A 57,671-nucleotide genomic window follows, 5' to 3' on the forward strand; every position below is an offset into this window, starting at 1 on the left:
CTCAGCCTATCTCTCCTTTAGTTTACTACAGGAGGCCATTGATCACATATTGAAGAACTTTGGAACGAAATACACAATCAACTTCTCCACCTAGAATGTTGTGAAACTTTTGCTTGGGTACTTAAGTATTCAAAAAATCTTCGCCTTTCCACTCCGTCGACCTCACTGCCTCGGCAGCAATCACAACTATTATATCGCCCAGTCGGACATATTCCAGAAGCTGATTCCGGGCCGGGCGATCCATCCTTGGCCCGGTCATCTTTATGGTGAAGCTTCACCGATGATCATCCACCGCCGTCAAAAAGGAAACCTTTCAAATGCTCTGGCCGACACCTCTGTTCTCAGCAGACCGGGTAAAACCTGTTTGTGGAGCTCGAGGCACCATTGTTGAATCCCCGCTCTCCGTTCCTCCGTGATGCATTGTGTCGTTTCAAGGTATTCAGCAAACCAGTAGATGGAATTCAGGGAAACGAGGGCAGCAGTGCTGTCCAGGAAGATGAAAGATTTGCAGGTTCTTGCAATCGTTGTTTCGATCTTGTTTTTGGTGAAAACAAACGTTTCCCTGGGCAGCTTTCCTTCCGGGATGGCATGAATGAGGTACCTCAAGAGCAGCTTCCTGTGGAATTCTGCCGCCAGCCAATCTTTCTCTTTATGCTCATGGAGGAATCCCATGAAGTTGAGGCTGACTTGGTAGTATCGCACGAACACCTGCTCCCTCGTCTTGCAGTCATCTATGTTCCAACTGGTTCGGCTGTTCAGAATGAGCTCGAAATGTTGCCTCAGGAAATCGGGCTGATAGAGCTCGTCTTTGAGAAGGATCCTGATGGTCTTCAGTTTTGCAGCCAGGTCCTCCAGGTCGGTATGAGTGAAATCAGGCCTGAGGAAAGGAGCCATGTATGCCGCCACCAGGATCTCGAGGAGCTCCTCTCCTCCAAAGATTCCGGGTGATGTGTAAACACTGTAATAAACGTCCTGGACCAAATCGGTGACCATTTCCCGGCAATTGTTCGCCATCATGAGCTCAATGGTTTTGAAGAGGTTGTCCGGATCGTGCTCGGGATACTCCTTGAAGAAGTTCAGGAAGTTCGCTGCCTCGTCTTTGCGGCCGATGGTGATCTTATGAGCGATGATGTCACGGTCGTAGTAACCGAAGCTCCTGATATACGCGTCGGTGAACCGGCTCCGCATTTTCAACAGGAGATCGATATAGTCCGCGTGCCTGCCTTCCCTGAGATATTTGCCGCCCAGCTCGAACAGCACCTCCGTGTGTAATTCAAGATTTGGTACCAGTTTGGGATGGTCCCGCAGAAAATCCTCAAGATGTTGCCTGATCTCCTCGACCCCGCTCATCTTCTTATACTCTTCCCACCACCGGTCGACGATTTCCTGTTCTGCATCGCTGATGGGAGGACTCTCCTTCGACACGGTTTTGCGCAGTCGGATCACCGATCTCGAATCCTCGAAGGTCTCATCCCCTACCTCGTCATCAACCATCTCGTCTAAAGTCTCATCATAGGACTCCTCTTCGGAATCCTCCTCGAGCTCCTCCTCTTCCTCATCGACGAAGAGCTCTTCGTCCTCTTCGGCCACTTTAGTGGCCAGGAGCGCTCTCCTCTCTCGATCCTCCATGGCGGATCGTCTTGCTTCCTCCTCTTTTGCGAGGCAACATTTCTTGTACTTCTTGCCGCTCCCGCAAGGGCAGGGGGCATTTCTTCCTATTTTCGCCATACTCCCATCCTCTCCTCATCAGGAGACCGTTGTCGGGTCCCTCTCAAAAATCCTGCTGCACGTACAGTCCAAATCGCCTCAGTTTCGCCTGCGAAAAGAAAGCCCTTCCATCAAGGACCAAGTCGTGACACATCTCGGAGGCTGTCTGAAAATTCCCTCCTTGGGGGCAATCGAAGCCGGTTTGACTCCCGAGCAGATGAATTTTTAAACAGCCTCTCAAGCGCCATTCCGGCATCAGGCAGGAAGCTCTTTTGTGGCGTTCCCGGTTGCCAGATAGTTCCGGTGTGCCTGGACCAGCCTGATTTCACCGTATGAATAACTATCGCCCAGGCTTTGCTTGATTTCCCCCAGCGGCTTGTCCTTCATTTCCATCAGCCTCTGATCGATGGCTTTGAGCTTTTCCTCGGGGATCAACTTTCCGACATCGAGCCGGCCGGTTTCCACGAAGCAGGTCAGATGGCCCTCTATGGTGGAATGGGCGAGACCCCGCTCCCGGGCCACCTGAGCAACGGTCAATCCCTTGCTGAACAACTCGTAGGTAATCTGCCTTGTATCTTTTGCGGCAGTCTTCCCTCCCGTGGCAGGGGGCTTGGGGGCGGCCGTCGTCGATCGAACGGGTCCGCTGATTCCGTGCTTCTGCCGATAGGCGGAAACCAGGGCCAGCAGCTCCTGCCCGTATTTCTCGCAGAGGCGCTTTCCGATCCCCCTGATGCTCATGAGGGCCGCAGGACTGTCGGGCAGAGTTGCCGCGATCTGCATCAACACGCTCTGGTGCAAAATCTGGTAGTGGGGGAGACCGGCTTCCCCGGCCTTGGCGGCGCGCCAATCCTTCAGTGCCTGGAGGAGCTCCGGGGCGCCGATTTCAGAGACGTCAGTGTCGGCAGTCCTGTTTTTTGTCTCTCTGGCCGTCGTCAGGTCGATTTCGGCGGATGACAGGGCGCGCAGGTAGCGGGCAGGAGAAAAGCCGGGCTTACAGCTCCGCGCAGCCGCAAGCTTCACTGCCGTCTCTTTCTTGAGCTCGTCCAGGGCGACCCTGGCGATCTTTGCAATTTCCTTGTTGTCCGTGTCGATTCGCAGGGCCGCGAGCCGGTCCCCCAGAATCGAGTTGAGCTTCTCCTCGAAATAGACCCCGGCCCTGGTGGTGCGGTCGAGGACCGCCGGGTCCGCTTCCGGCGGCTTGTCGTCCGCGAAAAGCCCGGTCAATTGCCTGTGGAACTTTTCGCTGACGACGAAGATCTCCGCTCTTGCCCGGTCCTCCATCTCCTGGAGGTCCCCTGCGCCCGACAGGCTGACAGTCCTGGCATTGGCCCGGAGCACTCGAATGAACCGTCCCAGCAGCCCGCGCAGCTGGGAAAAGTCGAAGCATTCGGTGAGCAGCCGCTGCTGATAGAGGATCTTGGCGGCTTGGAGCTTCTCCACCGAAGGTGGGGTCTCGGATGTTTGCGCAATAAACTGGGACACGGCTCCATCGGTCTTGATGGCGTGGCCCGGAATGGGCGAGCTCAGCACCAGGCCTTCGAAGGTCTTGCAGCGGCTCAAGGCAACGTAAACCTGCCCGTGGGCAAAGGCAGCCCCGGCGTCGATGACGGCCCGGTCGAATGTCAGCCCCTGGCTTTTATGAATGGTGATGGCCCAGGCCAGCTTGAGGGGAAGCTGCACGAAGCTGCCGACCTTGTCCTCGGTGATTTCCGCTGTCGCGGGATCGATCCGGTATTTGATGTTTTCCCAGATTGCCGGCTCCACCGTGATCTCCCCCTCATCGCCGGGGCACTTCACCGAAACCGACTGGTCAGTCATCCGGGTGATCTTTCCGATCTTGCCGTTGAAATAGAGCTTCCCCGGCGAGGGATCGTTCTTCACGAACATCACCTGGGCGCCCTTTTTGAGGGTGAGCTCCAGGGACGTCGGATACGAATACTCCGGAAAATCCCCCTCGACCTCGGCACGAAAGCTCCGCGGTTTCTCAGGCAGAGCCTTCAGCCTGGATTCGTTGATGGCATCGGCGCTCCGGTTGTGGGTGCTCAACGTGATAGTGCCGTCGTTTTCACCGGGTCTGAAATTCTTACGGTAGCGGCTGTTGAGCTCATGAAGCGAAGCCTGGTCGAGCTGATTGTCGCGCACCCGGTTCAGGAGGTCGATGAAGCGCCCGTCCGACTGGCGGTAGATGTGCTTCAGCTCGATCACCACCAGGTCCGAAAGGCTGAGGGCGCGGCAGCCGAAGAAGTACATGGAATCATAGAAGTCCCGCAGGATGGCCCGGTCGTCCTCCTTGACGACGGGGGAAAGCTGCTGCAGGTCTCCGATCATGAGCAGCTGGACCCCGCCGAAGGGCAGATCGTTGCGGCGGTAGTGCCTCAGGACACTGTCGACCCCGTCGAGCAAATCCGCCCGCACCATGCTGATCTCATCGATGACCAGCAGGTCCAGGCTCCTTACAATATTGATTTTCTCTTTGCTGAACCTGTGCTGGTTGTGGCGGCCGTAGTCTTCGCTCCCCGGCACGAATGGACCGAAAGGCAACTGGAAAAATGAATGCAGGGTGACCCCGCCGGCGTTGATGGCCGCCACACCGGTCGGAGCGGTGACGATCATGCGCTTGTGGGTATTCTTTTTCATGTTGTGAAGAAACGTGGTTTTGCCGGTGCCTGCCTTGCCGGTCAGGAAGATGTTCCGGTCGGTGTACTCCACAAAATCGTGGGCCAGTTGAAGCTCAGGGTTGGGGGGAATGTTCATGGTGCCGGCTCGTCCAGGTCCTCGGTATATCGCTCAGCGTCCCGGTTCGTCAAAGTTTGCTCATCACACCCGGAGCAATCGTACGCTGCTAACGGTACGCTGAATCATGATCCGGGTGAAGCGACAAAAATCGCATAAATTGCCCTTCGCTGTAGACCAGCGCCCGAAATTTGTCGCTCACGCGAACAGTGTAAAGGCGAGTGCCGTTTGGTCCCTTTTTGGATTGGACAAGCTCCCAGTGCAGGCCCGTGTCTCTGTAAGCTTCGGCCCAGGCAAGTTTTTTGATCTTGCGAAGCGTCGCAAGGACTCGGCCCGCCTCATCCCTTTCAAGGCTGAGGAGATCGTCCTGGAATATGGGGTTGTTTAGATCGAGCAGCACATTATGAGATTCGCCCACTCAACGTCTCCAAATCGGTTTCCTTCGGCGGGTTTTCCCTGGCCCAGGAAATGGCTTGATCGATCCGTGTTTTCTTAGGCTCGGCGTGAATCCAAAGCTCGCTATCCGGAATGACTTTAGCGATCTTGAGAAGCCACACCCCTTCCTCGACCTGCTCCATGAGCACAGTCTGTCCGGCATATTGCTTTCCAAGGGAGATCTGGCCGCTTGCTCCGACGACCTTTACAGCTTGGCTATGTCTCATTTGTCAACCTCCTCCATTTGTTCATGTAATTGTGCCGCACAATAACAGGAATACATGAAGACTTCAATGGTTAGCAGCCGTGAAGTGCTCCGAGGATAGAGGATACAGGGGAGCTCTTCGGGGTGGACTGGCTGGAGCATCGAGAGGGACGCCCATGAAATAATGCGTTTATGTCACCACAGGGTAGCCGCCGCCTTGCAAGGGGGCAAGGGACGTCCTAAGTTTGCTTAAAAACCTTAAAGAAGGAGTCTACCATGAAATATTCAATTCCACTGGCAATGATTCTTCTGGCCGCCGTCAACGCGCATGGGGCCATCCATACGGAATGGGTGCAGTACCGTCATGGAGAAACACTCCTGGAGGGTTACCTGGCCTATGATGATGCTGTCAAAGGGCCGCGCCCGGGTGTGCTCGTGGTCCATGAATGGATGGGACTCGAGGATTATGCCATGAAGCGGGCCGAGCAGCTGGCGGGGATGGGATATGTGGCCTTCGCCCTGGATATGTATGGCAAGGGTGTGCGGGCAAAAACGCCCGAGGAGGCTGCCAAGCTGTCAGGAATCTACAAGGGAGACCGCCCCCTCATGCGAGCCAGGGCCCAGGCGGGCCTGGATGAGCTCCGGAAGCAGCCCCTTGTCGATCCTTCACGCATCGCCGCCATCGGCTACTGCTTCGGGGGGACGACCGTGCTCGAGCTGGCCCGCAGCGGCGCTCCCGTGGCCGGAGTTGTGAGCTTCCACGGGGGCCTGGGTACGCCTGAGCCTGCCGATGCGAAAAACATCAAGGGTAAGGTCCTGGTGCTGCACGGCGCCGACGACCCCCATGTGCCGTCCGCAGAAGTAGCCGCGTTTCAAGATGAAATGCGCAAAGCTGCCGTGGACTGGCAGATGATCTACTATGGCGGCGCCGTACACAGCTTCACCAACCCTGGCTCCGGCACGGATGCTTCCACCGGCGTGGCCTACAATGAAAAGGCCGACAAGCGCTCCTGGGAGGCCATGAAAGCCTTCTTCAAAGAGCTCTTCTGATATGCCCGGCGCGTAGGGTGGGCTTTGCCCACCATTCTGCGCCGAAAGCATCGGTTGGTGGGCAAAAGCCCACACCCTACGCGGGAGAGCAATGTCTCGTTGTCGTACCCATTTGACCGGCGAGTCGGGAAGACGTTGTTGATTTCACCAGTCTCCGGGCGGTGCAACCCGGATTCCTGCATCTTCCAGTGCTTCGCGAATGGCTTTGGCCAACATCCAGGCTCCGGGAGTATCTCCATGGACACAGAGGGTGTCCGCCCGAAGCCGGATCTCGTCCCCGTTCACCGCAGTGAGCCGACCATGACGGATGAGCTTCACGACCCGCCTGCGCACCGTGTCCGGGTCATGGAGGACGGAGCCCTCCATGCTGCGGGGGGCCAGCTGCCCGTCCGGAAGGTAAGCCCGGTCCGGGAAGACCTCCTGGACCACCCGCAGGCCGGAGGCCTCAGCCATTTCAGCACAGATGGAACCGGAAAGAGTAAAAAGAAACAGCTCCGGATCAAAGGACTTCACAGCCTCGATGACCTCCTGGGCCGCCGCTTCGTCTCCTACGGCATGGTTGTAGAGCGCTCCATGGGGCTTCACGTGCCGTAATTGGACCCCGGCCGCTCGCGTGAAAGCGCTGAGGGCTCCCATCTGGTAGAGCAGGTAACCCTTGATTTCTCCCGGAAAGGTCTGGAGCCTGCGGCGGCCGTAGCCCATCAGGTCGGGATAGCCCGGGTGAGCGCCGACGCTGACACCATGTGCTTCCGCCAGGGAGACGGTCCGCGCCATCACGAGGGGGTCCCCTGCATGGTAGCCGCATGCGATGTTGGCCGAGGTGATGAAGGGAATGATCTTTTCGTCTTCCCCGATGGAATAGGAGCCGAAGCTTTCGCCCATATCGCAATTGATGTCGACAGGCATGGTGTCCGTGTCACTCCCACCGGAGTCCGGTCTGAGCGGCGTACCGCCGCAGTCCGTATTCCTTCTTGATGTAGATTTCCCGCGCCTTGATGAGGTTCACCGGGGAGAAGCGGACTTCCGCTTCCGGCAGTGCCTGGGCGATGAGGGGAATGTCGGCGGAAACCACCGTTCCTGCTTTCACATAGCCTCCCGTGGTGGGGCGATCCGCCAGCAGGATCATGGGCTGGCCGTTGCCCGGCACCTGGACGGCTCCCAGGGCGATGCCGTCGGAAATGATGTCCGGCCCTGTTCGGTGGGTGATCCTGGGGCCTTTGAGGGCGCAGCCCATGCGGTCCATGCGGTCCGTCAGCCTGTAGGTTCCGGTGGTGAAGGCATGGACGCCTTCATCGCTCAGTTCCTCGTCCTGGGGACCCGGCACGAACCTCAGGATGAGGTGCTGTGAATAGGCCGGAATGAGGTTCCAGGGGTGGTTGCGGATGAGCTTCCCCTTTCGTTTTCCCGTGAAGATGCGATCCCCGCTCCGCAGCGCCCTTCCACCGAAGCCCCCGAAACGGCCGCGCAGGTAAGTCGATTTGCTGCCGAGAACGAGGGGCACATCCACTCCTCCAGCCAGGCACAGATAATCCCGCACCCCCTTGCAAGAACGCTCCACGGTAAGACGGTCTCCATGGACTGCCTGAAGCGCCGACCACGACGGAATGGGCTCGCCGTTCAGCTTGGCGGATTCACCGGGGCCGGTCACGCAAAAGGCCATATTGCCCAGGAAGACCCCCTCAAAACCTCCCAGGGTGATCTCGATGCAGGCTTCGTGGGGAGGGTTTCCCACGAGGGAATTGCCGATGGTCAGCGCGCAGGGGTCCATGGCCCCGGAAACCGGGACTCCCATGTGCTGATATCCCAGGCGCCCCCTGTCCTGGATCGTGGCCAGAGGACCGCCGTGAATGATTTCAAGAATGGCTGTATTCATCTGCACTTATCGGTATGAATTTTATGGACATTCCTGCTTCCAGGAGGAAGGGGGCGGGGCGTGCCGAGTCGAAGAGCTTCAATGGTGTTCGCCCGATGAGCTGCCATCCTCCCGGACTCTCAATGGAATAGATCCCCGTCTGCTGGTCGGCGATCCCGACACTGCCCGCCGGCACCCGAATGCGGGGCGTCGTTTTCCTCGGTATGAACAGCCGGGGGTCCAGGCCTCCCAGGTAAGCGAAGCCCGGTGTGAAGCCGATCATGTAGACATGATAGAGGGGCGCGGAGTGCAGGGCGACGACCTCTTCCACCGTCAGGCCGTGTGCGGACGCCGCCTCTTCCATATCCGGACCGTATTCCCCCCCGTAACACACGGGAATGCTCATGACTCGCTCGTCTTTCAGGGGGCCTTCCGGCTCCTGAAGAAGCTTTTCAATCTCCAGGATGAGCTGCTCGTAAGAGCTTTCCCATGGGTCGTATTGGACAAAAAGAGATCGATACGTCGGGTTGAAGGAGAGAACCCCCGGGAGCCTGGCTTCCGTCAGTTTACGGCACAGGGCGTGCACCCTCCGGTTGACTTCCAGGTCGATGATGTTCCCGAATTCTATACTGACAGCCGTTTCACCGCAGGGAAGGAAGCGCGGCCGGCCAGGTGTGGGGCTATTCTTTTCTGCATCCACCAAAGCATTTTCCTGGATTCCAGCTTCAGCTGGAATGACGAGCAAACGGATTTTTAAACAGTTACTTAGCCATGCCCCCCCTCCTACTTCCATACCCCGTCAATGGGGGCGGTGCACTTGGGGCAGCATCCGTCCTGGAGCACGTTGCGGCGGATGGTGTACCCGGTGCGCTGGATGAGGAGCTCTCCGCAGGCAGGGCAATAGGTGTTTTCCCCTCTGTCGCCAGGGATGTTGCCGGTGTAAACATACCGGAGGCCTGCCTCCAGGCCGATCTCCCGCGCCCGCTGCAGTTGGGAGGCGGTTGTCCGGGGTCGATCCAACATCTTATAGGTCGGGTAAAATGCTGAAACGTGCCACGGAATCTCTATGCCCACGCCCTTGATGAAGGCGGCGATGTCTTTGAGCTCTTCATCCGAGTCATTCAGGCCGGGAATGACCAGGGTCGTCACCTCCACCCAAACGCCCAGTTGCTTCATGAGGATGATGGTGTCGAGGACCGGTTGCAGCCTTGCCTTGCAGACCTTGTGGTAGAACGCGTCGGAAAAGCTCTTGAGATCGATGTTGTCGGCATCGAGGACCGTGGCCATGGCTCGGGCCGACGCCTCCGTCATGAACCCGTTGGAAACGAAGACATTGCGGATTCCTTCACCGCGAGCCAGTACGGCGGTGTCGCGGGCAAATTCCGAAAAAATGGTGGGCTCCGTGTAGGTGTAAGCGATGCTTTCAGCCCGGCTGGCTTTCACCTTGCGGATGAGCTCCTCCGGGGTCAGATCCTCGCCGATGATCTCGCTCTCGTAGAGGCGGGGAAACTGGGATATTTCATAGTTCTGGCAATGGAGGCACTGAAAGTTGCAGCCCACCGTGGCAATGGAATAGGCCCGTGATCCGGGGAGAAAGTGGAAGAGGGGCTTCTTTTCGATGGGATCCACATGCTGGGAGATGATCTTGCCGTAGACGAGAGAATGGAGTGTCCCGTCCCGGTTCTCCCGGACGCCGCAAATTCCCCGTTTTCCAGGAACGATGACGCATTCATGGGCGCACAACCGGCACTGAACCTTTTCGTCACCCAGCCTTTCATAGAATCCGGCTTCCTTCATGGTTTCCCCTTTCTGTTCTCCAGGTGGGCTTTGTATGTATCATAACCAAAAAATCGCGCGCATGCCATGCCTGAATGCAGCGACAATTTGCATTCCCCCTTCAACGCTCCTTGACATCGTCCGAAGAGCGGGCAAAAATGCATCAGTTTCTTCTTTTCTCCATTTTCACGACAATCTGGATAAAAAGAATCGCCCAATCTCTTGACCTAATAATTCGTTAAACACGAACCGAGGATGGCCATGAAAAAACTTGCTTTCGACGATTCCCACGCCCTTTCTTTTATCAATCCTCATGAGCTTCAGTTCATGGAACGCCCGGTGATGGAGGCGGCCAGGGTTCTTGAAGAGAAGTCGGGGCCGGGGAACGATTTCCTGGGCTGGCTCGACTTGCCCGTGGCTCATGACCGGGAAGAATTCGCACGCATCAAGGCCGCGGCGGGAAAGATCAAAGCGCACTCGGATGTGCTTGTCGTCGTGGGCATCGGGGGCTCTTACCTGGGAGCCAAGTCCGCCATTGAATTTTTGAGCCATTCCTTCTTCAACGCTTTGCCCAAGGCTGTGCGAAAGGGCCCTGAAATCTATTTTCTCGGGATCAATCTTTCTGCAGCGTATTGCATGGATGTGCTGGAAATCATCGGAGAGAGAGATTTTTCCGTCAATGTCATCTCTAAGTCGGGAACCACCACGGAACCCGCCATCGCCTTCAGGATTCTCAAGAAGAAGCTGGAAGAAAAATACGGAAAGGCCGGCGCGCGACAGAGAATTTTTGCGACGACGGATCGGGCTCGTGGGGCTTTGAAGCAGCTCGCGACGGAGGAAGGGTACGAGACCTTTGTTGTGCCCGATGACGTGGGAGGAAGGTATTCCGTTCTGACTGCCGTCGGTCTTTTGCCCATTGCTGTGGCCGGCATCGATATCGATGCCCTCATGCAGGGGGCTGCGGACGCCTCGGAAGATTTCAAGGCTCCTTATGCCGAGAACGACTGTTACCGATATGTGGCCGTGAGAAATATTTTGCACAGAAAAGGCAAAAACATCGAATTGATGATCAACTATGAACCAAAATTGCACTTCATCGCCGAATGGTGGAAACAGCTGTTCGGCGAATCCGAAGGCAAAGACGGCAAAGGGTTGTTCCCCGCATCGGCGGACTTCACGACGGATTTGCATTCCCTGGGACAGTACATCCAGGACGGTCGCAGGCAGCTCTTTGAAACCCAGATCAGCATCGAAGCTCCCGAAGTGGATCTCACACTGGTGGAAGATGAAGGTGACCTGGACGGACTCAATTTTCTGGCGGGTAAAACCCTCGATGACGTGAACAAAAAGGCTTCCCAGGGAACGATCCTGGCGCACGTCGAGGGGGGCGTTCCCAATCTCGTCCTCCGCATGCCGGCGGCGACGCCCTATCACCTGGGATATCTTTATTATTTCTTCGAAAAGGCTTGTGCCGTCAGTGGGTACCTCCTGGGGGTCAATCCCTTCGACCAGCCCGGAGTGGAAGCATACAAGAAGAACATGTTTGCCCTGCTGGGAAAACCCGGCTATGAAGAAGCGGCCAAACGTCTGACACAAAAATAGCCCCCGGTTTCCCCCTGGGCTGTGGGGGCTATGGTGTTTTGGGTATAGTTTTTGCTTGGTGTTGTCCCCTATGTGTACCAAGAGATGGGGAGTCGCAGCATTGCGGAATGGTTCGGGACCCTGTGGAAAAGGTGGTGGAGCATGAGTCCGTGAAGGTGGCGTCGAAGTATTTTGGGTGAGGAGCATTCAGGAGAGAGCCAAAAGAAAGCAGACCAAGCGCCAGGGCTCATATGGAACTGGGTATGAGTCGACGAGGACGCAGGGCCATCGAAAGATTCGGCGGATGCCCTGAGGGATGTCACAGCCCGAGGAATGTACAAACCCTGCAAGCGATTGCAGAAACAAAGGCATTCCCGTGACTGGCTTTCTTCTAAAAGAGACCTTTCTGGAAAGGCTGTTTTAGAGGAGCATGAGCGTATGTGCGGAATAGTGGGTTATATCGGTGCGAGACAGGCGGTGGAAGTCATCATGGACGGGTTGTCCCGGTTGGAATACCGGGGGTACGATTCGGCCGGCGTTGCCGTCAACGATGGACGGGAAATTGTCATCGAGAAGAAGAAAGGGAGACTGCAGCTCCTGGAAGAGGAATTGAAGGTGAAGCCCCTGTGCGGATGCATGGGCATCGGCCATACACGGTGGGCAACTCACGGTGAGCCCTCCGATGCCAACTCGCATCCTCACAGCGACGAAACCTGTTCCCTGGCGGTGGTCCATAACGGCATCATCGAAAATTACCTTGAAATCAAGAGCGAGCTCAAGAAGAATGGCGTCGTTTTCAAGTCCGAGACCGACACGGAAGTGGTCTCGCATCTCATCGATTTCTACTACAGCGGGGATCTTCTCGATGCGGTCTACAAGACCCTGGAGCGGGTGAGAGGGGCTTATGCCCTCGGGGTCATCCACAAGGACCGGCCGGATGTTTTGATCGCCGCGCGCAAGGACAGCCCCCTCGTGATCGGGGTTGGCGAGGGCGAAAACTTCATCGCCTCGGACATCCCCGCTTTGCTCAAATACACCAAAAATGTGTACCTCCTGGAAGATGGAGACGTGGCGGTCCTCACCCGGGACACGATCGAAGTCTATGATCTCCAAAGAAAAAAAGTCTCCAAAGAGCTGACGGAGATCACCTGGGACCTGGAATCCGCCACCAAGGGGGGCTACCCGCATTTCATGATCAAGGAGATCTACGAACAGCCCCACGGCATCAAGGAAACCATCACCCGGCGGCTGGATGAAAACGGACTGGTGAGGTTCGACGACATCAAGCTGACGAGGGAAGACCTGGCGGAAATCGAATCCATTTATATCGTAGCCTGCGGAACTGCCTATCATGCGGGCATGGTGGGGCGCAAGGCCATCGAAAAGATTGCCCGCATCAAGGTGGAGACCGACATCTCGTCGGAATTCCGATACGACACGCCGTTCATCGATGAGAAAACTCTCGTCATTCTGGTCAGCCAGTCGGGGGAGACCCTCGACACCCTCGCCGCCCTCCGCGAGGCCAAAAAGCGCGGTGCCCGGACTCTGGCCATCACCAATGTCATGGGGTCGTCCATCGCCCGGGAGGCCGAGCATGTCATCTACACCTGGGCCGGACCTGAAATTTCCGTCGCCTCCACCAAGGCGTACACCACACAGATCACCTGCCTCTTCATGCTGGCCCTCGACATGGCCTTCAAGAAGGACGTGCTCGATCTCGAGAGTTACCGCACTCTCCTGGAAAAACTGAAAGAGGTTCCCGAGAAGATCGAAGCGGTCATCGAAAACGAGCCCCAGGTGCGGCAAATTGCAGACAAGCTCGTGAATGTGGAGCACGGTTTCTTCATCGGCCGGGGAATGGATTACTGCATTGCCCTGGAAGGCTCGCTGAAGATGAAAGAAATTTCCTATGTGCACACGGAAGCCTTCGCCGCGGGAGAGTTGAAGCACGGTACCATCGCCCTCATCGAGCCGGGCACCCCGGTCATCGCCTTGGCGACCCAGCAGAATCTCTTTGAAAAATCCATCTCCAACATCAAGGAGGTCAAGGCCAGAGGGGCTTATGTCATCGGAATCACCGTCGAGGGCAATACCCTCATCGAACAGGTGGCCGACGACGTCCTGTACGTTCCCCGGGTGGACGATCTGTTCGCGGGACTCGTGGGAGTCGTATACCTGCAGCTCCTGGCCTACCATGTTTCCGCCATGAAGGGACTCGATGTGGATAAGCCCCGCAACCTGGCCAAATCGGTCACCGTTGAATGAGGGGGATGGGCTTTCGGAATCCTCTGAGCCGGGTTGCCGCGTGCAGTTCTGCGCCGTAGCCCGGCAAAATGCTCGTATTTGCCTGACTTTTTCTTGCCTGACGCCCTGCAGAGCGCCTGTTATACTGCGAACGGTTAAGAGCTTGACTTTTGTAGGAGCGGCTTCCAGCCGCGATTTTATTGGGAGCCGGCTGGTGCAATCGCGGCTGGAAGCCGCTCCTACGGGATCATCAATTAGTCAGGATCTCATCCGATTGGAGTATACCTCTGCCTGCGCCAGGGTGCCTTCTGCGGATGCCTCTTCTGCACCCTGAAGGCACCTGCCGACGCCGTCATTCTGCATAAAAGCTCCCTCCAAAGATCGCAGACCTGCGATGAGATGCACTGCGCTCTCTCTTTGGCGCTCCGTCGGTCAAGATGTTATGGCCCCACCCTTGAGAAAGACATTTTTCGAAGGATTTTCATGTCGCCCGTGATCGCATTCCAGGATATCATCCGCACCACCCTGGCAGTTCTCTTCATTGGATTTCTGATCACTTCCAGCTTCATGGTTCTGCGGCCTTTTCTGCCGGCTCTCGTCTGGTCCACGACAATTGTCATCGCCACCTGGCCGCTCATGGTGGCTGTGCAGGACAGACTCCGCGGCAAACGCGGACTTGCCGTAGCCGTCATGACTCTCGCATTGTTGATGCTCTTTGTGATACCTTTTACCTATGCCCTCACGGTCATCATCGATCGTTCCGCCCAGCTCGTGGAGTGGGCGAGGTCGCTGGCCACCTGGAGACTGCCGCCGGCACCCCGGGCTCTGGAGCACCTGCCGCTCATCGGTGCCAAGCTGACGACAGTCTGGCAGCAGATCGCCGCCGGCAGCCAGGAAGAAATCGCCGAGCGGCTTGCGCCCTATGCCGGGATGCTGGCCGCGTGGTTTGTGGCGGAGCTCGGGACCTTTGGGGTTTTGCTCCTCCACTTCATGTTGACGCTGGTTATTTCTGCAATACTCTATTCCCATGGCGAGACGGCCGCGAGAGGGGTGTGCCGTTTTGTCAGAAGCCTATCGGGGGAGCGCGGTGAAAAAGCCATACGCCTTGCCGCCCTGTCGGTGCGTGCCGTGGCCCTGGGAATCATCGTCACGGCTCTGGTTCAGTCGCTCCTGGCGGGAGTGGGCCTTGCCGCTGCGGGGATACAATACACGGCCCTCCTGACGGCGCTCATTTTCATGTGTGCCGTGATGCAGCTGGGCCCCTGGCCCGTACTCATTCCGACGGTGATCTGGCTCTACTGGAAGGGAGATCCCTGGTGGGGGACGGGTATGCTCGTGTGGACCCTCGTGGTGGGAAGCCTGGAGAACGTCCTGCGCCCCATGCTCATCCGGAGGGGGACCGACCTGCCGGTAGTGCTCATCTTCGCCGGCGTGATCGGGGGCCTCATCGCCTTTGGAGTCATCGGGCTTTTCATCGGTCCCGTGCTGCTTGCCGTGACCCATACCCTCGTCAGTGCCTGGATCGAGGACCAGGAGCATGCCGCACTCCCGGAGCTGCCGGCCGACGAAAAGGTTTTCGGGGAGTCTTATGCGCCTGTGTCGAAAGCGGCAGAGCATTCTGAAGAATAAAATCATGGTGCATTGAACAGGAATCGGCAGTGAGCACCTCAGCACCAGCAACGATTTCCTCGACCTTGAACGGCTGCCCAGGCGGATCGCCTTCGTGGGCGGTGGCTTTATTTCTTTTGAATTCGCTCATTTTGCCGCACGGCTGGGTGAGGGAGGGCAGGAGCTCACCATCCTCGAGGTCAGTGAGAGACCGCTCGGCCCCTTCGATGGGGAAATGGTGAGCCTGCTGATGGATGCTTCCAGGGATGAGGGAATCCAGGTGCGCACGGGGATTCAGATCGCCGCCATCGAAAAGCATGCTTCCGGGCTGACTGTCCAGATGACGGGAGGGGAGCTCCTGACGGCGGACCTCGTCGTCAATGGCGCCGGAAGGGTGCCCAATCTGGAGGACCTGGCTCTGGAGGCCGGCGGAATTGACCATTCCCGGCGGGGCATCGGCGTGGATGCGGGCATGCGAACGTCCAACCCCCGTGTTTTCGCGGTGGGCGACTGTGCTGCCACGATTCAGCTGGCTCGGGTTGCGGACTATGAGGGACTCGTGGCGGCCCGAAACATCCTGGCGGAGCTGGGGTTGAACGAAGGGGCCAGGGTCGATTACGGGGCGGTGCCCGCCGTCCTCTTCACCTACCCTCAGTACGGCATGGTGGGGATGACGGAAGACGCGCTGAAGCAGCAAAATATTCCATATAAGAAGATCTTCGGGGAAAAGCTGGGGTGGCCTACCTACAGGAGAGTGGGCTTGAAGCATGCGGCCTACAAGATTTTGGTGGGATCGGACAACCGGATTCTCGGTGCCCACTTCCTTTCGGACTGCGCATCCGGTCTCGTCAATACCCTGAAACAGGCGATGCTCAACGGCACGAGTGTGCAGGACCTTTACTGGCAGAACATCATGAGCCCCTATCCCACGCGTGAAAGCGATCTGATCTACATGTTGAAGCCTCTTCTCTGAGGCATACGGTTGTTTTCCCATTACAGCGGGCGGGCGTGGGCAATGTTGTTGACTCAACCAACTTTCGTCATTCCGGCGAAAGCCGGAATCCACAAAAATAGCAACTTGCTGGACCCCGGTTTTCACCGGGGTGACGTTGAGTCGATCAGCATGGACGTGGGCATGGCGGGTGTGGCGCCCTTGTACGCCCCTTCGGTTTTCTGGTGGATCTTGCGGCAGATAAGGGTTATCTTTCTTGGGAGTTGGCCGCAGCGATCCCTGCCATAGCACTTTCGGCTAAAGCATTCAGTGGAAGAATGCATCCCCTGACGAAACAATAACCTGGGCGATCCGTCGTGTGAGCTGATCTGTTTGCGACATCCGCGATGAATTGCATGCTCTTGCACTGCTCAGGATTTTTTGGACCGTCTGTCGATCGGTTTTTTGATTGCAGACCCGTACCGTCACGACCCTGCCAAACGGTCGCCGTCGGCTTGTGAAGGCCAGGGCCAGGAGAACGGAAAAAGGATAGGAACAGAATGATGAACATGAACGAGGTGAAAGAAAGACTGAAGCGGGATGAGGGGCTCAGGCTTCACGCCTTTCAGAGCCCCGCCGGATATTGGGCCTGTGGCTACGGGCATAACCTGGAGGCTTCGGGGTGCAGCAAGGAAACCATTGAACGCTACAAGATCGAAGGGACCACCAAAGCCCAGGCTGATAAATGGCTGGAAGAGGACATCCGCAAAGCCGAACAGATGGCTCGAAATCACATTGCCTATTTTGACGAGCTTACGGAGGACAGGCAGTTCGTGCTGGTATACCTGGCTTTTATGTTCGGGTGGAAGATGGGGCAGTCCAAGAGGATACTCAAAGCGCTGGAACGCCGCAATTATGAGGATGCGGCCAACCAGATCCTCAAGAGCAAAATGGGGGAACTGGGAGGTGAACGGGTCCGGCGGTTGGCGGAGTTGATGCGCGAAGGGGAAGAGGAACCTGAACCGCCTTCGACCGAGTGATGGGGCAGAAGGTGAAAGTCCATTTGCCAAAACCCCTTCAATCAGATTCCCCCATCCCGTGTGCGCAGCAGGGGATGGGGGGAAATCCTTTCTCAGTTACAGGGTATGTGCGCCTTCATGCCTGTTACGAAATGGTGAGCGGGACAAAGAGCGTGGCGTTGTTGCGGCGCACGAGGAGAAGCAGGGAGTTTGAGTCCCCCGCGTGAGCGATGCTCTTTTTCACGTCCTCCACCGATTGGACCGGCTTCCGGTTGACTTCAAGGATAACGTCCCCCTTTCGCACGGAGGCGCGATCGGCCGGACTCCCGGGTTGCACGCCAGCGATGAGCACCCCATGTCCATCCTTCAGACTGTATTCATCGGCCACCTGAGGCGTCACATCCCGGAGCATCAGTCCCCATTTTTCATTCGACTTCTGAGGGGAGTCATCCTCGGATGTCTTTTCCGACGGGAGTTTGGCCACTTCCAATTTCATCTCCTTTTCGCTGCCGTCGCGAAGCACCGTTACCCTGGCCGTTTCGCCCACTGGAGTCCCCGCAACCATTGCCGGGAGCTCATGACTGTCCCGGACCGCCCTGCCGTCGTAGGAAACGATGAGATCGCCTCGCTGGATCCCCGCCTTTTCCGCAGGACTGCCGGGGATGACATCCGCCACCAGCGCCCCCGTGTGGTCGCCAAGCTTCATGGCTTGAGCGATTTCAGGCGTCACGGACTGGATATTCACCCCGATGAAGCCGCGCGTCACCTCTCCGTTCTTCACCAGCTGAGGAATCAGAGGCTTGGCCGTGTTAACGGGGATGGCAAACCCTATGCCCTGTCCATTGGGGAGGATGGCGGTGTTGATGCCCACCACCTCTCCGTTCATGTTGATGAGGGGGCCGCCGGAGTTGCCGGGGTTGATGGAGGCATCGGTTTGAATGAAATCATCGTAGGGGCCAGCCCCGATGATCCGCCCTTTGGCGCTCACGATGCCGGAAGTCACCGTCTGATTGAGTCCAAAGGGATTGCCGATGGCCATCACGCTGTCTCCAACTTTCAATGCATCGGAATTGCCCATCTCTGCAGCCGGAAGGTTATTAACACCGTCAATCTTCACCACGGCCAGGTCCGTCTTGGGGTCGCGCCCGACGATCTCGGCCTTGAAGTCACGCTGATCGGCCAGGGTCACCCGCAATTCCTTGGCTCCCTCCACAACGTGGTTGTTGGTGAGGATATACCCATCGGCGCTGATGATGACCCCCGACCCGCTCCCTTGCACCCGTTGCTCGGGGGGCGCCAATTGGCGGCCGTTGTTGAACCGCTCGAAAAAATCCCCGAAAGGTCCTTCGGGAAATCCCGGAAACTGAAATTGAACCTTTTCCATCTTGACCACCTTGATGTTGACGACAGATGGGGTCAGCTTCTCAGCCAGAGGGGCCAGGGAGGTGATGCGGGGCAGGGGTGCTGAAGTCGCTTCCTGCGCTGCGGGGCTCTGAGCCGCAGAAGTTCTGGTCCAGTTGAGCCCCGAGGCTGTCACCAGCCCTCCCAGGAGGCAGGATACCGCTACCACACTCAAAGTCTTTATGCCGAATGTCTTCTCTCTCATGAAACGACTGAATCTCGATTGCTGAAACATAGTCTCTCCTTCCGAGTCTTGATGATTATGCATGGATACGATCATCTTCGAAGCTGCTTTCTTGAGCAGCAACATAGGAAGGAAAAATTAAAGGCAGATTAAACGTGGATTAGAAAATTCTCATGTTCTCAAAAGGGTTGCCCGAAGTCGGACTGATGAGCCAGGCACTATAGGGTGAGCGGTGGGTTCCGATATCAGAAGGCATCATGTTGGGGAATGGGCAGGCAGGATGACAGTGAAGTTGCTTCCGGACCCCGGAGTGCTGTCCACGTGAATGCTGCCGCCATGGGCGGCGGCGATGGAGTGGGCGATGCTGAGGCCCAGTCCCGAACCGCGCTCGGTGAGGGCATTTTCTGACCGGAAGAAGGGCTGGAAGATCCGTTCCCGGTCTTCAGGCGAGATGCCCATGCCGGTATCGGAGACTTCAAGGCGCACACCGTCCGCACCGCAGTGCATGGCGAGAGAGACAACGCCGCCGGGCGGCGTGTACTTGATGCCGTTTTCCACAAGATTGATGAGAAGCCGACGCAGCCGCTCCCGGTCGCCATGGATCTGTGCCGGCTCCATATCCCTCAGCAGGAGGTTTACGCCTTGCGAGTCGGCCTGCCCCTTGAGCCTCCAAAAGACCTCTTCCAGCAGCTGCGCCAGATCCAGAAGCTGATGGTCCACACGCAAAACGCCCGCTTCCGTGCGCGCTAAAATGAGCAGCCCTTCTACCAGCTGGGCGATGCGATCGATTTCCTCGAGGGCGCTCGTCAGAGTTTCCCGGTATTCCTCGGGAGACCTGGAGCTTCTCAAGGCCACTTCCAATTCCCCTTTGAGAATGGTGAGAGGCGTCTGGAGCTCATGGGACGCATCAGCGCTGAACTGCCGGATCTGGTTGAATGCTGTATCCAGGCGCGACAGCATGCGATTGAGGGTTTTTGCCAGCCGGTCCAGTTCGTCTCCGGCTCCTGTCTCACGCAAACGTTCGGCCAGGTGCTCGGCGCTGATGCGTTGTGCATCTTCGGCCATGCGATCCACCGGTTGGAGGGCGCGGCGTGCCAGGAGCCAGCCTCCCAACCCTGCAAAGAGCAGTCCGACGGGGAGCAGCGCGGCTATGATGAGCAGGAAGCGCAGGCGGGTCTCCGAGACATTCTGCAGGGACATGCCGATTCGGATCAATCGGTCCAGGCGCCCTCCCTGCATGAGGGGGACCGTGAGCGTCCGCACGGGGTAAGGACCAACCCCTGTCAGGGTTTCGAAGGTCGAGAGTCCTCGCGCCGCGTTTTCAAGAGCATGCATGCTGAGGGGAAGCTCTTGCGACGGTGAGGGGGAAGAGCGCTGTTCGGGACGGTTGCGGGGATCGATCATCTGGTAGTAGGGCTCCCAGGGAGAGAAGCCCAGGAATCTCCTGAAAATTTCATTGATATCGGCTGGGTAGAAGACCGTGGAGCCGCCGTGCACCCGTTCGCTCAGGACTTTGGCGACACCGTTGAGGGCGTTGTCCACTTCACGCACCAGGCTGTAGGAGAGGAGCACAAAGGCCGTCGCACCCAAAGTCACCACGGTGAAGGCCAATATAGAAACATACCAGATCGTTAGACGTGCGCGAATCGATCGGATGCGCAAGGGTTCACTCCGTCTTGAGGGTGTAGCCGACTCCCCGAACCGTATGGATCAGTTTTATTTCCCGCCCCGCATCGATCTTTTTGCGAAGGTAGTTCACGTAAACATCGATGACATTGGTCATGGAATCGAAATCATAGTCCCAGACGTGCTCGGCGATCATGGTTCGTGTTACGACCCGCCCCGTATTGCGCATCAGATAGTCCAGGAGCGCGAATTCTTTGGAGGTCAGGTCGATTTTCTCGGCTCCCCGGTGAACCAGTCGCTGCAGAGGGTCGAGCGTGAGGTCTGCCACTTGGAGCACCGTCGACTTCGTTTCGGAGCGCCGTCGGAGCAGGGCGCGTGCGCGGGCGAGGAGCTCCTGGAAGGAGAAAGGCTTGGTGAGATAGTCGTCAGCGCCGGCATCCAGACCGATCACTTTGTCCTCGATGGTGGCCCGCACGGTCAGAAGCAGAACCGGTGTGCCCACCTGCCGGCGCCGCAGCTCCTGGAGGACAAGGATTCCATTCATTCCAGGTAGATGGATGTCAAGGAGGATGAGATCGTGTACTCGGTCCAAGGCCATGGCCAGGCCCGTCTTTCCATCGGAAGCGACGTCCACGGCATAGCCTTCCTCCTGGAGTCCCCTCTTGATAAAACCGGCCACCTTCTTTTCGTCTTCCACCACCAGAAGCCGCATCCTTTTGACCTCTCTTGAAAACGACTCGATCCAACCCTCCATTCGTAACACCGCAGCAGTGTAACATCAAAATGAAATTCAGTGCAAAGACCGAACCCAAGGAATCGAAATATCCCGACTGTCCAACATCAAGGGGGAATGCAGGAAAGGGTACAAAAAGACTACAAACAGGGGTTTAATGATGTTAGTGTCCCACCAGGCAGTCTTTAATGATTTCACCTTTTGCAGCGTGCCCTGTTATCCAGACGGGTAAAGAACTGATTCGAGGAAAAAAATGGATACAGTATCGCTCACTCTCTCGGATAAGCAGGAAACCCGAAGACAGCTTCACTATACCGTACTTTCTCTTTTGTCCGTTCTGGTGGGAGTTGTTTCAGGCATAGGAGCCGCAGGTTTCCGCGCCCTGATCTCCTTTTTCCACAACATGCTGTTTCTGGGCAAACTGTCAGTCACTTATGAAGCCAACGTTCATACCCCTCCCAGCCCGTGGGGGCCCTTGGTCATTCTGGTGCCTGTTGTCGGAAGCCTGGGAGTTTCCTTTCTGGTGACCCGGTTCGCACCGGAAGCCAAAGGACACGGGGTGCCGGAGGTGATGGACTCTATCTACTACAATCGGGGCATCATACGGCCCGTAGTCGCACTGGTTAAATCCTTCGCTTCGGCACTCTCCATCGGCAGCGGAGGGTCTGTGGGACGTGAAGGACCCATCATTCAGATTGGGTCGTCTTTCGGCTCAACCCTGGGGCAGATCATCTCCATGCCTACCTGGCAGCGTGTGACTCTCATTGCAGCGGGTACCGGGGCCGGTATTGCCGCTACATTCAACACTCCCATCGGCGGGATGCTCTTTGCCATGGAAATCATGCTCCACGAGGTGAGCGTGAGAACACTCGTACCGGTTGGGATTGCTACGGCGACAGCCACCTATATCGGCCAGATGTTTTTTGGAGTCTATCCGGCCTTCGTCATTCCCGAGCTTCAGACATTTACTTTTCAGCCAAACAATCCACTGGTCCTCGTTTGCTATGTTGGCCTCGGGTTGATCATTGGTATGGTATCAGCTCTTTACATCCGTTCTATTTATTTTTTTGAGGATTTTTTCAGCAGCCGGATCAAGGCAAATGACTTCGTGCGCCATATGCTCGGAATGCTGTTCGTGGGTATCCTCATGTATGTCTTGATGAGCTTTTATGGTCATTATTACATTGAAGGAGTAGGCTACGCAGCCATTGAAGATGTGCTGACGGGGAGGCTTTTTCAGCCACAGCTTCTGCTACTTCTCTTTGTATTGAAGTTGCTGGCAACTTCTTTGACTCTTGGATCCGGGGCGTCGGGCGGCGTCTTTTCTCCTGCCCTTTTCATAGGGGCAATGCTGGGAGGCGCTTATGGTGCTGCGATGGGGTGGCTCTTGCCTTTTATCCCCGGCAATTTGCCCGCCTTTGCCATAGCGGGCATGGCGGGGATCGTGGGGGGATCCACCGGTGCGGTGATGGCCGCCATCGTCATGATCTTTGAGATGACCCTGGATTACAATATCATACTCCCCCTGACGATCACGGTTGCGATCAGCGACGGCATGCGATGGTTTTTATGCAGGGAGACCATTTACACCCTCAAACTGGTTCGGCGGGGGCACTTTATGCCCGAAGCCCTGCAGACGAATTTTCACTACTTGCGTCGCGCCGGAAGCATCATGACCGCTGATCCGAAAGTGCTTTCTGCATCAATTCCTCTTTCCGATTTTGCACGGATCGTCTCGACTGATTCTTTCGCTTCCCATTTCCTGGTAGAAGACGGAGGAAGGATCGTGGGCTTTGTTGCCAGAGATGCCGCACTCAGAGTGTTGGAGGAGGCCGGCAGCCGCCTGCTCCTTGCTGATGTGATGGAAAGATCCTTTGTCACCGTTATGAAGAATGCTCCCCTCCATGAAATTTTGAATCGCATGCGGGCAGGCAAAACTCAGCTTGCTCTGGTCGCGTCCCAATTGCCTCTCTACTCTACCTCTGACGTATTAGGATTAATAACGAAGGACCAGATCGTTGAGGCGGTTGAAGATGCGATGGACCTGTTTGCATGAGTGATATTCCGTCACAGTGATCGGAGACGGGAAAAGAAACCTTCAGATTAGTCTTCGGGAATGCGTATACTGCGACACATGAAAATGGATCCGTGGTCAGTAGCTTGAATTCGCAGGTTTCATTCATTCCAGATAATGCCTATATTTTCAACAGATCCAGTCATCCCGGTGTTCCATTGGTCCTGTGTTCAGCAGCTGTTTTCAGTTGGCGTTCGTGGCGTTGGACGCATTTGAAAAAAGGCACGCTTTTTGACAACGATCATCCAACGCGGGAGGTACAAAACTATGGCTACCAATGGGGTTTTCCCCCTGGAAGCCGCAGAAGCGAAGCAGGCCTCCATCGATGAAGTGATGGGCAAACTTTCTTCCAAGACGGAAGGACTTACCCAATCGGAAGTGGAGGAAAGGCTTCAGCAGTACGGATACAACGAAATCTCGGAAAAGAAAACAAACCCCATCCTCAAGTTCTTGACCTATTTTTGGGGCCCCATTCCCTGGATGATCGAAGTCGCTGCCGTATTGTCGGCGGTCATCCATCACTGGGAAGATTTTTGGATTATCTTTGTACTCCTGCTGCTGAACGCCGTCGTGGGGTTCTGGCAGGAACAGAAAGCAGACGATGCAATTGATTTGCTGAAGCGGCGCTTGGCAGTGACAGCTCGAGTCCGGCGTGACGGGAAATGGGGTCAGGCTCCGGCTCGCGAGCTTGTCCCGGGTGACGTGGTGCGGGTTCGATTGGGAGACGTGGTTCCCGCCGACATAAAGCTGATGGAGGGCGACTACCTGCTGAGCGACGAATCCACTTTGACGGGTGAATCTCTTCCCATTGAAAAGCATGTATCGGATTTGGCTTATTCCGGCTCCATTGTTCGCCAGGGAGAAATGGATGCGATGGTGGTTGCCACCGGGATGAATACCTTTTTCGGGAGGACGGCGAAGCTGGTGGAAGAAGCCAGGACGCAAAGTCACTTCCAGAAAGCAGTGGTCAAAATAGGGGATTACCTCATCGTTCTTGCGCTATTCCTGGTTGCGGTGATCTTCCTGGCGGCTCTTTTTCGACACGAAAGCATGCTGGGAACCTTGCAGTTTGCTCTGATTCTGACCGTGGCGGCCATCCCTGCGGCTCTCCCCGCGGTCCTTTCGGTAACCATGGCAGTCGGTGCAAGTGCTCTAGCTGCAAAGCAGGCCATTGTCAGCAAGCTGGTGGCCATCGAAGAACTGGCCGGCATGAATATTCTATGTTCAGACAAAACCGGTACCATCACCAAAAATGAGCTCACCGTCGGAGAGGTAAGGCCATTTGATCCCGTTTCCAAACGTACGGAGGCAACCATAGAGGCTACGGCTGGGGGGGCCGTTTCAGAGTGGCAAAGGGGGCGCCCCAGGCTATCCTGTCGCTGGTCTCCGATCAGGAGAAGATTAGAGCCACCCTGGATGAACGTGTGGATGCATTTGCATCCAAAGGGTACCGTGCTCTTGGTGTGGCCCGGACTGATGATGAAGGTGCCTGGCAATACGCGGGGCTGTTGGCTCTCTATGATCCTCCCCGCGACGATTCGGCTGAAACCATCAAGACAGCGCAGGACATGGGCGTTCACGTGAAAATGGTGACGGGGGATCATGCCGCCATCGCCAAGGACACCGCACGTCGGGTGAATCTGGGGACCCATATTGTCCTGGCCTCTTCCTTTCTCGATAAGTCCGACAGTGAGGCTGAAGAGGCGCTTGAAAATGCCGATGGCTTTGCCCAGGTGTTTCCTGAGCACAAGTATCGTATTGTCGAGCTCCTCCAGGGTAAAGGCCATATCGTGGGAATGACCGGAGACGGAGTGAACGATACTCCCGCCCTGAAAAAGGCGGATGCGGGAATTGCGGTTGCCGATGCCACGGACGCTGCAAAATCTGCAGCCGACATCGTGCTCACCAAGCCAGGCCTTTCGGTCATCATTGACGCCATCAAAGAGAGCCGCAAGATATTCCAGCGAATGAACAGCTATGCCATTTACCGTATCGCGGAAACGATCAGGGTGCTCTTTTTCATCACCCTTTCAATACTCGTCTTCAATGTATAGCCCGTCACCGCTATCATGATTGTCATGCTGGCTCTTTTGAACGACGCGCCCATCATGGCCATCGCCTACGACAATGTCCGCTATTCCGATCATCCGGAAAAATGGAACATGCACGTGGTGATGGGCTTGGCGACATTTTTGGGCCTGATCGGAGTCATTTCGTCCTTCGTCGTATTCTACATCGGTAGGGACATTTTCCACCTCAACCGGGAAATGATTCAGTCCTTCATCTTTCTCAAGCTTGCCGTTGCAGGTCATCTGACCATATTTCTTGCTCGTACCCGCGGGCCCTTCTGGACCATCAGACCGAGCGCCCCTCTATTCTGGTCTGCCCTCATCACCAAGGTGCTTGCAACTCTTGCGGCCGTCTATGGTTGGTATGTTGCACCGCTTGGATGGACGCTGGACCTTCCCACAGCGTTCAAAGTTCAAGCTGAACTCCGATTTCGATGATTTGATCCGAAGGGATGTCGTAAAAGGTCGCAGCGTCCGTTGCATTGCGCGACATGAAGAGAAAGAGGGCTGCCCGCCGCCGGCCCATTTTCGGGTGCTCTCCCAATGTCAGTCGTTCCCGCCCGAGGAACAGGCTGGCGTTCTCGATTTTGAATTCGAGCCCGCTTTCGCGGGCGAGTGCAAGAGCGTTGCTGATGTTCGGGGTCTCCATGAAGCCATAGGTCGCGACAACTCGATAAAATCCCCCACCCAGCTTCTCGGTTTCAATCTTTTCGAAATTGGGCACTCTCGGCATGTCCGCGGTTTTGAAATGCAGGAATGCAATCTCAGAATGGAGTACCTTGTTGTGCCTCAGGTTGTGAATGAGGGCCGCCGGAACTCTGTCTGTACTCCCGGTCAGAAATATCGCCTGGCCGTTGATTTTTTTTGGGGAATCTTTTTCAAGGGTTTTCTGCAGATCGGACAGTGCCGGCGTCAGCCTGCTCAGCTCGCGGTTGAGGTCCTCTCTTCCCCATTTCCAGGTGCGCATGACAAAGAAGAACACAGCGCCAATCAGCAGAGGGAACCAGGCCCCGTGAAAAATCTTGCTCGCATTTGCACAGAAAAAGGGGAGATCCACCGCAAGGAAAAGGCCTGCAAGCAGGGAAACTCTGAGAAGGCTCCATCCCCATCGCTTTTGCGCCACGACACAGAAAAGGACCGTGGTGATGAGCATGGTCGAAGTCACCGCGACTCCATAGGCTGCCGCGAGATTACTCGAAGACTGGAAGCCGAGCACCAGTCCTATGGTGCAAAACATCAACAGCCAATTTACCTGAGGGATATAGATCTGCCCCATGTGTGCCGCGGACGTGTGACAAATTCGCATGCGGGGGAGATAACCCAACTGAATTGCCTGCCGACTGACGGAAAAAGATCCGGTGATTACGGCCTGCGACGCGACTATGGTTGAAAGGGTGGCGAGAAGGACGGTGGGGCCAAAAGCCCATGAAGGCACCAGGCCGTAAAAGGGGTGGTGCGCTGCTTCCGGATGTTCAAGTAGAAGTGCTCCCTGGCCAAAATAGTTCAGAACGAGGGCCGGCATGACCAACACGCCCCAAGTCAAACGTATGGGGCGTGTGCCGAAGTGCCCCAGGTCGGCATAAAGAGCTTCGGTCCCGGTTACGGTGAGGAAGACAGCACCCAGTACCATGAAGCCGGCTGTCTTGTTTCGAATCAGGAAGTCTATGCCGTGCCAGGGAAAAAGACTGACAAAAACACTTGGATTCCTGATTATTTGAATCAGTCCCAACGTTGCAAGGACGCCCAGCCACAAGAGAATGATCGGCCCGAACAGCCTGCCGACCCGTGCGGTTCCGCGCTGCTGTAGGTAGAAGAGGGTAGCGAGGATAATGATGGTCAGCGGAACAACATAGTGCCCAAATTGGGGCATGACGATCCGTATGCCCTCCACTGCACTGAGCACCGAGATGGCCGGCGTTATCATGCCGTCTCCGTAGAGGAGGCATGCGGCAAAAAGACCGGCAGTCAAGAGGCTCCGGCCCCACTTGGTTTCACTCCCTTTACGCCTCAGGAGCGCCGTCAGGGCAATGACACCGCCTTCGCCATGGTTGTCGGCGCGCAGGACAAAGGAAAGATACTTGAAGCTTACGATCATCAGGAGAGTCCAAAACATGAGGGAGAGGACTCCAAGCACGTTTTCATGGCTTACCGTTATGGCGTATTCTCCATGAAAACATTCGCGAACGGCATAGAGCGGACTTGTGGCGATATCCCCAAACACAACGCCCAGAGCCGTCATAGACAGCCGGGCAAGATGCCCTGTATCATGATCGTTTCGAGTAGTCTCACCACCCAATGTTGGGCTGTCGCTCCCACGAGTGTTGTCCGGATCCATTCGCCTTCCCTCCAGGAAAAGATACTCTACCGTGCGCCAGAGACGATCAATGTAGTTGAATAATGGACCATTTCAAGAAACAATCCAACCTTCAGGACAAAAAAAGTCGATTTATGGCTGTGAAGATTGCATTCTTCAGCATCCATGATTTTCAAGACGGTATTATAGTTGTATGGAAGCTGTGCTAAAATTTAAAGCAGTGGGCGCTCTGGGGCATTCAATGGAGGATCCGAGGAAAGAAAACGTGAAAGGATGACTGGAGCGTCAAGACCTAAACAGAAAGGAGAAATGGATGGGAATTCCGGGAAACCTCCTCACCACCGCCATGGCGGTCATGCCCCACAGGGATGTGGACCGTGCCCTGGAGGCTGCGCTGTCTCTGGATGTTCCATTTTGGCCGCAGCTGCCTCACTACAACTACTACGAAGACATGTACGTCCAGGCTTCCGAGCACTTTCCGGGCATCGTTCTGGACATGGAGAACCGAACGCTTCGCTTTTCCATGGAGAAGTTCGCCCTGGAACTGGAGGAGACTCTGTCTCGTTTCGAAGAGCCTGAATATTTCGATATCAGCGAACAGTATTCCGTCGTCTACCACAGGTTTCTCCAGATGGACTTTTCTGACCGGCATGCCATTCGCGGTCAGCTGGAAGGGCCGGTGAGTTTTGGCTTCAACGTGTTGGACCAGGACGACCGGCCCATTCTTTTCGATGATACGGTGCGGCCTTTCATGCTGGAATTCATGGCCCGGCGTGTGAATGTGCAGTTGGCGCGGCTCAAGAAGCTCCATCCCAACGCCTTCATGTTTGTCGACGAGCCCGGGATGCAATTCATTTTCAGCGGCATGTCGGGATACAACAATGTCCTTGCCCGGCAGGACCTGGACAATTTCTTTTCCATTGTCGAGCGACCAAGGGGGATTCATCTCTGCGGAAATCCGGACTGGGATTTCCTGCTGGGCCTGGATCTCGACGTTCTCTCCCTCGACATGTACACCAACGGAGAAATTTTTGTTTCCTACGCCGGCTCCATTCGAAAATTTCTGGATCGTGGAGGAGTTCTCATCTGGGGCATCACCCCGACAAACTTCCAGTTTTTTGAAAAAGAGGCTGTGGATTCCCTGGAAAAGAGGCTCGTGGCCCTATGGGAAGAACTGGATCGCCGGGGGATCGATCGGGACTACCTGCTGTCGCGCAGCATGCTCTCTCCGGCCACCTGCTGCCTCGTGAACCCCGACGGCACAGCCACCGTGGAAAAGGCCTTCCAGCTGACCCGGGCGCTTTCCCAAAGACTGCGGGATCGTTTCGCTCTCGAATAGCGTATGGGCTTACTCATGTGGAAAAGATGAAATGCTCTCTCCATTGATTTGAGTCAATTGATCTTTTGGCCTCCCGGGTTAGTCCTTATCTTAAAAGGGCGCGAGGGAGCGCCCGGGGAAATTGACCTCAGAATATGTCCCTCTCCGGCAAAAGGGGGGGCGGACAAGGAGTGGAAATGAAAAAAGTCAACCTGTTCGAAGCCAACGGCTTTGATGAAAAGGGATTCAAGAGACTGCTGGTTCAGGATTCTCCCTACTTCAAGATTCTCAATTTCAACTTCAAGGCAGGGCAGGAGCTGCCCGTCCATGCCCACGACATCGAAGGGGAGGTGAGCCTGGTCGTGCTGGAGGGGGAAGGGGAGTTTCTGGGGGAAAACGGTGCGACCATGCCCGCGAAGGCCGGTGATGTCGTGGTGAGCCAGATCAGCGAGCCCCACGGCCTGCGAGCCAAAACGGACCTGCGATTGCTGGTGACCATCGCCCCTCCCATCTGATGGATGGAACATGGGGGATGGTCGATGTAGGGTTCTATACTCGCCAAAGAGCAAAGGCTACGTTCGTGGAACCGCAGAACATGGCAATGTTCGCGGTAGAGAGGTAGGGTGCATTTTACGCACCGCCTCAGCTCTTGCGTAGAACGCACCCTACGAATTTCAGATTCCTATCTTAGACGAGTATGAGAATCGTCGTTTCGACGTGATTGGGGTTGAGGGAGCTCTGAACGGAGCGTGAAGCGTTTCGATACGGAGCCCCCCAGAGCACCAGTAGAGAAAAGGAGGTGGAAGATGGCGCGCAGAGTCGTTTTAGATCAGGAATGCTGCATCGCTTGTGAAAGCTGTGTGGAGCTGTGTCCGGAGGTGTTTCAAATGGATGCGGCTTCTGAAAAGGCTCAGGTCATTTTGCCCGAGGGAGGGGATGAGGCTTGCATCGATGAAGCCATTGCTACCTGCCCCGTGGAATGCATCTCCTGGGAGGAATAGCAAGGTCTAGGGACTATTGACTTAGATAAATCGATCCGTTAAGTTGTTTGCGGGTCTGGAAGCGGAGACGCTTCCGGAGAGCAGAGCATTGAAGGATGGTCGGGCCGCTATCCACACGAGATGTTGTGGAGATGCGGCTTTTTTCATGCAGGGGCCTGGTACGGGGGAACCGCGCGGCTCCATGGGATGAATGCTTCCGCCGAACTGTACGGGTGAGAAGGAGGAGTGTCCCCCTCATGCAGATACCGCTTTTGAGTGATATCGTCATTATTTTTGCCCTGGCCGTTGGGGTCCTTTATGGCTGCCATCAACTGCGGATTCCGGCCATCGTGGGCTTCCTGCTGACGGGAGTGCTGGCCGGACCCCACGGGTTTGCCCTCATCGGGGCGGTGCATGAAGTGGAAAGCCTGGCCGAGATAGGGGTCGTGCTGCTCCTCTTCACCATCGGCCTCGAGTTTTCCATGAAGAACCTCTGGCAGCTCAAGCGATCGGTATTGCTCGGAGGCTCTTTCCAGGTGTTCGTGACTCTCCTGGCGACATTTGCCATTGCCAGGGCCCTCGGCGAGGACACGGGCCGATCCATTTTTCTGGGGTTTCTTGTGTCCTTGAGCAGCACGGCCATTGTCCTCAAGCTTTTGCAGGAGCGAGCTGAAATGGACAGCCCGCAGGGAAAGATCAACCTGGCGGTCCTCATTTTCCAGGATGTGGTTGCGGTTCCCATGATGCTTCTCGTTCCTCTCATGAAAGGGGGAGGGGGGGATTTTTCGGGAGCCTTCATGATGCTTTTTTTCAAAGGGATTGCCATCGTTGTTCTTGCCATCGTCAGCGCCAAATGGATCGTTCCCCACGTCCTGTACCAGATTGCCAGGACGAGGAGCAGGGAGCTTTTCCTGCTCACGGTGGTGGTGATCTGCCTTTCGGTGGCCTGGCTCACTTCGAGCATCGGTTTGTCCCTTGCCCTGGGAGCGTTTCTCGCCGGCCTCATCATTTCCGAATCGGAGTACAGCTACCAGGCCCTGAGCAGCCTTCTGCCCTTCCGCGACCTTTTTACAAGCATTTTTTTCATATCTATCGGCATGTTGGTGGATTCTCGCGTGCTCATGGATAATCCGGGGGTGGTGGCCCTCATCATTGTCGGTGTCATGCTTCTGAAGGCCATCATCGCGGGAGGCGCCACGGCGCTTCTGGGATATCCGTTCCGCACCATGGTGCTTTCGGGGCTGGCCATCAGCCAGATCGGGGAGTTCTCGTTTATCCTTTCCAAAGCAGGCGTCCAGCACGGTCTGCTTTCGGGAAATGGGTATCAGATTTTTCTTTCGGTATCGGTGCTGAGTATGGCGGCCACTCCCTTCATCATAGCCAAGGGGACTCCCATCGCAGCCCTGCTCATGCGGCTGCCCATGCCCCCGAAGCTGCAGAGCGGCTTTCATTTTCACCTGGCGCCGTCCGGCCACACCTGGCTCCATCGCCTTCCTCTTTTATCGAAACTGGGGAGGGGGCGTAGCACCGGAGGAGGCGAGTCTCTCAACGGCAACGGCAAAGAGGAGGTTCCCGGGGACCATCTTCTCATCGTGGGATATGGCTTGAATGGCAGGAATGTGGCCCGCGCCGCCAGGAATGCCGGCATCCCTTACATGATCGTCGAGATGAACCCGGTCACCGTCAAGAAAGAAAAGGCCAGGGGGGAGCCCATCTTTTACGGGGATGCGAGCCAGGAAGCAGTCCTGGAGCATGTGGGAGTGCACCATGCGAGGATCATGGTGGTTGCCATACCCGATCCCGTCGCCACTCGGATGGTGGTGGCCACGGCCCGGAACCTCAACCCCAGACTGCACATCATCACCCGGACCCGCTTTCTGCCGGAGATGAAGCCCCTCTATGAACTGGGCGCCAACGAGGTCATTCCGGAGGAATTCGAAACCTCCGTGGAAATTTTCACGCGGGTGCTCAGCAAATACCTCATTCCGAGGGATGAAATCGAAGCCTTTGCCGCCAAAGTGAGAAGCGACGGATATGGAATGCTCCGGAGCCTGTCGGAGGAAGCCACGGCCTTTTGCAGTCCATCCCTTTGCGATTACAGGCTGTACCTGCCGGATGCCGAAATTTGCTCCCTGCGGGTCAAGGAAGGCTCAGCCGTAGCGGGAAAATCCCTGGCGGACGTGGGTTTGAGGAAGCAGTACGGTGTGACGATGCTTTCCCTGCGTCGGGATGCCGAAACCATCACCAACCCGGGGGCGGAAACGATTTTCGCCCCCGGGGACATTTCCGTCCTCGTGGGGTCGCCGGAAAAGCTTGCGGAAGTGAAGCACCTGTTTGAGTGACGGGCCTTTCCCGCCGAAGGCATCAGATGACGACGAAGGGATGGCTCCAGTGATGCGTGCGCCCGGGATGAATGGCTCCTCCGCGCGTGACCGCCCGTCGTTTTTTCTGCTGGAGGCGAATAGAAAGCAGGTGCGTTTCCACAACCTTGCGCCCTGCCTCCATACAGGGCTCCAGAGCCGCGAAATTGGCCCAGTGCATTTTTCCCACCTTCGGGACCAGGATTAGATCGGCGGCACTCTTACGGTGGTTGTTGAGAAAGATGCGGGTGATTTCGTGGGCTCGGAGAAGAGTCTCCAGAGCCGAGGTGGGAAGGGGGCCCAGATCGTTCAAATCCAGGGCCGCGTCCACGGCGATGACACAATGGGCGCCCAGGCTGATGGCCGGGGCGACGGGGACATTGTCCACCCAGCCGCCGTCTACGAGGGTGCGTCCCTCGTGGCGCACCGGGGGAAGGATGCCGGGAATGGCCGAACTGGCTGAAACCGCCTTCAGAAGGGACCCCCGGGTCAGGACGACTTCTTCCCCCGAAGCCAGATCCATGGCGACGGTGGCGAACGGCAGCGAGAGACTCTCCATGGGATACTCAGGGATGAGGTCACTCATGATTTTGAGGTAGTCTTCTTCCGAAACCATGGTGGGTTGAATGACCGACTGGGTGCAGTAGATGCCGCTTTTGAACAGCCAGACAAAGCGGTTGATGAAGCTGTCCGAGGCGAGGCGAAATTCGTCCTTGTTGGCGGCGGAGACGGCCCGCAAAAAAAGGTCGCTCCCCACCAGCTGCCGCATGCGGTCCAACACCGCACCGACATTTCCATAAAAGGCGTACAATGCGCCGATAATGGCTCCCATACTGGTTCCCACGATGAGATCCACCTGGAGATTGTTCTTTTCGAGCTCCTGCAAGACCCCCAGGTGAGCCAGAGCGCGCGCCGACCCTCCACTCAGCACCAGAGCGGTCTTGAAATGCGGTTGTATCATGGTGTCTGGTCCTCCCAAAAAACGCCGGCAGGTGATTGAAAAGGATAGGGATAGTGTTTCATCATTCTTGCGACAGTCCGGGAGAGACGGATGCCTTCAGCGCAAAAGCCGGTTTCATGCATGCCGGAGTCCTATTCTATCCAATCCTTCCGGGATTTAGCAATTTGATTTTCCCTCCCGACGGGAGGGCTGACCTTTGGAATCAGGAGGAAAGATATGCCGGAGATGCCTGTAAAGATCCCCTCGGGAAGCATCGATCTGGAGGCACGTTATGAAATTGGGAACGGAACGGGGGCTGCCCTCATCTGCCATCCGCACCCTCTCTATGGGGGAAGCATGGAGAACAATGTCGTTCTAACCCTTCAGGGGGCTTTATCTCTCTGGGGCTGGGGGACTCTGCGCTTCAATTTTCGCGGCGTCGGAGGGATTGGGGGGCGCCATGGGAACGGGCATGGCGAAGTGGAGGATCTCCTGGCCGCTGTCGCCTTTCTCCGAGGGAAGGGCCATGAGACCCTTCATGTGGCAGGGTATTCGTATGGGGCCTGGATTGTGCTCAAAGCGGTCCTCGAGGGGCTCCATGCGGCATCCCTGCTCCTGGTTTCTCCCCCCCTGGATTTCATGGATTTTTCAGGGCTTCAACTGCCGTCCACTCCCTGCCTCATCACCCTGGGAGAGCAGGACGACTATTGCCGACAGGAATCCCTCCAGGAGTGGCTGGAAAAGCAGCCGGACACGGCGGGGATGAGAGATGTGGCGGTCTTCCCGGGGGGCGACCACTTCTACTGGGGAGTGGAACGCGATTTGTCGCTCAAGGTCGGAGCTTTCTTATCGGGACGTTTTCGGCGGAATGTCGGTTGAAAAAATCAAGGGCCAGAGTATTGAGCGTGTCGCGGCATTCCACATGAAGGGCATGACCGGCTCCCGGGATCACCACGTGCTCGGCGTGGGGAATGCGCTCGGCCAGGATACGGGAATTTTCGGGCGGGACGAGGATGTCCATGCTGCCGGTGATAATGAGGGTCGGGGTGGAAATGGCGTCGAGCCGACCGCAGCAATCGAAATCCCTGATGGCTTTCAGCTGGGCTTCGAAAGCTTCCGCCGACTGATGCGGGGCCTGCAGGAGGGCCTGTACATACGATTCCACGTCCTCCCGTCTGGATTGAAGACCGGCCTCGCTGAAGAAGAGGGGGAGGTTCTTGCGTATGACTCCCTCCTGAGTGAGGCCCGCATTATTCATGAGGGTCTGGACGACCCGGGGTGAGGGGGAGACGTGGAGCGAACCCCCGCAGTGGGTACAGCCGAGGACAAGGGCCCGCACGCGGTGGGGGGCCGTGAGGGTCAGTTCCTGGGCGATCATACCGCCCATGGAAAGGCCTAGGACAAAAGCCTGCTCCACCTGCAAATGATCGAGGAGCCCCAGGGCATCCCGTGCAAATTCATGGATGGCGTAGGGCGGAGGAGGAATGTCCGATCGGCCTGCTCCTCGGTTGTCGAAAGCGATGGTCTGGTAATGTGCCTGAAAAAAAGGATTCTGACCGAACCACGACCAGACGCCTCCCCCCAGGCCGCTCAGGAGCAGGAGCGGCGTTCCCTGACCCTGGACTTGATAGTAAAGGGAGATGCCGCCCGAAGTGCAATAGGGCATTCCGTTTTCCTTTCGCAGTGTCAACAAGGCATCATCCTAGAGAAATCCGCGGAAGGGGTCAATACGGAAGGCGGGGAAGATGCGGAGGGCTGTTTGCGGATTTTCGGAGCAACTTTAGTGTTCGTCTTGGAAGATTTTTGTGCTAAAAGGAAGCGTTTTATTGTTCTTTGTGGTGGGAACTGCACGCTTACGTGAATTCACTCATTCAATACCTTGTAACGCTGTGTGAATGCATTTTCCTCGACTCAAGGGAGGTAACATGAAAGATCGTTTTGAGCTGCAGGGTAATTTGTTGGTTCTGGATCATGAAACTGGCCTGATCTGGCAGCGCGGAGCATCCAAGGATCGGATGGTCTGGGGAGACGGCCATGCGTACATCGAAAAGCTCAACAAGGATCAATTTGCCGGATATGGTGATTGGCGTTTCCCCACAAAGGACGAATTGGATACGCTCATTTTGCCCGAAGAAAACCGTCTTTCGGGGCTGTACACCAGCCATCTCTTCGAAAACCAAAGAAACTGCTGGTCTTCGACCGAAGCAGGTCACCATCGTGCCTGTTACGCCGATTTCTACTACGGCGACATCTACATCATTGAAGACAATTATGCCAATTACTTCGTACGGGCCGTCCGCGGGCAGCGAAACTGAGGCATGGATGAGATGCGACGCATTGGGATTTGAGGGAAGAAGTTGAACCACGCAACGCCCTTGCAGGTGGTGCTCTATCAACCGGAGATTCCTCAGAATACCGGTAATGTAGCAAGGACCTGCGCCGCGACTCACACGCCCTTGCATCTGGTGGAGCCCCTCGGGTTCCATTTGACGGACCGCTATCTCAAACGGGCTGGTCTGGATTATTGGCCTTATGTCGATTTGAAGGTGCATCCCGGTCTGGAATCATTGCGTGAACAACTCGCCTCCCATCGATGGATTTATTTCTCTGCTCATGCGCCTCGCCCTTACTATGCGTTTCAATTTTTACCCGGGGACTGTCTCATTTTCGGCGCCGAAACGAAGGGCCTGCCGCGTGACCTGTTGGAATCGGACCCTGAGCACGTCTTGAAGATCCCCCTGGATCGAACACGGGTGCGGAGTCTGAATCTGGCAACCACGGTGGGAGTCGCTTTGTTCGAAGCGCTGCGTCAATTGAATTTCCAAAAGGAGCATTCTGTTTCTGTGAGTCAGCTTCGGGCTTCAGGATGACCTGGCGGCCCGAAGGAGCATGTTGAGGGAGGTTCCAAAGGCATTTACCTTTAAGACTCAGGGAAAGCCACATGCACAACGAGGAAATCGAAGTTGTTCGCACGAAGGTTCTTGAACTCTGTCCGGAAATCAAGCTGTTGGGCATTCATCCCGTAATACTGGGCAAGGGGCATCGGTATTGAGTGATTTTTTTTGAGAGCGGGGACCGCTCCAAAAAGAAGGCTCCGTTGAGCTCTTTCAAGATCACTCGAAAGGATTACGAAGAAAGTTTCGATTCGCCCCTGCCGACTTGGCAACCGGCACTCCATCGGGCGCTGAAGGAAGCCAAAAAGAAAATCAAATGCGTCCCTGTGACGAAGTTGCGTTCAGACACGGAATACAAATGTAAATTTGGAGCGGAAGAAAGTGGCGGAAATCGAGTGGAAAGGCGTTATATGGAGAGCCGCATATGGCAGTCTTTCCGTCAAAGAGTTGCTGACCATCCTTAAGGGCTTCGGCCCCATGGAGACCCTGGAGTTCGAAAAGCCCGGGTGCTTCCGGGGGCACATCAGCCTGTCTCTCTCGGGCGAGGGAGTCAAGGAAATCACCCTTTACCATTTGGAAGTCCTGGGTAACAAGAGGGAAGGGCAGGGCCGTGCCGCTCTGCAGTGGTTGAAAAAAACCTTCAAGGGGCAGCTTTTCCTGGAAGATCCCGGGGTGATCCGGGTCAGGAATATGAATTTCGAAAGTCGGCCCTTCTGGATCAAGATGCGCCAGGAAGGGCTTGTGGACGTCATGGAAAATGAATCGACCTTCATGGAGCCGCAGGGGGATGAGGCTTCCCCTCGTGTTGTGGCGAAGGCGTCGGAAGGTGAGTCGAGGAGCTCGGATACTGCCAAATGACCGCACGGGATAAGGTCCTGAGTGCCGGAGATCTGCAGGATATTTGCAGATGCCAGAAGGCTGAGGGGAAGCGCATCGTTTTCACCAACGGTTGTTTTGATCTGCTCCATGTGGGCCACCTCCGTTACCTGGAGGCGGCACGAACCCTGGGGGATCACCTCGTCGTCGGTGTGAACAGCGATGGCTCGGTGCATCGGATCAAGGGAACGCTCCGTCCCATCACTGCGGAGATGGAGCGGGCCGAAATGGTGGCCGCCTTGTATTGCGTGGATTATGTTACGATTTTTTCTGATCCAGACCCCCTCGCTCTCATCTGTCTCGTGCGACCGGACGTTCTTGTGAAAGGAGCGGACTGGCCTTTGGATCGGATTGTGGGGGCGAAGGATGTCCTGGCGTGGGGAGGTGAGGTCGCAAGAATTCCGCTGGTCCCTGAATCTTCCACGACATTGATCATTGAACGGATCCTGGCCCGGTTTGGGGCAAAGGACAGCATTCCAGTATAGCCTACAGGAGAAGGTGTTTTGAGTGAGAAGAAATTGAAGGGTGTCAGTACGATGGCGCCATTGTCCCTGGAGCCCGCCGGTTGGACGGAACGCTTCAAAGTCTGGATGGAAACGCATTCGAATCACGTGGCCGTGAGTGTGCTCGTCCTGCTGCTCATCCTGGGCGGCCTGTGGGGAATGGACGCATACAGCAAGAGCAAGGAAAAGCGGGCGAGTGCCGCCTATGCGGAGATCTCCCGGGAATGGCCGCCGGAGGGTGTGGCGGATCCCAAGGCATGGGAAAAAGTCATTTCCTCCCTGGAAAAATTCGTTCAGGAGCACCGAGGCACCCCACCCGCACTGGACGCTCAGTTGGACCTCGCCCTCGCCTCTTTCCACGCCCGTCGATATGAAGATGCCCTCAAGTGGCAAAACAAAGTCCTGGCGGACGCGCCGGCGGGACACAGCCTCCGGCTGTTTGCGGGCTATCAGATGGCTCTGACCTACGAGACCATGGGAAAGGCGGACGAAGCCATCGCTCGGTGGAAGGATCTCCAGTCCCAGGGAAGCCTGGGGCTCCAGCGCGAAATCGACTGGCGCCTTGGGAGGCTTTACGCCGGGAAAAACGAATATGCCAAAGCCGTGGAGCACTACGAGAAGGCGCTGCAGGTGACCGGGACCTATCCCAATCCTGCCCTGCTGCAGGCGGAGCTCTCGGACCTCAGGCTCAAGGCAGGAGCCAAGGGCGAAGCCCCCAAGGCCGAGGCACCCAAGGATAAGTCCTGACCATTTAATGGAAAAGCCTTTTTCGCTCCCCGTGCGGTGGAACGTTCTTTCTTCCCGTGGAGGTTTTTCTTGACAGGCTGTATGAAATTGACTATCCAGGGGACCCACAGCGTATCATTGCATCAGGCAAACAAGGTAAAATAAGGAAATAAAATGTTTGACGGGTTCTTCCGCTTTTGCTGCTTTCAGTTTTTTGGAGGCTTCTTTTTTGAGAGGCCTGCCTGTGGGGGTGCAAAGTAGGCTGAATCAGACCTGACATTGACCAAGACCATGGGTAGGCGCAAAAGCAGCGGGACCCATGGTTTTTTGTTTTTTGAGGCCGTGGATTCCTGAATCCGACGGCCTCTTTTTTTGTAAACGGGTAAGGGAAAAGAACACCAATTTTATGGAGGAAGCAAGCGCATGATGTTCAACATCGAGTTTGAAACACTACCACGGGAAGCCCTTGAAGCGATTCAATTGCGGCGCCTTCAGGCGACGCTGGAGCGGGTGTACGCGACGGTTCCCTTCTACCGCCAAAAATTTCAGGAGGCAAAGGTTGCTCCTTCGGATATAAAGTCTTTAGAGGATCTGCGCCGGCTCCCGTTCACGTACAAGAAGGATTTGAGAGATAATTATCCCTTTGGTATGTTTGCCGTACCCATGGAGAGTGTGGTCCGGATCCATGCCTCTTCAGGGACCACGGGAAAACCCACCGTCGTGGGATACACAGCGCGCGACATTGCCATGTGGTCGGAATTGATGGCGCGAGCCTTGGCCGCGGGAGGAGCTTCACGGGGAGATATCATCCACAACGCGTACGGTTATGGACTTTTCACCGGTGGCCTGGGAGTTCACTACGGAGCGGAGCGCCTCGGGGCCTCCGTCATCCCCATTTCAGGTGGAAACACCAAACGGCAGATTCTCATCATGAAGGATTTTGGCGCGACGGTGATCACCTGCACGCCCTCCTACGCCCTGCACCTTGCGGAAGTGGCCCGGGAAGTGGGAGTCGATTTCAAGGATCTCAAGTTCAAGGCGGGTATTTTCGGCGCCGAGCCCTGGTCGGAGGAAATGCGCCAGGAGATCGAGCGCAAGCTGCATCTCAATGCGGTGGACATTTACGGGTTGAGCGAAGTCATGGGTCCCGGCGTGGCCGTGGAATGCGCCGAGGCGAAAAAAGGCCTTCACGTTGCCGAGGATCATTTCATTGTGGAGGTGATCCATCCGGAAACGGGAGAGCCCCTTCCCTACGGCGAACAGGGAGAGATCGTTTTCACCTCTATCACGAAGGAGGCTTTTCCCGTCATTCGCTACAGGACGCGCGACATCAGCTCCCTCAATCCCGAGCCCTGCATTTGCGGAAGAACCCTCGTCCGAATGAACCGCGTGACGGGGCGAACGGATGACATGCTCATCATTCGCGGCGTCAACGTCTTTCCCTCCCAGATTGAAAGCGTACTCATGGAAATCGAAGGGGTGGAGCCTCATTACCAACTGGTGGTGGATCGCGAGGGCAACCTGGACATTCTCACCATCCTGGTGGAAGTGGGCGAGCATGTTTTTTCCGATGAAGTCAGGAAGCTGCAGGTTCTGGAAAAGAGGATCTCCAAGAATATCAAGGAATACTTCGGGGTTTCCGCCAATGTGAAGCTTGTGGAGCCCAAGACCATTGCACGCAGTGAGGGCAAGGCCCAGCGTGTCATCGACAATCGCAAGATTTAAGGAGTGAACGGCAGTGACTGCAAAAGGGGAGACCATACAGATGCGAGTGGAACAAATTTCAGTCTTTTTGGAAAACAAGGCAGGCCGACTTTCGGAGGTCACTCGAATTCTTGCGGAGGCTCAGATCAATATTCGGGCTCTGTCCCTGGCGGACACCTCCGATTTTGGCATCCTGCGCCTGATCGTCAGTGACAACGACAAGGCGAAGGATGCCCTGCGGAAACATGGGTTCACGGTGGGAAAAACGGACGTGGTGGCCGTGGAGGTTGGAGACCGCCCCGGCGGACTGCACGCCATCCTGGAAGTTTTGCGCAAAGCCAATGTCAATGTGGAGTACATGTACGCCTTTGTGCAGCAGAGCGGCAACAATGCGGTCATCATTTTCAGATTCGATCACCTGGACGAGGCGGTCAAGGTCCTCACGGAAAGCGGCATCAAGGTAATCGAAGGGAAGACGCTTTACGGAATGTAGCATGCAGGAGGATGCGGATCGGGATTCGGTGGATACGCCCGTGACGGCATGCATATAATTCAAGAATGAGAAATCACCTGCCGACGAGATGGGGAAGGAGACGGGGGGTGATCGACAGGGAACATCCCCCATAGTCCCCCTTCAAGGGGGACTTCCAAACCTCGCGGACCAGGTGATGACTTTCGCTGCCACGTATGGGCGACACATCAAGAGGGATGATCGGGATGGCGTTACCTCAGGTGAATGCAATGGATGCCAGAGAAGCTCGGTTCCAGATTTGTCAGATTGCGGATCTCCCTCCCATGCCCCTCGCATTGCACCGACTCCTGGCGGTTTTTCAGGACGAAAGCACTTCCACCAGAAAGATCGAGGGCATGATCCAGGTGGATCAGAGTCTCTGCTCCAAAATCCTGCGCATTGCCAATTCCAGCTACTACGGTTTTCGAGGTAAAATTGCTTCACTGTCTCGGGCGATGCTCGTGATCGGCTTCGATGAGGTGAAGGCCGTCTGTTTCTCTTTGCTGCTGCTGGAGATCCTGTCGGACGAAAAAGTACTGACCTCACGGCAAAGGGAGCGCTTCTGGAAGAAGGCCCTTGTGGTGGCGAAAATCGCCGCTGTGATGGCCAGGAGGCGGCCGTGGATGGGCGAAGAGGACGCCTATTGCCTGGGGCTGCTCCATGATCTCGGTGAAGTGATGATGGCGGTCCATCTGAAAGACCATTATCGGTGCCTGCAGGAGCTGGCCAGGGCAAGTAATGTGCCATTGTGGCATGCCGAGTCTCTTTACGGGCTGGGACATGGGCGGGTGGGGCGATGGGTGGCCTTGAAATGGGGACTCCCCAGGTGTTCGTGCGCGTACTGGAATTTCACCATGAACCCGAAGCTGCCCCTTCCTTCAAGGCCGAGGTCAAGATGATCCATCTGGCGAATCTCCTGAGTGATGCGGGAGATGACCCGGAGCTGTTGAATGACTCGCTCACCCTGGGCTACTGCAATGACTTGTGTATCTCGGAAGAGGAATGGGACGAATATCGGGAGCATTTGTCCCTCATCCGGGCTGAAGTGGATCAGCTGTGGGACCTGATGAAGTGACGGGGGCATCCATGGATCTTTTGCACAAGAACATCATGCACCTGGGGCTGGACAGGCTCCAATGGCAGCAGGAGGAAATGCTCCATATTCTGGGGATGCTCCAGGGCTTCGAAGAGGCCCTGAAGCATGAAGAGGGGCTGGATCCCATCTGTCAAAGATTTGCCGAAATCGTCATCTCGGAAAGCCGTTTCGAGGCCTGCACTATTTTCATTCGAGACCCGAAAAGCATGGTCCTTGTCCCGGTTGCCTCCTTCGGCCTGGATGATCTGCTGGAGGGCGGGAATTCCGGTGACGTCCGTAGCCCCCTGCAGGGCAGCCTCCTGAAAGCTTCCGCCGACAAGGCTTTTTCCACGCAGCAGCCTGTGTACTTGGAAGAGATGCGGGAACCAGGCGGTGATCCAGTGACCGCCGTTTCCCGGTCGGCCTGTCTGGCTTGCTTCCCGCTCATGGACCTGGGGGTTCTCTGTTTGAGCACGGATCATCCCTTCCCTTTTCCCATACCCTTCAAACGAAATTGGGAGATCTTGAGCCGCCTCATGGGGCATCTTCTCAAAGACCCTTACCGACAAGCCCTGGAGGAGGGGGATCAGGAGCGTTTGAGTACCTCGCCTGTTTTGCCTTCCGACAAAGAGGAGGCAAGGGAGGTGTGCGAGACCGAGCCGGACGAGCTTTTCGAGCGGGCCTTTTCCCTGGCACCCCAGGGAACCTGTCTGCTGGATCCTGAGGGAAAAGTCCTGCAGGTCAACAAGAGCTTCGAAAGGCTGCACGGTTCGAATGTTTCCGAGCTGGAAGGCCGCCCACCCGCGGTTATTTTTCAGGATTCGTCCATCTTCTTCAAACTGCTACAAAAAATGCAGACATCCGGCCAGGAGGAACTGGCCGATGTCTCTCTCATCAACGGTGAAGGCAAACCTTACCTGGCCGACGTTTATCTCGTTCGCGTGCCCGAAGCCCAGGGTGGGGAGGCGGGTTTTCTGCTGGTGGTGAACGATGTGACGACGAAGAAGGCGTTTGCGGAAAAAATCCTGCAGACGGAAAAGCTGGTGGCCATGGGGACAATGGCGGGGGGAGTGGCTCATGACTTCAACAACCTCCTGATGGCCGTTTTGGGGCATATCCAATTGCTGCTCCTGGATATAACGGATGACGGCCTGATGCGCCGCCTGCAGCAGATTGAAAGAGCTGTTCATGACGCATCGCATACCGTCAGGCGGCTGCAGAAATTCACGGCGCACGATCGGGAGCCCCATGGGGTGGTGACCGCCATTGATGTGAAGGAGGCTCTACAGGATGTGATGGAGCTGACCCGGCCGCGGTGGAAGAACGGCATGGAGAAATTCGGGCATACCGTCAAGATCGATTGGGAGCTGGAAGAAAACTGTGTGGCGTCCATTCACGCCTCGGATTTGAGGGAGATCCTCACGAACCTGGTGTTGAACGCTGTGGAGGCCATGCCGAACGGCGGGAAGATCACCCTGCGCTGCAAGTCTCTGAAAGATTCCATCGTCATGGAGGTTGCCGACACGGGTATCGGCATGAGCAAGGAGGTCGCAGGGAAGATTTTCGATCCCTACTATACGACCAAGGGCATTGGGAATTCCGGGCTGGGGCTCAGTGTTTCCTGGAGCCTCGTGCTTCGTGCCGGCGGGGACATCCAGGTGAAGAGCAGGCCCGGACGGGGAACGGTTTTTTCCATCACGCTGCCGAGGGGGGAAACGAAAAGCAGTCCGTCGAGCTCCCCCAAACTCCCTGGTGAAGGGCGCTCACACCACGTCCTCGTTGTGGACGATGAAGAAGAGATCCTGGGGATCCTTCGCGATATGATCCAACTGAAAGGGCATAGAGTCACGGCCATGAGTGACGGGAAAAAGGCCCTTGAAGTCATACGGGAGGGGGAATTCGACCTCATCCTGACGGACCTGGGCATGCCGGACATCAGCGGATGGGAAATCGCACGCCAGGCAAAAGCCAGGAACCCGAAGGTTCCAGTCATCCTCATCACGGGTTGGGGGGCTCAATATGAAGACGAGGACCTTACCGAGAGGGGCGTGGACCTTGTGCTTTCCAAACCCTTCAGCTGGGATCGATTGCTGGAGGCTATGGCTAAAATGCTTCCCCGCTGAAACCCTCCACGCGTCGCAAAAAGTAGCCATCGCTCACCTCCCCATCCCTTCCTGAACACTTTCTCCATTTCTAATATTCCGGAATTGTGGTAATTAAAGATCGGTGTTTCCGTTCAGGAGTCTTCCGTTGAACCTTCCGGCAGGTGAATAATAAGGGAGAATGCGGCCTTGAGCAGCTATCAGGAATCGGTCGATTACTTATACGGCCTTCAAAAATATGGCATCAAGTTTGGTTTGAATTGTACGGCGAACATCCTGAACCGCTTGGGAAATCCCGAACAGAACCTCCGCTGCATCCATGTGGGTGGAACCAACGGAAAGGGGTCGACGTCAGCCATGCTTTCCAGTGTGTTGAAAGAGCACGGGCTGCGAGTGGGCCTCTACACGTCGCCTCACCTGGTTCGCTTCACGGAGCGCTTTCGCATCGACGACGAAGAAGTTGCTCAGGAGCGCATTCTGGATGTCTTTGAAAAAGTGCGGAAGGTTTTGGACGACCAGGAGCCTCCCACTTTTTTTGAAGTGGTGACCGCCATGGCCTTTCAGTATTTTGCAGAAGAAAAAGTCGACTGGGCCATTGTGGAAGTGGGGATGGGCGGACGGCTGGATTCCACCAACGTCATCACCCCCAGGGTCAGTATCATCACCAATGTGGCGTTCGATCACCAGGAATATTTGGGAACCACCCTGGCGGCCATCGCACGGGAGAAAGCGGGCATCATCAAGGAAGGCGTCCCTGTCGTGACGGGCGTTCAGCAGCCCATTGTGCAGGGTGTTTTGAAAGCGACGGCCTACAAGCGCCGTGCGCCGTTGCATTTCCTCGGCAGGGACTTCCGCATGCGGAGGAATGGAGACGGCTCCTTCCAATACCAGGGGTTGAAGCGGCACTGGTCTTCTCTGAAAGTCAATCTGGCGGGCATGCACCAGCTGGGGAATGCCGCTCTTTGCCTTGCTGCTCTCGAAGTATTGGAAAAACAGGGGGATTTTTCTCTTGCCACGGATGCCGTCGCCAGGGGATTGACGCAGGTTCGGTGGCCGGCGAGGCTCGAGGTCATTCAGGAAGAGCCTCTCATTGTGCTGGACGGCGCACACAATGCTCATGGAGCGGAATCCCTGCGCGAGTCCCTCAAGAAATGCTTTCCCAATCGGCGCCTGCACCTGGTCCTGGGAGTCATGGCCGACAAAGACATTCGAGGCATCCTTCGCCGCCTGCTGCCCTTGGCGGAGACGGCCATATTCACGCAGCCCCGATATACGCGCGCGGCCAACCCTGAAGAATTGAGGCGTCTTGCCCGGCCCTATATCCAGAAGCATTATGTCATTCCGGATGTGGCTTCCGCCATCCAGGAGGCCAAACGGCTGGCTGGGCCGGATGACATGATCTGCATCGCCGGGTCGCTCTATTTTGCGGGTGAAGTGAAAGAGCTTTTTGGAGAACCCACCCTGTGAGATCCGTGAATCGCCGTGTAAGGTTCGCGCTGCAGCCGGAGTGGCGGAAGCGCTGCGTTTGAGAGCTCCCAAGGAGAGAGGCAAGAAATGGTCTCCATCCCCTTTCATATTTTTCTGAGGCTGACCCTCTGGATTTTCATCGGATGCCTGCTCACGGGTGTTCTAAGTCAGGTGCGGGTGGCGTCGGCGGAAACGAAGACCCTCGCGTCGGGCCTCGATAAGAGCGCCCTCTTGAAGTCGAAGGATGCCGCGTGGAATATCAGTGCCGACACGTTGGCTTACGACCAGGAAAAGCAGATTTATGAGGCTGAAGGAAACGTTCGCATCACCTCGGGAGACCGTTCCCTGGAAGCTGATCGGGCGGTCTTGGACAGCCTGAAACAGGAAGCGGACCTGCGGGGGCATGTGCGGCTGCGTTATGGCAAGGATTGGCTGGAGGGGGAGCATGTCGTATGGAATCTGAAGGACGAGACGGGTTCGGTGGATGACGGTATGGTCTATTTTTCCGCCAACAACTTTTACGTGCACGGCAAGTCCATCAATAAGATGGGGCCCACGGAGTACAAGCTGCGGCAGGGGTTCATCACGAGCTGTGATCCCTATAAGCCCGACTGGAAGATTCGTTACAGCCAGATGAATGTGAACCTGGATGGAATTGCCTGGGCCCGTGACACCTCGTTCTGGGTACGCGGTCTGCCGCTTTTTTATACGCCCGTTGTGGCGCTCCCCGTCCAACTGGAGAGGCAGTCCGGGTTCCTGATTCCCTGGGCCGGTGCCTCGGACCTGCAGGGTGTGGAAGGTGAAGTCCCCTATTACTGGGCCATCCGCGAGGACATGGACGCCACTTTTTACGGTCATTACATGTCGGAGCGTGGCTTGATGAGCGGCCTGGAATATCGGATTGCCAATACAACCTGGGGGGAAGGCCTCTTTCAGTTCAACTACCTGAGAGATCAGGCGAGCAAGGAGCATCTCGCTTCGCAAGGGTATCCCTACCAGACGGCGGATCGTTACTGGCTGCGATCCCGATATTCTTTCGAAATGCCCCATGACATCGAGGGGCGCATGGACCTCGACTTCGCCAGCGATCAGAATTATTTGAAGGAATTCGAGAAAGGTTCGGGCTCTTATGATTTCTCCAACAAGATGTTCCGGCAATTCTCGGGGCGGGGGATATTGAACGACGAGACGATCCTGGCGCGTGAGTCCAGCTTGTACATGGATCAAAGGAATGAGTCCACGCTCCTGGGCCTCGATGTTCGCTACTGGCAGCAGTTGGACACCTCATTGAACGAATTCACTCTCCAGAAGCTGCCGACCTTTTCCTTCAATGCCATACCCAGTCCCGTGCTTCAGACTCCCCTCTATTACTCCATTGATAGCTCGTGGACCAACTACTGGAGGCAGGAGGGAGACCGGGGCAATCGCCTCGACGTCGCGCCGCGTCTTGCTTATCCTCTCCACTGGAAGTCCTATCTCGATGTCGAGCCCTCGGTCGGAGTCCTCGCCAACACCTACTGGATGGACTGGCAGGAAGACAATCGGGACGCCTGGCAGGGACGGATGTACTCGGACATGCAGTTGGCGGTGAGCAGTCGGCTGAACCGTGTGTATCCGCTCAAAATGGGCGACTATGTTGCTTTCCAGCATTCCATGCGTCCGGAAGTCGCGTATCAGTATGTTCCCAAAGGGGTCGGGCAAAACGACATTGCCCAGTTCGACCTGGTGGACGCAGACCAATCGATCCATGAAGTGCGCTATGGCGTGACGAATTTTTTCACCAGCAAATCCGTCGCGAAGGATGCCGAAGGGAATAGCCGGACGACCTACCATGAGTTTGCGCGTGTGCAGTTGTTCCAGGCATTCAATCTGGATGAGAATGACCCCAACTTGAGCTCTGAATTCGCAAAGACGGAAGGGGTTTCCTCTGTCGGCATGCGAATGGATTTGATGCCCCAAAAATACATCACGCTGACGTACGATACGGATTTTTATTCGACCGAAAACACGGATGCCAGCCACGATTTGATGATGACCCTCGACAGCGGCCGAGGGCATATATTGAGGCTCAATTATCAGTTCCGGCAAGATTATCCGATCGATGAGCTCATAGCGGAATCGAGTCTGAAGCTTTTGTCCAATGTATACTTCAATACCTATCATGACTACTCGTTGGACAAGGAAGAATTGTATAAGCAGGGGTATGGCCTCCGATATATTCACGGGTGCTGGGGGTTGGGCCTGACGTATGAAAAGGAGCAGAATGACCAGCGGGTGGCCTTGTCCGTCAACCTGATGGGACTGGGCTCCCTGGGGGGAAGTTTCAACGCCGGTCCCGACATGCCCTTCTGAGAATGGCTTCAAGACACATCTCCCGTTTTGTTCTGCGGGAAGCCCTGTTTGCATGTCTTTAGGCATGAAATCTTGGTAAACTCCCTTGACAAGGGAAGGAAGTTTTTCTATACAACTGTGCTTCGGGTTTGACATTTTTCTTAGATCGTGGAGAGTAATGCATGAAAACAATCAGCGCAAAATTTGAAGCAGATCAGCGTAAATGGATTCTGGTGGATGCCGAGGATCGGGTGCTGGGGCGGCTGGCCACTCAGATCGCCATGCGGCTGCGGGGAAAACATTTGCCTCATTTCACCCCACATGTGGACTGTGGTGATTTCGTGGTGGTGATCAACGCTGAAAAGGTGCGTCTCACTGGAAATAAATGGGACGATAAGGTCTACTATCGCCACACCGGATATTTGGGTGGCGTGAAGTCTACGACTGCGCGAAAGCTCAATCAGGATAAGCCCGAACGAATCATCCGCATGGCGGTTTGGGGCATGCTTCCGAAAAATCGATTGGGACGTCAGTTGATCAAAAAGCTCAAGATCTATCGTGGTGTCGAGCATCGCCACGAAGCCCAGCAACCGGAAAGAATGGTACTGTAAGACGCAGTCAGGAGACGAGGAGAAAGCAGGGATGGCGGAGCAACGTTTCAATGCAACGGGTAAGCGCAAGACGGCGGTGGCTCGAGTATGGGTGAAGCCGGGCTCAGGGGTGGTGGTCATCAACAAGAAGCCCCTGGATACATATATTGACAGAGAAACCAGCAAGATGGTCATTTTTCAGCCGCTGGTGCTGACGGGGACCTACGGGAAGCTCGATATTTCCGTGAACGTACAGGGAGGCGGCGGTTCCGGGCAGGCGGGAGCCATCCGGCATGGCATTTCCAAAGCCCTTCTCGAATACAACCCGGAGTTTCGCGAAGTCCTGAAGCGCGCTGGTTTTCTCACCCGCGATTCCCGTGTCAAGGAAAGAAAGAAGTACGGTAAACGCAGCGCGCGTGCACGCTTCCAGTACTCCAAGCGTTAAGATTTTACTCTTCTTACCGAAAATTCAACCTCTTGGGTGGGTTCTTCTGCACTGGGAAGGATCGGGGCTTCCACGCCCCGGTCCTTCGGCAGTTCTTTCACGATCAATCCATAACGGCTCAGTCGTTCATCGTTTAATCGAATAATCAGGGGCGTTGCGTCCGAGGCGTGAGGCTCCGGGTGTGTTGAGTGAGGATGATCATATGGTGCGTGTCGCCATTGCAGGCGCGTCCGGGTATACCGGTTTTGAACTGATTCGTATTCTCAGTGAGCATCCGCAGGCGGAGCTCAAAATGATCACGTCCCGCGGAGAGGCCGGGAAAAAACTGGCGGATGTCTATCCTGCCTTGAGGGGACATTGCGAGCTCGCCTTTGAATATCCCGATCCGGATCGATTGGCGGGGGAAGCGGACCTGATCTTCACGGCGCTGCCGCACCAGGCAGCCATGGACCTCGTACCGGACCTCCTGAAGCGCAGCGTGAAAGTCGTGGACCTGAGTGCCGATTATCGCTTCAGAGATCCCGGCGTCTATGAAGCCTGGTACCAGAAGCATAAGACTCCGGAGCTCCTGGCCGAGGCGGTCTACGGCCTGCCGGAGCTGTACAGGGAGCGCATACGCTCCGCCCGGCTGGTTGGAAATCCGGGCTGTTATCCCACCAGCGTGATCCTTGCCACGGTTCCTCTGCTCTCTCGAGGCCTCGTCGATCCCCGGAGCATCGTTGCCGATTCCAAGTCTGGAGTGTCGGGAGCGGGGCGGGGCGCTTCCCTTGGCGTCCATTTCTGCGAAGTCAACGAAGGGTTCAAGGCCTACAAGGTGGGCGAGCACCGCCACACGCCGGAAATTGAGCAGGAGCTGAGCTTTGCCGCGGGGGAGGCCATCACCGTTACGTTCACGCCGCACCTGGTTCCCATGAGCCGTGGTATCCTGAGTACGGTTTATTCCAACCTGCGGGAGGGAATAACGTCCGCACAGGTGGACGAAGCCTTCCGGTCTTTCTACGAAAAGGCGCCCTTCGTGCGCCTCTGTGGATCCCAGGCCTTTCCCGGTACCCTCCAGGTGCGGGGCAGTAATTACTGTGACCTGGCCTGGCGGGTGGATGATCGTACAGGGCGGGTCGTGGTGGTTGCGGTGATCGATAACCTGACCCGAGGCGCCTCAGGACAGGCGGTTTGCAACATGAACCTCATGAGCGGATTGCCCGAGGATGCCGGATTGACTGCACCCCCCTGGCAGCCCTGATCCTTAATCACCCCCAAGCGGTCCCGTCCTCATCCGAGTCGCTATGAATCCTGATTACGGCCCCAAGCGGAATTTCAAGGCAGTCCTTGAATACGACGGTTCCCACTATCACGGATGGCAGAGGCAGCAGGGGGTGCTGACCATTCAGGAGGTGTTGGAATCTCAGCTGGAGGTCATGCTGGGAGGTTCCATCGGGGTGCGGGCTTCCGGGCGTACGGATGCCGGCGTACATGCCAGAGGGCAGGTGGTCAACTTTTACAGTCGTACGCAGCTGCAGCCAGGAGACATTCACCGGGGACTCAACAGCCTGCTGCCTCCGGATATCGTGGTGCTGCACATGGAGGAAGTGCCCGATTCCTTCCATGCCCGATTTTCCGCTTTGAGCAAGACGTACGAATATCACATTTTGAACCGATCCGTGCCTTCCGCACTGGAAAGAAGCTTTGCGTGGCACATTCGCAGCACACTCCACCTTCCGCCCATGCTGGCATGCCTGAACAGCCTGAAAGGGCTTCATGATTTCACTGCATTCATGGGAGCAGGGTCTTCCGTGAACAGTACGGAGAGGCACGTCTATCGGGCAGACGTGGAGGGGCGCGACAGGGACCACCTGGTTTTTGTCTTCGAAGCCAACGGCTTCCTGAGGCACATGGTGCGGAACCTGGTGGGAACGCTGGTGGAGGTGGGCAAGGGCAAGCGCACGCCCGAGGAATTTTACGGCATCCTGGCCGGCAGGGATCGGCGCAGAGCGGGTATGACCGCTCCGGCGCACGGACTGTATCTCATGGCGGTCCATTATGAGAGTGACGAGGGATCTTCATCTATACAGGGGGGAAAAAGAACATGAAATTGGCTCAACGGGTCACCAGCATCCAACCTTCGGCGACGTTAGCGATCAACACCAAGGCGAACGCTCTAAAAAAGCAGGGCGTTCACGTTATCAACTTCGGAGTCGGCGAGCCCGATTTCAACACCCCCCAGCACATCCAGGACGCCGCCATCCAGGCCATGCGCGACGGGAAGACGCGCTATACTCCTGTCAGCGGCATCGACGAACTGAAGGACGCCATCATTCGTGTCGTCCAGGAAGATTACGGACTTTCCTATCGGCGTGAGAACGTGCTGGTTTCCTGCGGAGGAAAGCATTCCCTCTACAACCTGATGCAGGCGATGCTGGACCCGGGCGACGAGGTCATCATCCCCGCTCCCTACTGGGTATCCTACCCCGAGATGGTGACGCTCACGGGCGCCCAATCCGTTATCGTCCCCTGCTCCGAAAAGCACGGTTTCAAGCTGCATCCCGACGAACTGGAAAAGGCCATTACCCCCCGCACACGCCTTCTCATCATGAACAGCCCGTCCAATCCCACGGGAATGCATTATCGCCGCGACGAACTGGCCGCTCTGGCCGAGGTCCTTCTGAAGCACGAGCATGTCGCCATCTGCTCGGATGACATCTATTATCGTATCCTTTTCAACGGGAATGAATGGGTCAACCTGGCCATGCTCGACGAGCGGCTGAAGAATCGCACGTTCATCGTCAACGGGGTGAGCAAGACCTACTGCATGACGGGGTGGCGGATCGGGTACATGCTGGGCGATGCGAAGGTCATCCGTCAGGCGACGAACATCCAGAGCCAGTCCACGAGCAACCCCACGTCCATCGCCCAGTGGGCGACGGTTGCCGCTCTCAACGGCGACCAGTCCGGTGTCACGGAGATGGTGAAGATCTTCGAAGAGCGCTGTCGTTTTGTGCTGGAATGCCTGAATCAAATGCCCGGAGTGACATGTCCCTCTCCCGAAGGGGCATTCTATGTTTTTCCCAATTTCAGCGCCTACTACGGCAAGCAGGCAGGCGAGCGGACCATCAACGACTCGCTTCAACTCGCTGAATATCTTATGGATGTCGCGCATGTGGCGGTCGTGCCCGGCGGCGCCTTCGGCGAAGACAATTGCCTGCGTCTTTCCTACGCCCTTTCCATGGACGACCTGCGGGAAGGCTTCGATCGCGTGGCCAAGGCGTTGAAAAGCCTCGCCTGATCGATCATTTCCGAAAGCTTTGAGAGCACCCCATGTCCACAAAACCCCGGACATGGGGTGCTTCTGCGTGCTGCCGGCTTGGATGGACAGGAGAACCAGGCCCGTCAGGCTTCCTGCCGCGCCGTCTCCCCGTCACTGTGAATCGACGAGCAACCCTTTTTCCATTGCAAATACGGTCAGTTCGGTCGCACTGTGAAGATTGAGCTTCCTCATGAGGTTGGCACGGTGCTTTTCCACCGTCTTGGGGCTGATATACAGGTAATCGGCAATGTCTTTGTTCTTGTACCCTTCGGCGATCATTTTTAGAATTTCCCGTTCGCGTTGAGTCAGGGCATCCCATGCCGGCTGCGTTTTGAGTGTCTTTTTGCCCTCCAGGTAGCCTTCGATGACCTTCTCGGATACGGAAGGGGTGAGGTGTAGACCTTTCCGGATAAGACGCTTTCGATGGCCAGCAGAAGCTCCCGGTGCGTGGCATCCTTCAGGACGTACCCATCGGCCCCGGCCTTGAGGGTGGCCAATATATATTCTTCGGTTTTGTGCACGGTGAGAACGAGGATCTTCGTGTCGGGACTGCTTTTCTTGATGGCCTCGATGGCCGCCATGCCGTTCATCCTCGGCATGCTGAGGTCCATCAGGATCAGGTCCGGATTCAAATTGTCCGTCAGGCGTATGGCTTCAAGACCGTCTTTTGCTTCGCCGCAAACCTCAAAGTTGGAGCTCGAAGTCAACAACATGCGGGAGGCCTTCCCTGAGAATCGTGTGGTCTTCCGCGATAAGAATCCGCCTCTTGTTTTCCATGAAGCCCTCTTGGTGCCTGTGCTGTCGAGTCTGAAGCGATGGAATTCGGGGATGAAAAATCCCAGGATCACGCCCGGTCTTCCTGAACTTGGAGCGTAGGGCCTTCCAACCGCAAAGCAGCCGCATTGACCTCAAATGGCGGAATATTTATAATTTTTTTCCAGTTGGAAATCAAGAAGTGTCGGTCTTGAAGAGGCTGCGTGCCCCCCGGGCGGTGACTTGTGGGGGACTGCCCTTGCTCACTTTCTGCAATTCAAGAGGAGAGATTTTGAAGATGACGGACTTCTCGATGATCTTCGTGACGGTCGGCAGGGAAAGCGAGGCCTCCAAAATAGCCCACACTCTGGTGGAAGAAAGGCTGGTGGCCTGTGTGAACATCGTTCCGCGCATCCGTTCCATCTATCGATGGAAAGGGGAGGTGTGCGAAGATGAAGAGTTTCTCCTCGTCATGAAAACCCGCTCATCCCGCTTTGGGGCCCTTCAGAAGCGTGTTCGGGAGATCCACAGCTACGAAGTCCCCGAGATCATCGCCATCCCCTTGGCTGCGGGACTTCCCGAATATCTCCAGTGGATTGAAGAAAACACGGCGGAATAAGGCGTGAGGCCGGTGGAGGCAATGACACGTCAGGGAATCCCCGTCAGCCGCACGCGCACGGAGGCTGCGTGAGCCCCCAGCCCCTCCAGCTCCGCCAGGCGGATGATGGATGCGCCGTCGCGCTCCAGCGCCTCTCGGGAATAGGAAATGACGCTCGTCCGCTTGAGGAAGTTTTCCACCCCCAGGGCCGACGCGAAACGGGCCGTCCCTGCCGTCGGCAGGACATGGTTGGGACCGGCGAAATAGTCACCCACCGCCTCGGGGGTCGATTCTCCCATGAAGACGGCTCCGGCGTGCTCGATTTTTCCCAGGCAGGACCAAGGATCCTGGACCTGGAGCTCCAGGTGCTCGGGGGCAATGCGGTTGGAGAGCTGCAGGGCCATGTCCAGGGTTTGCACGAGAAAAATGGCTCCATACCGCTCCAGTGCCGCCACGGCAATGTCGCGTCGGGGAAGCTTTTCCAACTGTTGGCGCAGGCAATCTTCCACACGCTTTGCGGAGGCTGCGTCCGTTGAGATGAGCAGGGCGGCGGCCAGCGGGTCGTGCTCAGCCTGGCTGAGCAGGTCGGCAGCAATATACTCGGGTCGGGCCTGGCCGTCGGCGATGACCAGGATTTCGCTGGGGCCTGCCAGCAGGTCGATGCCCACCTCACCCGAAACCAGTTTCTTGGCGAGAGCCACATAAATGTTGCCCGGGCCCACAATGACATCGACTTTCGACACGGAATCCGTCCCGTAAGCCAGTGCGGCAACGGCCCAGGCGCTGCCCATCTTGTGGATGCGCGTGACCCCCACTTCCCTGGCCGCCACCAGGAGATGGGGATTGATGCTGCCGTCCTTCCGCGGAGGGGTGGCCAGGGCCAGGTCCTTCACGCCCGCCAGCCGTGCCGGGATGCCGTTCATGAGGACGGAGGAAATGAGGGGCGTTTCCCCGCCTTTGCCCCCCGGGATGTAGAGGCCGGCAGCCGCAACGGGGCGCACCATCTGCCCCGTGAAGCTTCCGTCGGGCCGGGTGGAAAAATGGGAGGGATGGAGCTGCTGTCGATGAAATGCTTCGACATTGGCCATGGCCGTACGAAGGATTTCCAGGAAAGTGGAGTCCACAGCATCGTAAGCCGCCCGGATTTCGTCTTCCTCCACGGACATACCGGCCTGGTCCATGCTGGGAGCGTCAAATTGCCGCGTGTATCGGAGGAGGGCCGCGTCTCCCTCTCGTTTCACGGTCTCGAGAATCTCCAGGACCTTCTTTTCCAGGGAGGGATCAGCCCCCAGCCTGCGGGTTGCGATATGTTTCAGTCTCTCCTCGGCTTCCCGAGAAGGATACGGAATTACCATGAGCACGCTAATTCCCCTCCATGGCCACGACAAAGGCGTCTTTGAAGCCGTTCTGGCGCAGCCGTTCCATTTCACGTTGAGCGAGCATCAGATCCTGGTAGGCTCCCACCTGGACCCGGTAGAATTGTTCCTCACCGCAGCCCGCCGGAAAGACCTGGATCCCCTGGACGCCTTTCTGCATCTTGTCTCTCAGGCGGTAGGCGTTGGTCTGGTCCTTGAACGACCCGATCTGGATCATAAAATTACCGTATCGGAATGACGGCGTGGGCTCCACCTTCCACACCGTACTGCTGCCCATGTGCTCCTCGGAAGCCACCTGGACCGCCTCCACGCGAACCCTGGCAATCCCCTGTTGGGAGGTCCCCAGGTCCTGGGCCGCCTTGTAGGAAAGATCGATGATCCGCCCCGATACAAATGGGCCGCGGTCGTTCACCCTCACGATGACGGAGCGGCCGGTCTCGAGGGAAGTCACCTTCACATAGGTTCCCAGCGGCAGCGTTTTATGGGCGGCCGATACGGCGTACATGTCGTAGGTCTCGCCGCAGGAGGTTGCTTTGCCGTGAAAGTCTTTTCCATACCAGCTGGCGACCCCTTCCTCCACGTACCCTTCGGCCGAAGGAATGGGGTAGTACCAGATGCCCTTGATCTGGTACGGCCGTTGAGTCCGAATGTTCTGTGTGGAGTAGGGTGCCGGCGGAGGGGTTGGGGGACGTTCGGCGCAGCTCGGCAGAAGAATGATGAAAACCAGCCATATCCAGCCGCAGCTCTTCAAGGAAGTTCTCACGGAGACACCTCACTCCTGGTGGTCTTTCGCAGGCCTCATGTCCGCCGGCAATGTTGTTGACTCAACGTCACCCCGGTGAAAACCGGGGTCCAGTAAGTCTTTATTTACCTGGATTCCGGCTTTCGCCGGAATGACGAAAGCTGGTTGAGTCAACAGCATGGATATCCGCCGCCATCCGAAGCGCCGTATCAAACAGCCTCGTCTTCCTCCATTTTTGCCAGGTCTTCGAAGCGGATGTCAATCCCCAGGATCCCGACGATTTCCTCGTATTCGTTGGTGATGGGCGCGGAAACCGTAATGCAGAGGGCTCCCGTGTAGCGGGATGTGTAAAAGTCCGTCACGTGGACTTTCCCGTCTTTCATGGGCTGGATGAACCAGGGGCGGTCGGAAAGATCCTCGCCGACCCGGGCGCTTTCATACTTGGACTTGTCCACGATGTGCGTGATGTTGCGCGTGATCTTGAGCCCCTCGCGGTCGGTGATGTAGATGTACTGGATGAAGGGATTGAGATCCAGGAGCGTCTGCAGGATGGGCTCCTGGCGCGCGGGGTCCATGCTCTTGATGGACTCGTTCTCGACGACTTCCTCCACCAGGTGAGCCGCCAGGGCATAGGCCTTCAGCTTCAGCCGGTCGAATTCGCTCACGAAGTATTCGGGCAGGTATCGCCGGGCCCAGCGCTCGAGCTCCTCCGTGGAAATGGAAGTGTTTCTTCCCTGCTCGTATTCATGCATGACCCGCTTGTGGATTCTCACAATGCCCGGATGCCTCTTGTCGAGACGGCGGTCTCCTTCCAGGTGCAGCCGGGTGTTCACCCAGTAAGCCACGCTGGCCACCCCCGATTTGTCTGTGATGATGATGCTGATGGGCCGTCTCAGCAGTTTGTGCGTATCGAAGATGTTGTAGATCTCTTCGTGCTTCACCAGTCCGTCTGCATGAATGCCCGCCCGTGTGGCGTTGAATTCCTCGCCCGCAAAGGGATAATTGGGCGGAATGCGGTACCCCAGCTCCGACTGAAAGTATTCGGCCATATCGGTGATGGCCGTCATATCGATTCCGTCGCTGGTTCCTTTCAGTCCGATGTATTCCACCAGGAGCCCTTCGATGGGGGCGTTCCCCGTGCGCTCGCCGAAGCCCAGGAGGGTGCCGTTGGCTCCCGAGCACCCATAGAGCCATGCCGTGGCGGCGTTGGTGAGCACCTTGTGGAAGTCGTTGTGGCCATGCCATTCGAGCAGGTGTCCCGGGACTCCGGCATCTTCGATGAAGGTTCGGATGAGCCGGGGCACACTTCGGGGGAGGGCGGAACCGGGATAGCTGATGCCGAAGCCCAGCGTGTCGCAGAGGCGGATCTTGATGGGGATGCCGCTTTCCTGGGCCAGCTGCATCAGTTCGATGGCCAGAGGAACACAGAAGCCGTAAATGTCGGCCCGCGTCACGTCCTCGAAGTGACAGCGGGGGGCGATCCCCTTGTCCAGGGCCGCCCGGGCGATGTTCACGTACTTCTTCAAGGCGGTTTTGCGGTCGAGATTGAGCTTCAGGAAGATGTGGTAGTCGGAGACGGACGTGAGAATGCCCGTTTCCTTCAGCCCGAAATCGGCCACGAGCTTGAGGTCTTCCTCCACGGCCCGGATCCACCCTGTGATCTCGGGGTACCGGTATCCCTTGGACATGCAGAGCTCCAGGGCCTCGCGATCTTTTTCGGTGTACAGGAAAAACTCGGACTGGCGGATGACTCCACTGGGTCCCGATAGGCGGTGCAGCAGGTCGAAGATCTTTTCAATCTGCTTGACCGTGTAGGGGGGGCGGGCCTGCTGACCGTCCCGAAAGGTCGTGTCCGTGATGAACATGTCTTCCGCCGGATCAATGGGCACCAGCATGTGATCGAAGTCGATGCGAGGCACCTCTTCATAAGGAAAGATTTCCCGCATGAGATTCGGTTCGGGAATCTCCACCAGGTGATGCCGCCAGAACCTGGAATGTTCGTGATCCAAAACCCGCTTTTTACTGTTCCACCGAGCCATGGGATTAGCTCCTTTGCTGGCTTTCCACTTTGATGCAGAGCTCCAGAAGCTGTCGAATGTCCGCCTCCGAAGGGGCTCCGCTCATCAAACATGTTGCTTTTTGAGTTTTCGGGAATGCGATGACGTCCCGGATGGAAGCGCTGCCACTCAGAAGCATGATAAGACGGTCCATCCCGAAAGCAATGCCGCCGTGGGGCGGTGCACCGTATTGAAGCGCTTCCAGCAGAAAGCCGAACTTTTCCTGGGCTTCTTCCGAAGAGATCCCCAGGGCGTTGAAAATCCTTTCCTGGAGATCCTGCTGGTGGATACGGATACTGCCCCCGCCGACTTCGGTTCCATTGAGGACCAGGTCATAAGCACGACTGCGCACCTTTTCGGGCGCTTCTTCCAGCAGAGGGAGGTCCTCCTCCAGGGGCGATGTGAAGGGATGGTGCACGGAAGTGTACCGCTTCGCCTCATGATCCCATTCCAGCAGGGGAAAATGCGTCACCCACAGGA

At 56.5% G+C, this 57,671-nt stretch carries 50 protein-coding genes and 1 pseudogene (1 of these 51 running past the window's edge); 31 read left to right on the forward strand and 20 right to left on the reverse strand.

Annotated features, from left to right (window positions below):
• Positions 1–297: 297 nt before the first annotated feature.
• The 4 genes from MWC30_RS14510 to MWC30_RS14535 form a co-directional block, all read right to left on the reverse strand.
• Positions 298–1,728: a YecA family protein gene (locus MWC30_RS14510; protein WP_244084916.1), complete on the reverse strand. Its 1,431-nt coding sequence runs from the start codon at positions 1,726–1,728 to the stop codon at positions 298–300.
• Positions 1,729–1,962: 234 nt separating this feature from the next.
• The gene (locus MWC30_RS22680) at positions 1,963–4,461 is read right to left on the reverse strand and encodes a helix-turn-helix domain-containing protein (RefSeq protein ID WP_269467791.1); all 2,499 of its coding nucleotides are present in this window, start codon (positions 4,459–4,461) and stop codon (positions 1,963–1,965) included.
• An 88-nt stretch (positions 4,462–4,549) separates the two neighbouring features.
• Complete coding sequence (locus tag MWC30_RS14530; protein WP_244084917.1) at positions 4,550–4,858, reverse strand: hypothetical protein; 309 nt, start codon at positions 4,856–4,858, stop codon at positions 4,550–4,552.
• Positions 4,842–5,102 carry a hypothetical protein gene (locus tag MWC30_RS14535; RefSeq protein ID WP_244084918.1) on the reverse strand — a complete coding sequence of 87 codons (261 nt, stop codon included), beginning with the start codon at positions 5,100–5,102 and terminating at the stop codon, positions 4,842–4,844. Before MWC30_RS14535 ends, MWC30_RS14530 begins: the two co-directional genes overlap by 17 nt.
• Positions 5,103–5,356: 254 nt before the next feature.
• Between MWC30_RS14535 and MWC30_RS14540 the strand changes: the two genes are divergently transcribed.
• Positions 5,357–6,130, forward strand: a complete 774-nt coding sequence (locus MWC30_RS14540; protein WP_244084919.1) for a dienelactone hydrolase family protein — start codon at positions 5,357–5,359, stop codon at positions 6,128–6,130.
• 144 nt (positions 6,131–6,274) lie between these two features.
• Here the strand turns inward: MWC30_RS14540 and MWC30_RS14545 are convergent, their stop codons facing one another.
• The 4 genes from MWC30_RS14545 to amrS form a co-directional block, all read right to left on the reverse strand.
• Positions 6,275–7,036 carry a LamB/YcsF family protein gene (locus MWC30_RS14545; RefSeq protein WP_244084920.1) on the reverse strand — a complete coding sequence of 254 codons (762 nt, stop codon included), beginning with the start codon at positions 7,034–7,036 and terminating at the stop codon, positions 6,275–6,277.
• 10 nt (positions 7,037–7,046) lie between these two features.
• Positions 7,047–8,003 (reverse strand): biotin-dependent carboxyltransferase family protein, encoded by a 957-nt coding sequence (locus MWC30_RS14550; protein WP_244084921.1) that lies wholly within the window; start codon positions 8,001–8,003, stop codon positions 7,047–7,049.
• Positions 7,984–8,682, reverse strand: a complete 699-nt coding sequence (gene pxpB, locus MWC30_RS14555; RefSeq protein WP_244084922.1) for a 5-oxoprolinase subunit PxpB — start codon at positions 8,680–8,682, stop codon at positions 7,984–7,986. Before pxpB ends, MWC30_RS14550 begins: the two co-directional genes overlap by 20 nt.
• A gap of 83 nt (positions 8,683–8,765) precedes the next feature.
• Positions 8,766–9,779 carry an AmmeMemoRadiSam system radical SAM enzyme gene (gene amrS, locus MWC30_RS14560; protein ID WP_244084923.1) on the reverse strand — a complete coding sequence of 338 codons (1,014 nt, stop codon included), beginning with the start codon at positions 9,777–9,779 and terminating at the stop codon, positions 8,766–8,768.
• 240 nt (positions 9,780–10,019) lie between these two features.
• Here amrS and MWC30_RS14565 point away from each other — a divergent pair, with 240 nt between their 5' ends.
• From MWC30_RS14565 to MWC30_RS14585, 5 genes are all read left to right on the forward strand, one after another.
• The gene (locus MWC30_RS14565) at positions 10,020–11,360 is read left to right on the forward strand and encodes a glucose-6-phosphate isomerase (protein ID WP_244084924.1); all 1,341 of its coding nucleotides are present in this window, start codon (positions 10,020–10,022) and stop codon (positions 11,358–11,360) included.
• A 417-nt stretch (positions 11,361–11,777) separates the two neighbouring features.
• Positions 11,778–13,604, forward strand: coding sequence for a glutamine--fructose-6-phosphate transaminase (isomerizing) (gene glmS / locus MWC30_RS14570; RefSeq protein ID WP_244084925.1), 1,827 nt, complete (start codon positions 11,778–11,780; stop codon positions 13,602–13,604).
• A 462-nt stretch (positions 13,605–14,066) separates the two neighbouring features.
• Complete coding sequence (gene ydiK / locus MWC30_RS14575; protein WP_244084926.1) at positions 14,067–15,212, forward strand: AI-2E family transporter YdiK; 1,146 nt, start codon at positions 14,067–14,069, stop codon at positions 15,210–15,212.
• Positions 15,213–15,234: 22 nt separating this feature from the next.
• Positions 15,235–16,164, forward strand: a complete 930-nt coding sequence (locus MWC30_RS14580) for an NAD(P)/FAD-dependent oxidoreductase (protein ID WP_256461264.1) — start codon at positions 15,235–15,237, stop codon at positions 16,162–16,164.
• Positions 16,165–16,682: 518 nt separating this feature from the next.
• On the forward strand, positions 16,683–17,162 hold the full coding sequence (locus MWC30_RS14585) for a glycoside hydrolase family protein (protein ID WP_244084928.1): 480 nt from the start codon (positions 16,683–16,685) through the stop codon (positions 17,160–17,162).
• Positions 17,163–17,286: 124 nt separating this feature from the next.
• On the opposite strand, the gene MWC30_RS14590 is transcribed toward MWC30_RS14585, so the two are convergent.
• From MWC30_RS14590 to MWC30_RS14600, 3 genes are all read right to left on the reverse strand, one after another.
• On the reverse strand, positions 17,287–18,777 hold the full coding sequence (locus tag MWC30_RS14590) for a DegQ family serine endoprotease (protein WP_244084929.1): 1,491 nt from the start codon (positions 18,775–18,777) through the stop codon (positions 17,287–17,289).
• Between the two features lie 204 nt (positions 18,778–18,981).
• Positions 18,982–20,388: a cell wall metabolism sensor histidine kinase WalK gene (locus MWC30_RS14595; protein ID WP_244084930.1), complete on the reverse strand. Its 1,407-nt coding sequence runs from the start codon at positions 20,386–20,388 to the stop codon at positions 18,982–18,984.
• A gap of 4 nt (positions 20,389–20,392) precedes the next feature.
• The gene (locus MWC30_RS14600) at positions 20,393–21,064 is read right to left on the reverse strand and encodes a response regulator transcription factor (protein ID WP_244084975.1); all 672 of its coding nucleotides are present in this window, start codon (positions 21,062–21,064) and stop codon (positions 20,393–20,395) included.
• A 274-nt stretch (positions 21,065–21,338) separates the two neighbouring features.
• Here MWC30_RS14600 and MWC30_RS14605 point away from each other — a divergent pair, with 274 nt between their 5' ends.
• Positions 21,339–23,141 (forward strand): chloride channel protein, encoded by a 1,803-nt coding sequence (locus MWC30_RS14605; RefSeq protein WP_244084931.1) that lies wholly within the window; start codon positions 21,339–21,341, stop codon positions 23,139–23,141.
• 351 nt (positions 23,142–23,492) lie between these two features.
• A pseudogene (locus MWC30_RS23030) lies at positions 23,493–25,666 on the forward strand (HAD-IC family P-type ATPase).
• Here the strand turns inward: MWC30_RS23030 and MWC30_RS14625 are convergent.
• Positions 25,635–27,563: a potassium transporter Kup gene (locus tag MWC30_RS14625; protein ID WP_244084934.1), complete on the reverse strand. Its 1,929-nt coding sequence runs from the start codon at positions 27,561–27,563 to the stop codon at positions 25,635–25,637. The pseudogene MWC30_RS23030 and the gene MWC30_RS14625 overlap by 32 nt on opposite strands.
• Before the next feature lie 292 nt (positions 27,564–27,855).
• Between MWC30_RS14625 and MWC30_RS14630 the strand changes: the two genes are divergently transcribed.
• The 4 genes from MWC30_RS14630 (at position 27,856) to MWC30_RS14645 (ending at position 32,182) form a co-directional block, all read left to right on the forward strand.
• The gene (locus MWC30_RS14630; protein ID WP_244084935.1) at positions 27,856–28,881 is read left to right on the forward strand and encodes a hypothetical protein; all 1,026 of its coding nucleotides are present in this window, start codon (positions 27,856–27,858) and stop codon (positions 28,879–28,881) included.
• Between the two features lie 176 nt (positions 28,882–29,057).
• Positions 29,058–29,375 (forward strand): cupin domain-containing protein, encoded by a 318-nt coding sequence (locus MWC30_RS14635; protein WP_244084936.1) that lies wholly within the window; start codon positions 29,058–29,060, stop codon positions 29,373–29,375.
• Between the two features lie 291 nt (positions 29,376–29,666).
• Positions 29,667–29,861: a ferredoxin gene (locus MWC30_RS14640; protein ID WP_244084937.1), complete on the forward strand. Its 195-nt coding sequence runs from the start codon at positions 29,667–29,669 to the stop codon at positions 29,859–29,861.
• 236 nt (positions 29,862–30,097) lie between these two features.
• Complete coding sequence (locus tag MWC30_RS14645; RefSeq protein WP_244084938.1) at positions 30,098–32,182, forward strand: cation:proton antiporter; 2,085 nt, start codon at positions 30,098–30,100, stop codon at positions 32,180–32,182.
• Positions 32,183–32,204: 22 nt separating this feature from the next.
• Here MWC30_RS14645 and MWC30_RS14650 read toward each other — a convergent pair whose 3' ends face one another.
• Positions 32,205–33,161, reverse strand: a complete 957-nt coding sequence (locus MWC30_RS14650; RefSeq protein ID WP_244084939.1) for a patatin-like phospholipase family protein — start codon at positions 33,159–33,161, stop codon at positions 32,205–32,207.
• A 216-nt stretch (positions 33,162–33,377) separates the two neighbouring features.
• Here MWC30_RS14650 and MWC30_RS14655 point away from each other — a divergent pair, with 216 nt between their 5' ends.
• On the forward strand, positions 33,378–34,019 hold the full coding sequence (locus MWC30_RS14655; RefSeq protein ID WP_244084940.1) for an alpha/beta hydrolase: 642 nt from the start codon (positions 33,378–33,380) through the stop codon (positions 34,017–34,019).
• Here the strand turns inward: MWC30_RS14655 and MWC30_RS14660 are convergent.
• The gene (locus tag MWC30_RS14660; RefSeq protein ID WP_244084941.1) at positions 33,970–34,806 is read right to left on the reverse strand and encodes an alpha/beta fold hydrolase; all 837 of its coding nucleotides are present in this window, start codon (positions 34,804–34,806) and stop codon (positions 33,970–33,972) included. The two genes, MWC30_RS14655 and MWC30_RS14660, sit on opposite strands and share 50 nt — an antisense overlap.
• Before the next feature lie 259 nt (positions 34,807–35,065).
• On the opposite strand from MWC30_RS14660, the gene MWC30_RS14665 reads away from it, so the two are divergent.
• The 17 genes from MWC30_RS14665 to MWC30_RS14745 all read left to right on the forward strand — a co-directional run bounded on the left by MWC30_RS14665 (position 35,066) and on the right by MWC30_RS14745 (position 51,644).
• Complete coding sequence (locus tag MWC30_RS14665; RefSeq protein WP_244084942.1) at positions 35,066–35,455, forward strand: DUF1566 domain-containing protein; 390 nt, start codon at positions 35,066–35,068, stop codon at positions 35,453–35,455.
• Between the two features lie 42 nt (positions 35,456–35,497).
• Complete coding sequence (locus MWC30_RS14670; protein WP_244084943.1) at positions 35,498–36,010, forward strand: tRNA (cytidine(34)-2'-O)-methyltransferase; 513 nt, start codon at positions 35,498–35,500, stop codon at positions 36,008–36,010.
• A gap of 390 nt (positions 36,011–36,400) precedes the next feature.
• Complete coding sequence (locus tag MWC30_RS14675) at positions 36,401–36,892, forward strand: hypothetical protein (protein ID WP_244084944.1); 492 nt, start codon at positions 36,401–36,403, stop codon at positions 36,890–36,892.
• A complete protein-coding gene (gene rfaE2, locus MWC30_RS14680; protein ID WP_244084945.1) occupies positions 36,889–37,395 on the forward strand; it encodes a D-glycero-beta-D-manno-heptose 1-phosphate adenylyltransferase in 507 nt (168 codons plus the stop codon). Before MWC30_RS14675 ends, rfaE2 begins: the two co-directional genes overlap by 4 nt.
• An 18-nt stretch (positions 37,396–37,413) precedes the next feature.
• Positions 37,414–38,160, forward strand: a complete 747-nt coding sequence (locus MWC30_RS14685; protein WP_244084946.1) for a tetratricopeptide repeat protein — start codon at positions 37,414–37,416, stop codon at positions 38,158–38,160.
• Positions 38,161–38,562: 402 nt separating this feature from the next.
• Positions 38,563–39,864: a phenylacetate--CoA ligase family protein gene (locus MWC30_RS14690; RefSeq protein WP_244084947.1), complete on the forward strand. Its 1,302-nt coding sequence runs from the start codon at positions 38,563–38,565 to the stop codon at positions 39,862–39,864.
• A 40-nt stretch (positions 39,865–39,904) separates the two neighbouring features.
• Entirely contained in the window at positions 39,905–40,336 is a 432-nt protein-coding gene (locus MWC30_RS14695) for an ACT domain-containing protein (RefSeq protein WP_244084948.1), read from the forward strand.
• A gap of 248 nt (positions 40,337–40,584) precedes the next feature.
• Complete coding sequence (locus tag MWC30_RS14700; protein WP_244084949.1) at positions 40,585–41,253, forward strand: HDOD domain-containing protein; 669 nt, start codon at positions 40,585–40,587, stop codon at positions 41,251–41,253.
• On the forward strand, positions 41,250–41,429 hold the full coding sequence (locus MWC30_RS14705; protein WP_244084950.1) for a hypothetical protein: 180 nt from the start codon (positions 41,250–41,252) through the stop codon (positions 41,427–41,429). Before MWC30_RS14700 ends, MWC30_RS14705 begins: the two co-directional genes overlap by 4 nt.
• A gap of 11 nt (positions 41,430–41,440) precedes the next feature.
• Positions 41,441–43,552, forward strand: coding sequence for a PAS domain-containing hybrid sensor histidine kinase/response regulator (locus MWC30_RS14710; protein WP_244084951.1), 2,112 nt, complete (start codon positions 41,441–41,443; stop codon positions 43,550–43,552).
• A gap of 168 nt (positions 43,553–43,720) precedes the next feature.
• Positions 43,721–44,998, forward strand: a complete 1,278-nt coding sequence (locus tag MWC30_RS14715) for a folylpolyglutamate synthase/dihydrofolate synthase family protein (protein ID WP_244084952.1) — start codon at positions 43,721–43,723, stop codon at positions 44,996–44,998.
• An 87-nt stretch (positions 44,999–45,085) separates the two neighbouring features.
• Positions 45,086–47,350: an LPS-assembly protein LptD gene (locus MWC30_RS14720; RefSeq protein ID WP_244084953.1), complete on the forward strand. Its 2,265-nt coding sequence runs from the start codon at positions 45,086–45,088 to the stop codon at positions 47,348–47,350.
• 161 nt (positions 47,351–47,511) lie between these two features.
• On the forward strand, positions 47,512–47,940 hold the full coding sequence (gene rplM / locus MWC30_RS14725; protein WP_244084954.1) for a 50S ribosomal protein L13: 429 nt from the start codon (positions 47,512–47,514) through the stop codon (positions 47,938–47,940).
• A 31-nt stretch (positions 47,941–47,971) separates the two neighbouring features.
• Positions 47,972–48,364 (forward strand): 30S ribosomal protein S9, encoded by a 393-nt coding sequence (rpsI, locus tag MWC30_RS14730; RefSeq protein ID WP_244084955.1) that lies wholly within the window; start codon positions 47,972–47,974, stop codon positions 48,362–48,364.
• Positions 48,365–48,566: 202 nt separating this feature from the next.
• Positions 48,567–49,604 (forward strand): N-acetyl-gamma-glutamyl-phosphate reductase, encoded by a 1,038-nt coding sequence (gene argC / locus MWC30_RS14735; protein ID WP_244084956.1) that lies wholly within the window; start codon positions 48,567–48,569, stop codon positions 49,602–49,604.
• A 43-nt stretch (positions 49,605–49,647) separates the two neighbouring features.
• A complete protein-coding gene (gene truA / locus MWC30_RS14740) occupies positions 49,648–50,451 on the forward strand; it encodes a tRNA pseudouridine(38-40) synthase TruA (RefSeq protein WP_244084957.1) in 804 nt (267 codons plus the stop codon).
• Positions 50,448–51,644 (forward strand): pyridoxal phosphate-dependent aminotransferase, encoded by a 1,197-nt coding sequence (locus MWC30_RS14745; protein WP_244084958.1) that lies wholly within the window; start codon positions 50,448–50,450, stop codon positions 51,642–51,644. The genes truA and MWC30_RS14745 overlap by 4 nt, the downstream gene beginning before the upstream one ends.
• Positions 51,645–51,776: 132 nt before the next feature.
• On the opposite strand, the gene MWC30_RS14750 is transcribed toward MWC30_RS14745, so the two are convergent.
• Both MWC30_RS14750 and MWC30_RS14755 read right to left on the reverse strand, forming a co-directional pair.
• Positions 51,777–51,944: a response regulator transcription factor gene (locus MWC30_RS14750; protein ID WP_244084959.1), complete on the reverse strand. Its 168-nt coding sequence runs from the start codon at positions 51,942–51,944 to the stop codon at positions 51,777–51,779.
• A 26-nt stretch (positions 51,945–51,970) separates the two neighbouring features.
• Positions 51,971–52,378, reverse strand: coding sequence for a response regulator transcription factor (locus MWC30_RS14755; RefSeq protein WP_244084960.1), 408 nt, complete (start codon positions 52,376–52,378; stop codon positions 51,971–51,973).
• 338 nt (positions 52,379–52,716) lie between these two features.
• Between MWC30_RS14755 and cutA the strand changes: the two genes are divergently transcribed.
• Complete coding sequence (gene cutA, locus MWC30_RS14760) at positions 52,717–53,037, forward strand: divalent-cation tolerance protein CutA (RefSeq protein ID WP_244084961.1); 321 nt, start codon at positions 52,717–52,719, stop codon at positions 53,035–53,037.
• Between the two features lie 29 nt (positions 53,038–53,066).
• Here cutA and hisD read toward each other — a convergent pair whose 3' ends face one another.
• The 4 genes from hisD to aspS all read right to left on the reverse strand — a co-directional run.
• Positions 53,067–54,371, reverse strand: coding sequence for a histidinol dehydrogenase (gene hisD / locus MWC30_RS14765; protein ID WP_244084962.1), 1,305 nt, complete (start codon positions 54,369–54,371; stop codon positions 53,067–53,069).
• Positions 54,372–54,378: 7 nt separating this feature from the next.
• A complete protein-coding gene (locus tag MWC30_RS14770; protein ID WP_244084963.1) occupies positions 54,379–55,155 on the reverse strand; it encodes a septal ring lytic transglycosylase RlpA family protein in 777 nt (258 codons plus the stop codon).
• A 188-nt stretch (positions 55,156–55,343) separates the two neighbouring features.
• Positions 55,344–57,173: a cache domain-containing protein gene (locus tag MWC30_RS14775; RefSeq protein WP_244084964.1), complete on the reverse strand. Its 1,830-nt coding sequence runs from the start codon at positions 57,171–57,173 to the stop codon at positions 55,344–55,346.
• Between the two features lie 4 nt (positions 57,174–57,177).
• Positions 57,178–57,671 carry the 3' portion of an aspartate--tRNA ligase gene (aspS, locus tag MWC30_RS14780; RefSeq protein ID WP_284438442.1) on the reverse strand. It continues 1,297 nt past the right edge of the window, so the window shows 494 of its 1,791 coding nt (coding positions 1,298–1,791); the start codon falls outside the window, past its right edge — the gene reads right to left on this strand; its stop codon occupies positions 57,178–57,180.

Source organism: Desulforhabdus sp. TSK (assembly GCF_022836495.1).
GTDB lineage: Bacteria > Desulfobacterota > Syntrophobacteria > Syntrophobacterales > Syntrophobacteraceae > Desulforhabdus.

Coding starts and splice junctions, on each gene's coding strand:
- MWC30_RS14510 (WP_244084916.1), bottom strand. CDS start 1,728: ATGGCGAAAATAGGAAGAAATGCCCCCTGCCCTTGCGGGAGCGGCAAG.
- MWC30_RS22680 (WP_269467791.1), bottom strand. CDS start 4,461: ATGAACATTCCCCCCAACCCTGAGCTTCAACTGGCCCACGATTTTGTG.
- MWC30_RS14535 (WP_244084918.1), bottom strand. CDS start 5,102: ATGAGACATAGCCAAGCTGTAAAGGTCGTCGGAGCAAGCGGCCAGATC.
- MWC30_RS14540 (WP_244084919.1), top strand. CDS start 5,357: ATGAAATATTCAATTCCACTGGCAATGATTCTTCTGGCCGCCGTCAAC.
- MWC30_RS14545 (WP_244084920.1), bottom strand. CDS start 7,036: ATGCCTGTCGACATCAATTGCGATATGGGCGAAAGCTTCGGCTCCTAT.
- MWC30_RS14550 (WP_244084921.1), bottom strand. CDS start 8,003: ATGAATACAGCCATTCTTGAAATCATTCACGGCGGTCCTCTGGCCACG.
- amrS (WP_244084923.1), bottom strand. CDS start 9,779: ATGAAGGAAGCCGGATTCTATGAAAGGCTGGGTGACGAAAAGGTTCAG.
- MWC30_RS14565 (WP_244084924.1), top strand. CDS start 10,020: ATGAAAAAACTTGCTTTCGACGATTCCCACGCCCTTTCTTTTATCAAT.
- glmS (WP_244084925.1), top strand. CDS start 11,778: ATGTGCGGAATAGTGGGTTATATCGGTGCGAGACAGGCGGTGGAAGTC.
- ydiK (WP_244084926.1), top strand. CDS start 14,067: ATGTCGCCCGTGATCGCATTCCAGGATATCATCCGCACCACCCTGGCA.
- MWC30_RS14585 (WP_244084928.1), top strand. CDS start 16,683: ATGATGAACATGAACGAGGTGAAAGAAAGACTGAAGCGGGATGAGGGG.
- MWC30_RS14590 (WP_244084929.1), bottom strand. CDS start 18,777: ATGTTTCAGCAATCGAGATTCAGTCGTTTCATGAGAGAGAAGACATTC.
- MWC30_RS14600 (WP_244084975.1), bottom strand. CDS start 21,064: ATGCGGCTTCTGGTGGTGGAAGACGAAAAGAAGGTGGCCGGTTTTATC.
- MWC30_RS14605 (WP_244084931.1), top strand. CDS start 21,339: ATGGATACAGTATCGCTCACTCTCTCGGATAAGCAGGAAACCCGAAGA.
- MWC30_RS14625 (WP_244084934.1), bottom strand. CDS start 27,563: ATGGATCCGGACAACACTCGTGGGAGCGACAGCCCAACATTGGGTGGT.
- MWC30_RS14630 (WP_244084935.1), top strand. CDS start 27,856: ATGGGAATTCCGGGAAACCTCCTCACCACCGCCATGGCGGTCATGCCC.
- MWC30_RS14635 (WP_244084936.1), top strand. CDS start 29,058: ATGAAAAAAGTCAACCTGTTCGAAGCCAACGGCTTTGATGAAAAGGGA.
- MWC30_RS14640 (WP_244084937.1), top strand. CDS start 29,667: ATGGCGCGCAGAGTCGTTTTAGATCAGGAATGCTGCATCGCTTGTGAA.
- MWC30_RS14645 (WP_244084938.1), top strand. CDS start 30,098: ATGCAGATACCGCTTTTGAGTGATATCGTCATTATTTTTGCCCTGGCC.
- MWC30_RS14650 (WP_244084939.1), bottom strand. CDS start 33,161: ATGATACAACCGCATTTCAAGACCGCTCTGGTGCTGAGTGGAGGGTCG.
- MWC30_RS14655 (WP_244084940.1), top strand. CDS start 33,378: ATGCCGGAGATGCCTGTAAAGATCCCCTCGGGAAGCATCGATCTGGAG.
- MWC30_RS14660 (WP_244084941.1), bottom strand. CDS start 34,806: ATGCCCTATTGCACTTCGGGCGGCATCTCCCTTTACTATCAAGTCCAG.
- MWC30_RS14665 (WP_244084942.1), top strand. CDS start 35,066: ATGAAAGATCGTTTTGAGCTGCAGGGTAATTTGTTGGTTCTGGATCAT.
- rfaE2 (WP_244084945.1), top strand. CDS start 36,889: ATGACCGCACGGGATAAGGTCCTGAGTGCCGGAGATCTGCAGGATATT.
- MWC30_RS14690 (WP_244084947.1), top strand. CDS start 38,563: ATGATGTTCAACATCGAGTTTGAAACACTACCACGGGAAGCCCTTGAA.
- MWC30_RS14695 (WP_244084948.1), top strand. CDS start 39,905: ATGCGAGTGGAACAAATTTCAGTCTTTTTGGAAAACAAGGCAGGCCGA.
- MWC30_RS14700 (WP_244084949.1), top strand. CDS start 40,585: ATGGATGCCAGAGAAGCTCGGTTCCAGATTTGTCAGATTGCGGATCTC.
- MWC30_RS14705 (WP_244084950.1), top strand. CDS start 41,250: ATGATCCATCTGGCGAATCTCCTGAGTGATGCGGGAGATGACCCGGAG.
- MWC30_RS14710 (WP_244084951.1), top strand. CDS start 41,441: ATGGATCTTTTGCACAAGAACATCATGCACCTGGGGCTGGACAGGCTC.
- MWC30_RS14720 (WP_244084953.1), top strand. CDS start 45,086: ATGGTCTCCATCCCCTTTCATATTTTTCTGAGGCTGACCCTCTGGATT.
- rplM (WP_244084954.1), top strand. CDS start 47,512: ATGAAAACAATCAGCGCAAAATTTGAAGCAGATCAGCGTAAATGGATT.
- rpsI (WP_244084955.1), top strand. CDS start 47,972: ATGGCGGAGCAACGTTTCAATGCAACGGGTAAGCGCAAGACGGCGGTG.
- argC (WP_244084956.1), top strand. CDS start 48,567: ATGGTGCGTGTCGCCATTGCAGGCGCGTCCGGGTATACCGGTTTTGAA.
- truA (WP_244084957.1), top strand. CDS start 49,648: ATGAATCCTGATTACGGCCCCAAGCGGAATTTCAAGGCAGTCCTTGAA.
- MWC30_RS14745 (WP_244084958.1), top strand. CDS start 50,448: ATGAAATTGGCTCAACGGGTCACCAGCATCCAACCTTCGGCGACGTTA.
- MWC30_RS14750 (WP_244084959.1), bottom strand. CDS start 51,944: ATGATCGCCGAAGGGTACAAGAACAAAGACATTGCCGATTACCTGTAT.
- MWC30_RS14755 (WP_244084960.1), bottom strand. CDS start 52,378: ATGTTGTTGACTTCGAGCTCCAACTTTGAGGTTTGCGGCGAAGCAAAA.
- cutA (WP_244084961.1), top strand. CDS start 52,717: ATGACGGACTTCTCGATGATCTTCGTGACGGTCGGCAGGGAAAGCGAG.
- hisD (WP_244084962.1), bottom strand. CDS start 54,371: ATGGTAATTCCGTATCCTTCTCGGGAAGCCGAGGAGAGACTGAAACAT.
- MWC30_RS14775 (WP_244084964.1), bottom strand. CDS start 57,173: ATGGCTCGGTGGAACAGTAAAAAGCGGGTTTTGGATCACGAACATTCC.